Raw genomic sequence first — 57671 nt, forward strand, 5'->3', positions numbered from 1 at the left:
ATCAATCATCCGGCGATTCTATAAGCTCCGTGTCAGCCGGAGAATCCCCAAACCGCAAAAAATCATTGATTCATTTATTTATCAACAGTCCCTTACGTGCTGGGCCGCGACTTCCCCCGCATCGCGGAGGTGGAGCTGGACAACCGCGAGGGCACCGGGCCCCTGGTGATCTCCGTTGCCAATGGCGATGGCGGGGAGTTCGCGCACTTCCTGCTGCCCCCGGCCGCCGGGCCCACCGGCGCACCGGTGCCGGTCACCCGGTTCGCCGACAAGGTGGTGGCGGTGGCGCCCGGGCCGGACGGCGCGCTTTACCTGATTTCCCGTTTGAACGCGCCGGCGGGGCGTTTGTTGCGCCTGGCCCCGGGGGACACCAACCTGGCCCATGCCAAGGTGCTGGTGCCCGAGGGCAAGGCGGCGCTGCTGTCCGACCGGGGCTCCCGCTCCCTGGCCGTGACGGACAGCCGCGTTTATCTGCGCCGCATCGAAGGCGGCCCCATCACCGTGGCCATGGTGGCGCCCGCCACCGGCCAGCCGCTGGGCCCGCTGCCCCTGCCGCCGGTCTCCGCCAACCATGAGCTGGTGCCCCTGGCCGGCAACCGCGTGCTCTATGATATGACCACCTATCTCCAGGCCCCCGCCTACGCCATCTATGACGAGCGCCGGCAAAGCATGGACGAGACCAAGCTGTCCGCCGCCGGCGGGCTGGATTTCAGCGACGCCGAGGTGGTGCGCGACGCCGCCACCTCCGCCGATGGAACCTCGGTGCCGGTCACCATCGTCATTCCGAAGGGCGCGCGCAAAGGGGGCAAGGCGCCCGCGCTGCTGACCGGTTACGGCGGCTTTGGCGTCAGCCTGACGCCGGCTCAGCTCACGGCGGAACAGCGTCTGTGGCTGGATGCCGGCGGCATCTACGCCATCGCCAACTTGCGCGGCGGGGCGGAATTCGGCGAGGCCTGGCACGACGCCGGCCGCCTGACCAACAAGCAGCATGTCTTCGACGATTTCGCCGCCGTGGCCCGCCTGCTGGTGCAACGCGGCTATACCGATGCCGACCATCTGGCCCTGATTGGCGGCAGCAACGGCGGCCTGCTGATGGGCGCCACCCTGACCCAGCATCCGGAACTGGCCCGCGCCGTGGTGGGTAATGTCGGCATCTACGACATGGTGCGGACGGAACTGGACCCCAACGGCGCCTTCAACATCACCGAATACGGCACCGTGAAGGATCCGGCGCAGTTCCAGGCGCTGTACGCCTATTCCCCCTATCATCATGTGAAGGACGGTGTGCGCTATCCCGCCGTGCTGCTGGCGACGGGGGAGAATGACGGCCGCGTGAACCCCATGCATTCGCGCAAGATGGTGGCCCGGCTGCAGGCGGCGGACCCTGCCGGCCTGCCCATCCTGCTGCGCACCACCGCCAATGCCGGTCATGGCCATGGCAGTTCCCTGGCCGAGCGCGTGGCCCTGTCGACCGACATCTACGGCTTCCTGTTCGACCAGCTGGCCATGACCTTGCCGCTGCCGTCTGCCAAGTGACGTATTAAGCCGGATGGCGCATTAAGGCTGTCGCGGGCGGTACGGCTGGCCCATAGTAGGGGCCTGTTTTTCCTGATCCTGTTCCCCCGCAAGGAACCGCCTGGTGCCATGACGTTCCCGCCTGCCGCCCCGCCGCCATCCCCCGCTCCGGCGGATGGGATGGACTGGCTGGACCCCGCCTGCCGGTTGGTCCAGGGTGGCCAGTCCCATGATCGGACGGCCTTGCTTGAGCGGGCGCGGGACCTGGCGGGCCGGCTGCGGCCCACCGCGCGCGTGGCGGCGGTGGCGGCCACGCCGCTGGCTGTGGCGGTGGCCCTGCTGGCGGCCCGCCTGCTGGACGCGGAACTCTTCCTGATGCGGGGCACGGCGGTGCCCACCGGGGTGGACGCGGTGGTGGATGCCGACGGCGGGGTAACGCGCCCCGGTGGTGCTGTGCCCGGGGGCCCGCCCGGCTTCGCCCTGGTGCTAGAAAGCTCCGGCACCACCGGTACGCCCAAGCGTCTGCGCCACGCTTTCGATCGGCTGGCGGCCCGTATCCAGGGGGGGCGGGGGCGGGGCAGCGTGTGGCTGGCCACCTTTGACCCCGGTGGCTATGCCGGCTTGCAGGTGCTGCTGACCGTGCTGCGCGGTGGCGGGACGCTGGTGGCGGACGACGCCTCCGACGTGCCGGCGCTGGCGGACCTGGCCCAGCGCCATGCCGTCACCCACATCAGCGCCACGCCCAGCTTCTGGCGGGCCTTCCTGCTGACGGGGAAGACGCCACCGCTGAAGGCCGTGACCCTGGGGGGCGAGGCGACGGACCAGTCGTTGCTGGACCGGCTGGCGGCCGCCTTTCCCAACGCCGCCGTGCGCCACATCTATGCCAGCACAGAGGCGGGTGCCCTGTTCGCCGTCACGGACGGCCGCGCCGGCTTCCCCGCCGCCTGGCTGAAGACGGGGGTGGAGGGTACCGACCTGGCCGTCCGTGACGGTGTGCTGTGGGTCCGGGGGCCCCGGCTGGCCACCGCGCTGGCCGGCGGCCGCCTGCCGACCGATGCCGATGGCTGGTATGGCACTGGCGATCGCGTGGAAGTCGTGGGTGACCGGGTGCTGTTCCGGGGGCGTGAGGACGGTGTGGTCAACGTCGGCGGCGTGAAGGTCATACCCGATGAGGTGGAGGCGCTGATCCAGGCGGTGCCGGGCATTGCCGACGCCGCCGTGCGGGTGCGGGCCAGCCCCATTACCGGGCAGCTGTTGACGGCGCAGGTGGTGGCGGTCCCGGACCAGGATCCCGAGGCCCTGCGCCCCCGGGTGGCGGCGGCCCTGGCCGGCCTGCCGGCGGCGGCCCGCCCCCGGCGGCTGGAATTCGTTACGCAACTGGAACTATCCCCGTCGGGCAAAAAGAAACGGGTGCAGGAATGAGTGATCATATCATCGTCACCGGCGGCAGCCGGGGCCTGGGCTTGGCGTTGGTGCGCGCCCTGCTGGCGGATGGCTGGCGCGTGTCCACCTGCGCCCGCAGTCCGACGGCGGAGGTGGAGGATCTGGCGGCCCGCCACGGCGACCGCTTTCTGTTTCAGGTGGCGCAGGTGGGCGACGCGGGCCAGGTGACGACCTTCGTCGATGCCGCCACGGCTTGGGCCGGCGGGCTCTATGGCCTGGTCAACAATGCCGGCATCGCGCGCGAGGGCATCCTGGCCACCTTGCCCCAGGTGGAAATCGACACCCTGATCCAAACCAACCTGAACGGCGCCATCCAGGCGGCCCGGGCCGCCCTGCGGCACCTGCTGCGCCGCCCCGCCACGGCGGAACCCACCGGCGGACGCATCATCAACATCTCCTCCATCATCGGGCAGCGCGGCTACACCGGCCTTGCCGCCTACGCCGCCACCAAGGCGGGAATGGACGGCATGACCCGGGCGTTGGCGCGCGAGGTGGGGCGGCGGGGCATCACCGTCAATTCGGTGGCGCCAGGCTATCTGGAGACGGAGATGTCGTCGACGCTCGGCGCCGGCCAGCGCGACCAGATCATCCGGCGCACGCCGCTGGGCCGCCTGGGCACGGCCGACGACGTGGTGCCGGTGGTGCGCTTCCTGCTGGGCCCCTCCGCCGCCTATATTACCGGGCAGACCCTGGTGGTCGACGGCGGCATCAGTTGCTGATGGGAGATGGTTGATGGCGTTGGCCCGGTTGAACGGCGTGGCGGTGCGGGGCATCGTCTCGGCACTGCCGGCCCGGGTTGAGGATACGGCGGATCTGGCCGCCCGCTTCGGGGAAGAGGCGGCACGCCGCCTGGCCACCGCCACCGGCATCCATGCCCGCCATCTGGCGGCGCCTGGCCAATGCACATCCGATCTGGCGGTACCGGCGGCCCAGGCGCTGTTGGACGGGCTGGGCTGGCCGGCCGACAGCGTCGATCTGCTGGTTTTTGTCAGCCAAACCCATGATCAGGTGCTGCCGGCCACGGCGTGCCTGATGCAGCGGCGGTTGGGCCTGGCCAAGAGCGCCGCCGCCTTCGACCTGTCGCTGGGCTGCTCCGGCTATGTCTATGGCCTGTGGGCGGCCGGGTCGGCGCTCGCCTCATTGCTGCCCCGGGCCGATGGGCGGCCGGCGCGGGCCCTGCTGCTGGTGGGTGACACCACCAGCCATATCCTGGACCCGGACGACCGGGCTGTGGCGCCCCTGTTTGGCGACGCCGCCGCCGCCACGGCGCTGGAGATCGACGCCGCGGCACCGCCCATGATCGTGGATGTGGGCACGGACGGCGCCGGTGCCCCCTATCTCATGGCCGCGGGTGGGGCCATGCGGGTGCCCGACCAGCCGCCGCGCCTGTTCATGGACGGCACCCAGGTCTTCGCCTTTACCTTGCGTGAGGTGCCGGGCGCCATCGCCGCCACCTTGGCCGCCGCCGGCTGGACCGCCGCGGATGTGGACCGTTTCGTCCTGCACCAGGCCAATGAAATGATGCTCCGCCGCCTGGGCCACAAGATCGGCGCCACGGACGAACAGCTGGTGCTGGCCCTGGCCCGCCATGGCAACACCAGTTCGGCCAGCGTGCCACTGGCCTTGACCGACGCGGTGGCGGCCGGTCTCAAGGCGGGGGCCTTGCGGGTCCTGTTGTCCGGATTCGGGGTGGGATGGTCCTGGGCCACGGCGGCGGTCACCTTGGGGCCGCTGGCCGTGTGCGAGACCATTGTGTTGCCGGCCTGAGGAAAGGCCGAACCTTATTCCTCGACGGCGGGGGCGGCCACCTTGCGGCGGCGGCGCACCACCTCCACCGGCGGCTTGGGCGCCGGCGCGGCCTCGGCCGTTTCCTTGATGTCGAAAAGCTTACGGCACAGCTTCAGGGCGCGGTAGTTGTTGCCCTCGCGCACCAGCGTCTGCACTTCGTCGAACAGGTCGGCCTTGTCGGGATGCTGGACCCGGGCTTCTTCCAGGATGGCGGCGAAGTGCACCATGTTGGTGCTGGCGTCCTCGGGGAAGATGTAGATCAGCTGGATGATGAAATAGAGCCGCTTCTCGATGGTGTCGCAGTTCTCTTCCTTCAGGATTTCCCGGCCACGCAGGAAATTCACCTTGTTGTAGAAGAACAGCGAGACGGGATGATCGCCGATGCCGATGACGGCGCCGTTGACGATCAGCTTTTCTCCCGGACGTAACACCAGTTTCAGCGGCAAGGGGGCAATCCTTCCTTCAGAACGCAGCCCTCGGGGCCGTGGCCCCGGGTGAGGGTCCAGCCGTGGTGGGCCGGACCGGGCAAAACCTTAAACGAATGAAGCCGCCCGAATGGGCGGGCGTATGCGCGCACCCCTAGGAATTACGGCAGCAGACCCCGTCCGGTCATCAAAAAACCGCCGGCCGCCGGAATTGCCCGGCCAAAAAAGAAGGTGGCGGACGTTGCCGTCCGCCACCCTCCGTACTTCCACGCTTGCGCTGATCTATTAGAACAGCTTGAGGATGGACTGCTGAGCCTGGTTGGCCAAGGACAGGGTGGTGACACCCAGGGACTGCTTGGTCTGCAAGGCCAGCAACTGGGCACCGGCTTCGTTCTGATCGACCTGCGTCAGGTTGTCGGCACCGTCCTGCAACACATTGTTGAACGCGTCGGTGAAGTCCGAACGGGTCTGAATGATGTTCAGGTTGGTGGCGAGCGTCTGAGAGGCGGAGCGCAGAACGTTGGTCGCGTTGGTCAGCTGGGCCTGGGCCTTGTCGATGTCCGCGCGATCCAGGAAATTGTTCTGGGCGTAGTCGACAGCCAGACCCTGGCCCGAGGTGGTGACGTTGGTCGCCGCCACGGTCAGGCCGCTGCTGTTGTTTTCGTTGAACTGGACGCTCAGGTCGTTCGACGTGCCCGCCGCGGTGGTCTGGGCGGTGCTGATGTTGGCGGCGCTGTTGGCGCTGGCCGCCTGCCGGACGTTCTTGGCGTCAACGTTCAGACGAACGGTGCCGGTGTCGAACGAGAAGGCGTTTTCACCATCCGACAGCTTGGAGTCGCCGCGCTCGTTGGTACCGGAACGGGTCACGGAGACGCCGTTCAGGTCCGTGGCGGTCACGGAAACGTCCACGTTCTTCTCGATGGTGGACGTGCCGTTGCCGGCGGTGCCCAGCGCTTCCAGCGAGGCGCGATCGACGGTGAAGGACACCACCGTACCCGACGAGAAGGACAGCGAGATGTCCTTGGTCAGGGCGTTGGACGCCGAGGTGCCCAGCGAGAACGAGGCGGCGGTGCCAACGTTGGCGCCAGCGGTGATGGTGAACGTGTTGAGGTTCGAGCCGGTGCCGGCGGTCAGCGAAAAGCCCGAGAAGGCGCTGCCGGCGGTAGCCGCGGCGGCGGCGATCACGCCCCTCAGGTTGTTGGCGATGTTCTGCTCACGGACCGAGGTGTCAGCGGACGCCACGTCACCCGCCGAGGCGGTGTAGGCGAAGGACGTACCGTTGATCGTGGCCGTGAAGGTGTCGCCCTGCTCGATGTTGCCGGTGATGGTCACCTGCGAAATCTGGGCAGTGCCCGACGTACCGGGCTTTTGCAGGCTGTTGGTGGCGGACTGAGTGTTGTCGAAGAAGTTGATGGTCCGCGACTCGTCGCCTTCCGTCACCACGACGCTGCGCTGCTGGCCGACCGAGCCGCGGGTCTGGATGGAGATGTCGGAGAAATTGCCGGTGCTGGAGCTCAGCTTGCCGGAAACCTTCAGGCCGAAGACACCGCGGGCGGTCTCGGCGTTGGCGATGTCGCCGGCGGCACCGCTGATGGCACCGGTGCCGGAAATCTTCACCGAGTAGGTGTCGGCGCCGGTGATGTTGGTGACGCGGGCGTTCGAGATCGAGGTGATCGAGTTCGCGGTTTCGATCGTGGTCGAGGTGGCGGCGAACGACTGGCCATTGCCGGCAACCAGGTTCTTGCCCGAGTAGCCGCTGTCACCCGCCAGCTTGTCGATCTGGTCCTTGATGCCGTTGAACTGGTCGGCCAGCGACTTGCGGGTCGCGATGGCACCGGCGTCCGTGCCCAAGTTGGCATAGGCGGTCGTCAGCAGGCCCTGGGCCTGGGTCACGAGCGACTGGATGGAGGTAATGCCCTGGCTGCCAGCCTTGATCGTGCTGACGGCCTGCGACATGCCGTCCTTCAGGGTGGACAGGTCACTCGCGCGCTGATTCAGGCTCTGCGCGGCGAAGAAGGCGGTCGGACCGTCAAGGGCGGAATTGACCTTGTTACCAGTCGCCAGCTGGTTTTCCAGCTTGCTGGTCGAGGTATTGGTCTGCTGCAGCAGCAGCAGGTTGGTCCGCATGCTGGACGAAAGCTGAACGGCGTCAGACATAAAAAATCTCCTTTGGAGAGGGTATGTGTCGCCCGAGTTTTTCGGACACGTTAAGTGATGACTGGTTTCAACGGCGGAGTCAAGGCACGATTGATAAAATTTTAGACGTTTTGTCTATATATCAGGATTTACCCGTCGTGCCGGCCTTCACCGCGATGGTTCAATACACCACCACCTGTTGACAGATCCTTAACATGGATCAAAGCGACCCGATAGCGGTATCAGCGGCACGCCGCGCCAGGTCGGCGGCCACCCGGGCCATGACCGGACGCCAGTCCCCGCGCGCCTCCTGCCGATAGAGGCGGGCGCTGGGGTACCAGTCGCTGTCCGTGCGGCCCAGGCCCCAGCGCCAGTCGGGTATCTGCGGCAGAATGACCCACACCGGCCGCCCCAGGGCTCCAGCCAGGTGGACCGGGGCGGTGCAGGGGCTGATCAGCAGGTCCGCTTGCCCGAGGATGGCGGCGGTATCGGCGAAATCCTTGATGTCCGGGGCCAGGTCGGTGAAGGCGGCGGGCAGGTCCGCATCCGCCAGGTCTCGCCGCCCATCGCCCATCTGGATGCTGAAGAAGTGTGCCCCCGGTACGCGCAATACCGGCGCGAAGGCCGGCAGGCGGGGGGATCGCCAGCGGTCGCCGGTGAAGTTGGGGTTGCCGGCCCAGACCAGCGCGACCTTCAGGGCGGCGGGGTCCGCCATGGCCCCCCGCAACCGGTCACGCCAGCGCGCGCGGCGATGGTCTTCCCCCGGCAGCCCCTCCAGCGAAAGGTAAGGGACCTTGTTGGGAATGGGGGCCAATCCGGCCTGGAAAAGGCCCGGCAGGCTCATAACGGGACACTGCAGGTCGAAGGCGGGCAGCGGCTGGTCCGTGGGCGCCAGCTCCAGCCGGCCAGGATGCACCAGCCCCTGGAACAGGGCCGCAAGCTCCGGCGGTGTTTCCACCAGCAAGCGGCCGCCCCGGGCGGCGACGAGCGGCAGATAGCGCGCCGCCATCAGCATGTCACCCAGGCCCTGCTCGATATGGACCAGCAGGGTCCGGCCCGGAAAGGGCGCGCCGTCCCAGCCTGGGCGGTCGAAGGTGCGCAGGGGGTTGGCGCGGCTGTGGCGGCGCCATTCGTACAGCGGCCAGCCCTTGGCGTATCGGCCCAGCAGCAGGGATACCAGCGCCAGGTTCCAGTTGGCCTCCACCGCGTCGGGCTTGACGGCCAGCGCCTTTTCCGCCGCCTGGGCCGCGTCCTCGAGTCGACCCAGGTCGTACAGGGCGGCGCCCAGGGCCGTCCAGGCGCGGTGGAAAGCGGGATCAAGGGCCAAGGCGCGGTGGTAGGCATCGACCGCGCCGTGCAAATCGCCCATGGCCCGCCGGCCCATGCCGACATTCAGCCAGCCGCCGACGAAAGCGGGGTTCAGCCGCACGGCCTCCTCATAGGCGGCCAGGGCTTCGGCCGGCCGTTGCAGTTCGGCCAGCACGGTGCCCAGGTTGGTGTGCAACTCGGGTATCCGGGGGAACAGGGCCAGTGCCTGGCGGTAGCTGGCCGCCGCCTCGTCCAGCCGCTTGGCCGCCTTCAGCGCGCCGCCCAGGTTGGACAGGGCTTCGCCGTATCGCGGATCCGCGGCCACCGCCGCCTGGAAGGCGGAGACGGCTTCCGCGTTTCGCCCCGCCGCCAGCAGGCAGACGCCCAGGCCATTCCATGTTTCGGGACCCGGCGCCAAACCGCTCCCGTGCCGGGCGGCCACGGCCTGTTCATAGAGGGGCAGCGCGTCGGTGGCGTGCCCCTGCTCCAGCAGGGCGGCGGCGCGGCGCTCCTGCAATGTCGCCAGGGCATCGGCGGCCTGCGCATGGCCCGATTCCATCTCCAGCACGCGCCGATACAGCGCTTCGGCGGCATCCGGCTGACCCAGGCCCTGGCGCACCGTGGCCAGCAGCAGGGCGATGGCGGGAATGTCTGGTGCCAGGTAATAGGCCCGTTCCAACCGGGCCAGCGCCACTTGGCCGTCCCCGCGCTGGTGGGCCGCCATGCCCCAGAGATAAAGCGCCTGGGCATGGTCTGGCGCCACGGCCACCACGCGGCCGTACAGCAGTTCCGCTTCCGCCAGGCGGCCGGCCTCATGGTGGTCCAGCGCCAGCTTCAGCCTGTCTTCAACGGTAGCCATAGTGATTGTGCCGTCCCGGCCGGTGCTCTGCGCGATAGGCCCGCAGCATGGCCGCGAGCGGCATGCCGGTTCAAAACAAATCGCGGACCGGATCGTAAAAGCGGGCGGGCCCCGCCCCTTCCAGGAGGAAGATGGCTATTGGCTGTACGGGAGAAGGCGTCAGGCGACCACGTTGACGGCCGCGGCGCCCAGGGTGACCGCCGCCACCGTGGGGCTGATCAGGGCGCTGCCCGATCCACCGCCGCCCGTGCCGGTGGACGTGCGGGAGGAGGAGGCGGTGGGGCTGGTGTTGGACGACGCGTTGCCCGCCGCCGACTGGTCGTTTGAGGGGGCCGTCACTCCGGCCGGCAACAGCGGGTTGCCACCCTTGTAATGCGGGGCGCCGGTTGCGCGCAGGCGGTATTGCTCCACCACATGGCGGGAGGGGATTTGGTAATCGACGGCACCGGTGGTGCTGTCGCGGAACTGGGTGATGGCGATGGCCGCCTCACTGTCATATGTCACGACCGGGCTGATGTACGCGGGCGCGGATAGACGTGACGTCGTCTCCTCCCCCGCCGGGGAGGCTCCGCCGAGCCCCGCCGGGGAGGTTCCCCCGGGGGCGGCGCCAGGCGTGGATGAACCGGCCGAGGTCGTCTCGGCCGAAGTGTCGGTGGCATAGCCCAAGGTCGCCAGGGTCCCGCTGGGGAACTGGGCATAGGCGGAGCCGGTGCTTAACACGCCATCCAGGGCCATGGACTTCGGTCCTTGGTTAGGAGACAATCGGAAATATTCGACACGTCCCCCTGTAAGGGACGTGCGCAAGCCAGGAAGACATCGGTTCTGTCCCCTTGTTCCACCTCTGGTTTCGCGGGGCTTCCCACGGACGAGTCCTTGAAGGAAGATCGGCGAAAAGGCGGCCGGGGGTGGCGGATTCACGCCACAGTAAATTTTTCAATAATAACTTTAACAAAATTGACGCGGCCGCACAAATTTTTTTCGCAACTCTACCGTTAGGATAGGACGCAGCTTCGCCCCGCTTGCGATCAGAGATTGCGCCGAGGGCTGGGTTTCGATGTGCGAGCAATCAAAAAGATAATATTCTCAGGGTGTTGGTCTCGCAGCCAGGTCGATTGCCACCTGGCGTGCCGTGGCTGACCAATCGCCCCAACTCTCTTGACGATACAGGCGCAGGGTGGGGTACCAGGGGCTGTCGGCGCGATCGCGCAACCAGCGCCAGCAGCCGTCGGTGCGGGACAGCACCCATACCGGCCGGCCCAAGGCCGCCGCCAAATGGGCGACCGCCGTGTCCACGGTGATGACCAGATCCAGGCAGGCCACCAGCGCGGCGGTGTCGGCGAAGTCCCGCAACTCCTCCGTCCAGTCCAGCAGCGGAAAGGGGGACGTGGCCGCCTGCGCAGCGGGGGCGCCTTTTTGCAGGCTGATGAAACGGACGTCATCCGCGGCGGCCAAGGGGGCCAGCACCGCCAGGGGCACGCTGCGCCGTCGGTCGATCAAGGCCGATACGGGGTCGTCCGGGCGGGGGTCGCCCCCCCACACCAGGCCCACGGCCCGCATCCCCGGGGGCACGGCCTGGGCCAGTCGCGCCCGCCAGCCGTCCACTGGCGGTGGCGTCAGATAGGGGCACTGGGCTGGAATGGTCTCCAGCGTCGTGCCCAGGCGGTGCGGCAGGCTCATGAGCGGGACGCGGGCATCCCAATCGGCGCTGCTGACCATGGCACCGGGCGGCACCACCGTCACGCCGGGCAGGCTCAAGGCCATCAATCGCGCCAACGCCGGCTGCACCATGAGGCCGACGCGGGCCAGGCCCAACCGGTCGGCCGCCCCCGCCAGCAGGGCGGCGTAGCGCGCGAACTGCAGCGTATCGCCGTGCCCCTGCTCGGCATGCACCAGCAGGCGTGTGCCCGCCATCGCCGTCGGATCCGTTCCCCGCCATTCCGGCAGGATGGTCAAGCTGGGGTCCGGCGGCGGCATCTGGCCGGTCTGGTGGCGCCATTCATATTCCTGCCAGCCCGTGGCCAGGTCACCCGCCAACAGACGGGCCAGCGACCGCTGCCAGTGCACCGCCGGTTCACCTGGCGCCAGGGCCAGCGCTTTGAGATAAAGCGCTTCGGCCCCGTCGTCGTCGCCCAGGTCCTTCAAGACCGTGGCCAGATTGGTCAGCGGCCGGTGGTCGTCCGGTGCCGTGGCGACCGCGCGGGCCAGCACGTCCGCCGCCTCCGGCAGCCGGCCCTGGGCGTGCAGCAATACGCCCCGGTGATTCAGCACCTCCGACCGGCCGGGTTCTTGCGCCTCCGCCTGGTCCAGCGCGGCGGCGGCGGCATCGAAGCGGCCCAGCCGGGTTTCCAGGAAGCCCAGGTTGATCAGGATTTCGGCCGTCTCGTTCGCCATGCCGGGCAGGGCCAGGGCCCGGCGCAGGGCGTCGGCCGCCGGCTCCGGCTGGTTCAGGGCCATCAGCGCCAACCCCAGCCGGGCCCAGCCCTCACGCCGGCCGGGATCCAACTCCACCGCGCGGCGGGCCAGGGTGGCGGCGATCGTGGCCCGATGGCCGCTGGACCCCTGGGCGGCGGCCCCCTGGCTAGCGGAGAGGTGGCCGGCGGAGAGATGGTCGCCGGCCCGGTTCAGCCAGAGGCTCGCCAGGTTGCGCGTCGCGCCGGCGTGGCCGGGCCGCCGCCGCAGGACCTCGGCGAACGCGGCTTCCGCCTCGTCCGTCAGGCCGGCCCGCGTCAGGGTCACCGCCAGGTCATCCAGGACGTCGATATCGTCCGGCGCCAGGGCGGTGGCGGCCTTCAAGGCCCGCACGGCGGCCGGCGCGTTCCCGGCGGCGGCCAGGGCGCGGCCCCGCCGCCGCTGCCAGCCCGCAGCCTGGGGTGCGTGCGGATTGAGGCCCACGGCCTGCTCCAGGCAATCCGCTTCCAGCGCGGGGTGGCCCAACGCCGCGGCCGCGTCGGCGCGGGTGACGTGAAAGGCGGCGGCGGCCGGCTTGGCCCGCGTGGCCTGGTCGGCCAGGTCCAGAGCTTCCTCCGCCCGACCCGTCTGCAGGCACAGCACGGCCAAAAGGTTCAGCGTATCGCCTTCCGCCGGTGCCACAGCCAGGATGCGGCGATAGATCACCTCGGCATGGCCCAACGCGCCCTCGCGGTGATGGCGCAAGGCCTCGTTCAGGGCGTCGGTGATGCTGGCCATGGGACTTTCCAGAAGGTAGCCGGGAGCTCAGCCCCGCGCCACGGCGCGGTCGGACACGAAGGGGTTGGTGCGCCGCTCCTGGCCGAAAGTCGATGGCTCGCCATGGCCTGGCAGGAAGGTGATGTCGTCACCCAGGGGGAACAACTTCTCACGAATGGACCGGATCAGGGCGGCGTGATCGCCACGGGGGAAATCGGTACGGCCGATGGAGCCCTGGAAAATGACATCGCCCACCACGGCCAGGCGGGAGGGCTGGTGGATGAAAACCACATGGCCGGGGGTATGGCCGGGGCAATGCACCACATCCAGCGTCAGTTCACCCACCATGACGGTGTCGCCGTCGTCCAGCCAGCGGGTGGGGGTGAAGGGCTTGGCGTACAGCATGCCATACTTGGCCCCGTCTTCCGGCAGGCGGTCGATCCAGAACTTATCCTCCAGCTGCGGCCCCTCCACCGGCACGCCGGTCGCGGTCGCCAGGTCCGCCACGGCGGCCGCATGGTCGACATGGCCGTGGGTTACCAGGATGCGTTCCAGCGTCAGGCCCTGGCGCGCCAGGATTTCCTTGATCTGGGTGACCCCGTCGCCAGGGTCGATCACCGCCGCCCGCTTGGTCGCCGTACACCACAGGATGGAGCAGTTCTGCTGGAACGGCGTCACCGGCAGGATGGCCACCTTCAGGGGCGGCGTGTCCGGCGCGGGCTTTGCGGCGGCGTCCGACGCGGGGGGCACGATCTGGTCCGGCATGGCTGTCCTCGGGCGGTGGGGGGCGGAAGGGCGCTTTCCCGTCATACCCCGCCGGGCACCGGCAGGTCCAGGTTTAGCCGGACTTGCGGGCCGCCAAGGGCGGTCACCCGGCGACCGGTGCCACCGCCGGGTGTGGCGGTGGCCAAGGCGTGCCAGCGACGCCACATCCCGGGGGCGCCTGGCGTGTCCTGGCCGGCTCTCAAGAGAGGATGCGGAATGAAATGGCGGTGGGCGGCGAAGCGCTGGCTCAAGCGTGCCGTCCATTATGAGCGTGGGAAGACGAACTCCTTGCCGGCAACCCGTCATCTTCAACCCAAAAGAGGTCGGAGTCCGATGCGGTACTCCTTATGACATTGGCCAACCGGTCTATGACTTCGGGGCCAGTAGCAAATCCTTAAGCACTTCCCACCGAGACTGCCTTCGTGGGTGGAAGGAGCGGGGTTATGGATATCGTCGTGATGCGTGCCGGGGCCGTGCTGGTGGCCGACGCCGCCCACTTGGCGGGATACTGGCCCGCCCTGCTGACCGTCACCCTGGCCGCGGCCATGGCCGTACGCGAGGTGCTGCGCCGCCGGGCGGCGGCCCGCGCCCGCCGGATGCCCGTGGCCCCGCCGCCAACCGACCGCTTGACGGAAATGAGCCGCATCCTGGCGACGGAGGTGGCCCAGCGCCGCCGATCGGAAGTCATGCTGGTCAGTGCCCGGGCCCAGCTGGGTGAAGCGCAATCGCAAATGATCAACCGCCTGCGGTCCGCCAGCGCCTTGCGGGATAACGAAACCGCCTCCCACACCGACAGGGTGGGGCAGATGGCCCGTCATTTGGCGCTGCTGGCGGGATGCGATGCTGAATTCGCCGGCCAGCTGGCATTGGCGGCCCCCCTGCATGACGTGGGCAAGATCGGCATCCCCGACGCCATCCTGTTGAAGCCCGGCCCCCTGGCTCCCGCCGAATGGGATGTGATGAAGACCCACACCACCATCGGCGCCGGCATCCTCATGGGCAGCGGCCTGCCACTGCTGGATCTGGCGGGGGAGGTGGCCCTGTGCCATCACGAACGATGGAACGGCCAGGGTTATCCCCGGGCGCTGAAAGGCCCCGCCATTCCCTTGTCCGGCCGCATCGTGGCCCTGGTGGACGTGTTCGACGCGCTCATGTCCGCCCGGCCCTATAAGGAGCCCTGGCCCCTGTCGCGGGCCCTGGCCCATATCACCGGCGAGGCCGGCGCCCATTTCGACCCGAACCTGGTGCGTCTATTCATGGATCAGATCCAGGATTTCGTCGCCATCCGGGAGCGGGACCGCGACGATGAGGCGATGCTGGGCGCCGACCAAGCCCTGGATTGGGAAGAGATGGCGTCCGCCCAGGTGATTTCCCTGCCGATGCGCTGACCGTCTCCAATCCATTTATTAAAACACCGAGGGGCGGGGCCGTCCCGGCGCCCGCCTTTTTCATGCCCGGCTCATGTCGGCCGCGGGCGGGTGACCGCATAGGCGGATTGGCGGATGGCGCGTGACGGGTGCGGCCGTTACCGTGGGACCGGTCAAAAAGGATCCCATCAGGGACACCCGAACCGGTAAAAGGCGGACGCCCATTTCTTTTCAGATGGTTGCGGCCCCGCCGCTTAGGGTGGCGCCGCATGGTGTGCCAGGCTTTGTCCGGGGCATACCCGTGCCCTCATGAAGGGCGGCGGCAAAATCGGCGTCTTAATCGTTCCTGCAAGCGACAGCTTTTGACGGGTCGTCCGTATAACGACAAAAGCGCACCTAATTCGTGTCGCCCTGCGGAAGAGATGGCTGAAGTGCCAAGGGGTGGCCCCGGTGTCCGGGCGGTTTTGGTCCGGAGCCAGGATTGGTTGCAGCGTTGCATCGGTGTGTTGGGCCCGAGCGATCATGAGCGCCATTTCTGCAATGGCTCAGGTTGATTTCGCAACCATCCGGCGGATCCCGCGTCCGGCTGATGGCGGCGGGGATCGGCCGGGAGACAGCGGATCTGGTGGTTTCGGGCGGTTTCGTCCCGCGTTCCTGGAAGGGGCACGACCAGGGGCGCGGGGCCAAGCCAAAGAAGTGGATTTGCAGAAATGAAGATCAAAAGCGTCATCGTGATCGAGGTAGAGGCAGACGATTTCGTGGCGGCGGGTGACCACCAAGCGGCGATCCGCCGCCTGTTCGAGCCCATCATGGCCACCTACCCTCAGGCCAACCTCACATTCTCGCAAGTGAAGCAGCGCGCGGCTTCCCAGGTGCGGCCGTCCCTGCGCCTGGCCTCCAACACGGGGAACATGCACCATTATGACAGCTAATCAGAACGACCACCGCCATCGGCAGCGCAGCGCTCCCCTGGCGGCCCTGGAAGCCATGCGGGCGGTGGATGAGCAGTTCTCACTGCAGGAGGCCTGCGGTTTCCTGTACATCTGCGAGAACGAAGGCATCAGCCTGCGCGAACTGGGCATGCTGCTGCGGGCGCAGCCGCACACCGTGTCGCGCATCGTCGCCCGCCTCTCCACCGGTTTCGGCAATCGCGCCTCGGATCTGGTGGAGGCGCGTACGCTGCACCATGACAACCGCGTCCGCACCCTGCACCTGACGGAACGGGGCCGCACCTTGTGCCGCACCCTGAACAGCATCATCGTGCAGGCGGTTCCCATCCTGGATGATGGGGAAGGCGCCCCGGCTGCCACCCGGTCCGCCGCCGGCGCCACCTGGGTGTCCGCCTCGGCCTGATATGAAGTCGCGATCCCCGGCGGTGGTTGGGCCGCCGGGGCGCGCGCCGGGGCGAGCCTTGTCCCGTGTTGCTCAGTCAGCGACCTTCAGGGCCAGCTTGCCGAAATTCTCACCCGTGAACAGCTTCAGCAGCGTGTCGTGGAAAGCGGCCACGCCACCTTCCACGATGTCTTCGCGTGATACCAGCCGGCCTTCCCTGATCCAGCCGGCGATCTCCGCCACCGCCTGCGGATAGCGGTCGGCATAGTCGAACACCACCATGCCCTCCATACGGGCGCGGTTGACCAGCAGCGACAGATAATTGGCCGGTCCCTTCACCGCGGTGGTGGTGTTGTACTGCGAGATGGCGCCGCACACGACGATGCGGGCCTTGCGCGCCAGCTGCGCCAGCACCGCCTCCAGGATGTCGCCGCCGACATTGTCGAAATAGACATCCACGCCGCTGGGGCAGTGGGTGCGCAAATCCTTGCGGATGTCGCCGGCCTTGTAGTCAATGGCCGCGTCATAGCCCAGCGTCTCCACCGCGTAGCGGCACTTCTCCGGCCCGCCGGCGATGGCGACGGTGCGGCATCCCTTGATCTTGGCGATCTGGCCCACGACCGCGCCCACGGCGCCGGTGCCGGCCGAAACCACCACCGTGTCACCCCGCTTGGGCTGGCCCACGTCCAGCAGGCCGAAATAGGCGGTCATGCCCGGCATGCCCAGCGCGCTCAGGTGCACGGGCAGGGGCGACAGGGCGGGATCGACCTTGGTCAGCGCCTTGGCCGACAGGGTGGCGTATTCCTGGACGCCCAGCGCGCCGCTGACATGGTCGCCGACCGCGAAGGCGGGGGCGGCGCTGGCCACCACGCGGCCGATGCCGCCGGCGCGCATGACCTCACCCAGGCCCACGGGCGGGATGTAGGACTTGCCCTCGTTCATCCAGCCGCGCATGGCCGGATCCAGCGACAGGTACAGGGTCTGCACCAGCACCTCGCCCTCGGCTGGCGGCCGCGCCGGCTCTTCCGTGCGCTGCCAGTCGCTGTCCTTCGGCAGGCCGACGGGCCGCGCCGCCAGGCGGATCTGGTGGTTGGTGGGGGTGCTCATGGGGCGATCTCTTCCCTATCGGAGGGCCGGTGTGCCCCGGCCTTGGCTGACGCGGGATGAAGCCTAACGCCAACCGGGGCGGAGCGGTATATCGAAAATCATCGATGCGATTTTATTTCGCACAACATATTGGCGGCAAAGAAACGGCGGACCTGACGGCCCGCCGTTCCCGACACGTCATTGAAATTAAGCCAGTCAGAAGTCGGCGGTCACACCCAGGAAGAACGTCCGGCCCAGGGTGTCGTAGATGCCCGGGAAGGTGTTGCCATTGCCGTAGTTTGAGGTGCCCGACACGCCATAGACGTTGCTGTCCAGGATGGGCGGGTCCTTGTCGAACAGGTTGTTGACGCCGAAGCGGACCGTGTAGTGGTCGTACAGCGTGGCCGACAGGGCGATGTCGAAGTAGCTGTAGCTGTTGATGCGGCCGTCGGCCTTGTCGTAGTCACCCGACAGCAGGGCGTTGCTGGTGTTCTGGTCCAGCTTCACGCCGCCGATGTACCGCCAGTTGCCCGACAGGTCGACGTTCCACGGCGTCTGCCAGGTGATGCGCATGGTGTGGCGCCACATGGGCATGGGCTGACCGCAGGTCACGCCGAACAGGCCCCGGCAGTTGTAGGCGCTTTCGCCCGGCTGCTGCTGCACCAGGTAGTTGGCCATCCAGGTGCCGTTGAAGGTGAACAGCACCGAACCGCGGTCCTTGACGTTCAGGTCTTCCAGATCGACCAGATAGTTCAGGCCGATGTCCACGCCCTGCTCGTTCAGGTAGCCGGTGTTCAGCTCGGTATCGATGATATAGCCGCCGGTCAGCGCCAGGCTGCCGTTGCTGGCGCGGTGCACCAGGCTGCAATAATAGCTGTCGCCGCCGTTCAGGCACTGGTTCAGCACGGACGAGGCCGATAGCGTGCTGATCAGGTCGGTCACCCGGATGTCGAAATAGTCGACAGTGGCCGAGAAGTTGCGCAGGAAGGTCGGGGTGATGACGGTGCCGATGGTCCAGGTGTCGGCCGTTTCCGGCTTCAGCGCGGTGTTGCCGCCGGTCAGGACGTTACACTGCGAGGACGTGCATTCCGCGATAGTGCCGTACTGGGCGGCGGTGACGCCGGTGCGGGCGCACTGGGCCAGCGTGGCCGACGGGCTGGAGCCCGCGCATGGGTCGGAGGCGGAGGTGAGGCTGACGGTCTGGGTGGAGTACAGCTCCAGGATGCTGGGGGCGCGGACGGCGCGGTTGTAGCCGCCGCGGAAGCTGAGGTCGGACACGGGCGCGTAGGTCAGGCTGGCCTTCCAGCTGTCGACCACACCGGAGGAGCTGTAGTCCGACCAGCGGTAGCCGGTGTCCAGCACCAGGGCCTTGGCCCACTCCCGGCCCTCGATCAGCGGCACGCGCAGTTCGCCGTAGAGTTCCTTCACATCGTAGGAGCCGCTGGAGTCTTGGGTGGCGCCACCGGAGCCGGCCAGGTCGCCCGAGGAATTCTCCTCGTCCACCTTCAGGTTCAGGCCTTCCTTTCGGTACTCGGTGCCGAAGGCGATAGCGACCGGATTGTTGGCCAGCGGGCTCTGCATCCCGAACCGGCCGAAGTCGCCGATGATGGACCCTTGGACCACGTCCTGGGTGACGTTGCCTTCCTTGAAGGAGGTGGTTTTGATGTAATTCCAGGCGTCGCTGCTGATGCCGTTCAGCGAGAAGATGTTCAGCGGCACGCAGTTCAGGTCGGTGCCGTCGACGACGGACTGGCAGGTGGCCACCCCGTTCACGTTCACTACCTGCAGGGCCTTCTGGACCTTGGAGATGGAAACGTCGTTCTCATAGTGCTCGGTATAGATCACTTCCGAATGCTGGGCCGAGACGTCATAGCTCCAGCCGCCGCCCAGGTCGCCCTTGGTGCCGATGACATAACGATAGTCGGTGTGGCGGATGTCGTCGTACCGCTCCTGCCCCGATCCGCCGAAGCGCAGGCCGATGGTGCCCGACCAGTTGGTGCTGGTGCCGGCGTTGCTGCCGCACAGCGCCGTGGCTTCCGACGCCGACATCAGCGGGTTGTCGCAGTTGATGTTGTACAGGGCGGAATTGAAGATGGCCGACGGGGCGATCTGGGCCCGGGTGTGGTCGGTCATGAACATGAAGTCGGTGTAGACGTCGAACGCCGGGCTGATCTCATAGTGCGCGAAGGCGCCGCCGGTGTAGCGCTCGTCCTGGCGCTGCAGGTAGTTGTAGGGCCCGTAATTGTAGGACAGGGCGTTGGTGTAGGGCAAGAAGGTGGACGACCCGTCCGGGTTCAGCGACAGGCCGGTGCCCGAGCCGTTGGTGCGAAAGCGGCCATAGGTCGTGTTGCTTGACCCCTGGCAGACATGGCTGTCGTTGTCGGCGCCGGAAACGGAGAGGGAGCAAGCGGACCAGTCGCGGCTGGACTGCTTCACCGGTTCGGTCCAGCGGTAGGTGGCATAGGCGGTGACGTTGCCGCGGTTGTTGGGGGCGTTGGCGCCGATGACGAAGCTGCTGTCACGGACGAAGCCGTCGAACTGGCTGCCCGGGACGGACACGCCGAAGTTCTTCAGCGCCGTCTGCGCTTCCTTGTTGTTGTTGTCGTGCTGGGCGGCCGACAGCTGATAATCGACCTTCACGCCCTCGAAATCGCGCTTCATCTTGAAATTCACAACGCCGGCGACGGCGTCTGAGCCATAGACAGCCGAGGCGCCGCCTGTGACCACATCCACGCTGTCCACCAGCGCCGCCGGGATGAAGTTCACGTCGGCGTAGGGATAGGCGGGATCGCCGCCGGCCATGCGGCGGCCGTCGATCAGCACCAGGGTGCGCGACGGGCCCAGGTTGCGCAGGTTGATGGTGGCCGTGCCGCTGGCGCCGTTGGACACGCCCTGCGTCTGGTCGGCGGTGACGCCCGGCAGGCGGTTCAGCATGGTCTCGACGTTGGTCGTACCCTGCAGCTTCATCTCCTTGTCGGTGACCGTGGTTAGCGGGCTGTCGCTGCTCAGGTTCGCGGCCTGCTTGATGCGCGACCCCGTGACGACGATTTCCTGCAGCTCGTCATCCGCGGCGGCGGCGGTGCCCGCCATCGCCATCACGCATGCGGCCATGGAACCGGCCAGCATGGTCCCCATCAACGTCGTCGACGTGAGCAAACGTCCCCGGTCTGTCATTTTCTTCACTTGTCTGTTCTCCACCCAACCGCCTGTAACGGCGTCTTGACGGTCACGCCGGCAATCCCCGTGCTGAAAAGGGGCCGAGGCTGCCGGATCGCTTGGAGCAGAGTTTTTGAGGAATGAAAAACGAGCGTCAACTAAACGCGATAATAACGGCGCATATGGCGAGTCAATGTCACGTTTCAGTGACACTTAATCTTAATAACGCATCGTGATTTTGGTAACTGCTTCGTAACTGGCATCATATTTATTTTGATCGTGCGATCAGTATTAGATGCAATGTCGTGCGGTCCATCGCGGAAGATTGCACAACGGTGGTGCAATTAGGCGCCTTTCCAAAAGGTTAGGGCTCACATCCCTAGCATTGTGGCCAAAGTTGTGCTGCCATGGCGGTGTTAAGGCGCCTACAACGGGGAGCAACGATGCAGCCTGATGTCCCAGCCCAGCGGTCCAATGCGGCCGCCATGGCGGCCATGAAATCAGGCAATTACGCGGAGGCGCACGCCATCCTGGACGAGGCCTTGCGCCAATCGCCCGGGGAACTGTCGCTGTGGCTGAACCTGGCGGCGGCCCGCCGCGCCATGGGCCGCCACGCCGACGCGCTGGCGGCGGTGGACCATGTGCTGACGGTGGAGCCACGGCTGTTCATGGCTTTGCTGATGCGGGCGTCGCTGTTACAGGCCCTGGGCCGCAAGCGCGAGGCGGGCGAGGCCTACGGCGTGGCCGTGGCCCTGGGCGAGACGCAGCAGAATTTGGATCCGCCGACTCAGCGGGCGCTGGACCAGGCGCGCAAGGCCCACGCCGCCTATATCCAGGACATGGCGGATTTCCTGCGCCCGGTGGTGGACCAGGGCGCCGCGCGGGGCACCAGCGCCGACGCCCGGCGCATGGCCTTCTTCACCGACCAGGTGCTGGGCCGGCGCAAGGTCTACCCCCAGCAGCCGACGCACTATCACTACCCCGACATGCCGGCGATCGAGTTTTATGATCGCGAGGAATGCCCGTGGCTGCCCACGCTGGAGGCCGCCACGGCCGACATCCAGGCGGAATTGGCCGCCATTCTGGCGGAGGAGGCGCTGGCCGACGCCTTTGTGCCCTACATCGACTACCGCGACGGCCTGCCCCTGGACCAGTGGGCGGAACTGAACCGCTCCCCCCGGTGGAGCGCCTTCCACCTGCTGCAGCACGGCCTGCCGGTGCCCGGCAACGCCGACCGCGCGCCTAAGACCATGGCCGTGCTGGAGCAGATGCCGCAGCCGCGCATGATCCGCCGGTCGCCCGCCGCCATGTTCTCCATCCTGAAGCCACGCACCCGCATTCCGCCGCATACCGGTGTCGCCAACACCCGCCTGGTGGTGCACCTGCCCCTGGTGGTGCCGCCGGGCTGTGGCTTCCGCGTGGGCAACCAGACGCGGGAATGGAAGGTGGGGGTGGGCTGGGCCTTCGACGACACCATCGAGCATGAGGCCTGGAACGATAGCGACCAGGTGCGGGTGGTCATGATCTTCGACATCTGGAGTCCGCGCCTATCGGCTGCCGAGCGTGACTTCATCGCCCACATCATGGCGGCCATGGACGATTTCCAGGTGCAGCAGCCGGAGGCCGCGGGCGGCTTCGGCGCCACGCCGCTGACGCCCCAGGCGGTGGGCGGCGGCTTCTCCAGCCTGTGACGCGGCCAGCTCAGTCGGTGGCGTAGGCGCGCAGGAACACATCCACCGCCGAGTCCGCCGCCGCGTCGATGGCGGCGGGACCGGGCTTCTCCTTGGCGTCCAGCATGACCAGGTCCACGTGCTCGGCCTCCACCAGGCCACGGAAGTGGGCGGCGGCGCGATCGGCGTCGGTCCGGCGCAAGCGGCCGCGGTCCATCAGAATGGTCAGATAGGCGGCGAACTTCGACCAGCCCACCTTGGGGCCGTTCTCATACAGCAGCCGCCCAACCTCGGACCGCGCCGCTTCCGACACCGCGATGCGGCGGATGGACATGGCCCAGGGCGACAGGACGAAGCGCAGATAGATGCGGCCCAGGCGGGTCAAGGTTTCCCGCACGTCATCGTCGGGGTTCAGCGCCTCGAACGAGGCCTGCTTCATCTCCGCCGCGGCATGCGCCATGACGGCCACGAACAGTTCCTCCTTGGACCGGAAATAGCTGTACAGCGTGGCCTTCGACCCGCCGACCCGCGTCGCCAGCTCGGACATGGAGGCGGCGGCGAACCCGACCTCCTGGAACAGGGCGCCGGCGGCGTCCAGGATGGCTTGGCGGCGGGCTTCGGTCTTCACCTTCATGATGGTGCGCATTTCCTAAAGGCTGGCCAGCCGGTTGGATTTGGTGGGCTGTGGTCGATGGCGGCGACCATGCCCGTACGGTCCCGCGACGGCAAGGCGTAACATTTCATAACTGAACCGTACGGTACGTTTATGGCTTGACCAGGGCGCCGCGCAAGCCTATAAAACCAAACCGTACGGTTCATTTATGCCGATAGGCCCCCATGTCAGCCCCCGCTTCCTTCCCCAGCCGCCCGTTGCGGCGTCTGGGCGCTTCCTTGTGCCTGTCCGCGGCACTCCTGGGCCTGTCCGCCTGTGCTTGGGTACCGGATGTGGGCTCGGCGCCCGCCCCGCGCGACGCGGCCGGCTTCGCCTCACAGGCCAGCTTTGCCCCATCCTCTCCCGCCACCGTCGCTTGGCCGCAAGATCGGTGGTGGGTCGCTTATGGCGACGCCCAACTGGATGCGTTGATCGAGGAAGGGCTGGCCGGCGCGCCGGACCTGGCGGCGGCGGCGGCGCGGCTGCGCAAGGCCGAGGCCCTGGCCGACCAGGCGGATGCCGCCCTGCTGCCGCGCGTGACCGCCAACGCCCAGGTGACGGAGGACAAGCAGAGCTACCGCTACCTGTTCCCACCGGCCTTCGTGCCCAAGGGCTATCACGAGGTGCCGCGCGCTACCCTGGACCTCAGCTACGATTTCGATTTCTGGGGGAAAAACCGGGCCAGCCTGGCGGCCGCCACCTCGGACGCCGAGGCGGCGCGGGCGGAGGTGGCGCAGGCCCGCCTGACCTTGTCGGCCGGCATCGCCGCCGCCTATGCCGATCTGGCGCAGCAGGTGGCCGACCGCGCCGCCGCCGCCGAGGCGGTGGATGTGCGCGTGCGCAGCACCAACCTGGTGCGCCAGCGGCGGGAGAACGGGCTGGAAACCCTGGGCGCCGTCCGCCAGGCGGAAGCGCGCGAGGCCGCGGCCCGCGGCGACCTGGCCGCCCAGGATGAGGCCATCGCCCTGACCCGCAACCGCCTGGCCGCCTTGATGGGTGCTGGGCCCGACCGGGGCCTGTCCATCCAGCCGCCGGCCGGCGCCAGCCTGAAGGCCTTCGGCCTGCCGGCCAACCTGGCGGCCGATCTGCTGGGCCGCCGTCCCGACGTGGTGGCCGCCCGCCTGACGGTGGAGGCGGCCGCCAAGCGCATCGCCGTGGCCAAGGCCGCCTTCTATCCCAACGTGAACCTCGCGGCCTATTTTGGGGTGCAGACCCTGGGCCTGAACGCCCTGACCAAGTCCGGCGCCACCATTGGCAGCGTCGGCCCGGCCGTCAGCCTGCCGCTGTTCGAAGGCGGGGCGCTTGCCGCCCAGTATCGGGGCGCCCGGGCCGACTATGACGCCGCCGTCGCCGATTACGACGGCACGGTGGCCAAGGCCCTGCAGGACGTGGCCGATGCTGCCGCCAGCGCCCGCGCGCTGGAAACGCGCCTGACCCACGCCCGCGACGCCCTGGCCGCCGCCACCGATGCCCATCGCATCGCCACCGCCCGGTACGAGGGCAAGCTTTCCACATACCTGGACGTGCTCACGGCGGAGGACACCCTCATCACCGACCGTCGCGCCCTGGCCGATTTGCAGGCCCGCGCCTTCACGCTGGACATCGCCCTCATCCGCGCGCTGGGCGGCGGCTATCAGGCCGCGTCCGCCGCCCCCCAAGCCGTCGCCGCCCGCTGACCCGTCGCGTTCCAAGGATCACCCCATGTCCACCCCGTCCCGCACCCCCGCCGCCGAAGCGGCTGAACCCTCCTCCGTCCATGTCTTGGCGCCGGCCGCTCAAAAGCGCTCGCCCCGTCGCCGCCTGTTCGCCGGCCTGGGCGCCGTGGTTCTGCTGGCGGGCTTGGGCTATGGCGGCTACCGCCTGGTGACAGGCGGCCGCTATGTCTCCACCGATAACGCCTACGTCAACGCCGACGCGGCCCAGGTGACCTCCTCCGTCGACGGCACCGTCCGGGCCGTGCCGGTGGTGGACACGCAAAGTGTGAAGAAGGGCGACGTGCTGGTGCTCATCGACGACACCGACGCGCGCATCGCCCTGGCCCAGGCGCAGGCGCAGCTGGGCCAGGCGGAGCGCCGGGTGCGCGGCTATTTCGCCAATGATGGCGCCCTGGCGGCCCAGGTGGCGGCGCGTGACGCCGACGCCGCCCGGGCCGAGGCGCAATTGACCTCCGCCCAGGCCGACTATGATCGCGCCCGGGTGGATCTGGACCGGCGCCGGGCGCTGGCCGCATCCGGCGCCGTGTCGGGGGAGGAACTGACCAGCGCCCAGAACGCCTTCGCCACCGCCACCGCCAACCTGGCCGTGGCCAAGGCGACCCGGGCCCAGGCCGCGGCCAACCGCACCGCCGCCCAGGGCTCGCAAAAGGTGAATACCGTGCTGATCGCCGACAGCGACGTGGCCACCAATCCCGAGGTCATGGCCGCCCGCGCCCGGGTGGACCAAGCCCAGGTGGATTTGGGACGCACGACGGTGCGGGCCCCCTTCGACGGCGTCGTCGCCCGCCGCCAGGTGCAGGTGGGCCAGCGGGTCAAGGCCGACACCATGCTGATGAGCGTGGTGCCGGTGGGCGAGGCTTATGTCGATGCCAACTTCAAGGAGGTGCAACTGGCCCATGTACATCCCGGCCAGCCGGTGGAATTGACGGCCGACCTTTATGGCGGGGGCGTCGTCTTCCATGGACAGGTCGCCGGCCTGGCCGGTGGCACCGGCTCCGCCTTCGCCGTCATTCCGGCCCAGAACGCCACCGGCAACTGGATCAAGGTGGTGCAGCGCGTGCCCGTGCGCGTGGTGCTGGACCCCAGCGAGCTGGCGGTGCATCCCCTGCGCGTCGGCCTGTCCATGAACGTCACCATCGATACGGCGCCGGCTGACGCCGCCGGCAAGCGCTGAGGGGATCGCCGATGAGCAGCGCCGTTTCCGACGCCGGGGCGCCCAAGACCCTGGCCGGCGGGCAATTGGCGGTGGCGGCGCTGCTGCTGGCCGCCGCCAACTTCCTGGTGGTGCTGGACACCACCATCGCCAACGTCTCGGTGCCCAACATCGCCGGCGGTCTGGCCGTCTCCTCCAGCCAGGGCACCTTCGTCATCACCTCCTACTCGGTGGCGGAGGCGGTGACCGTGCCGCTGACCGGCTGGCTGGCCGGCCGCTTCGGCGCCGTGCGCACCTTCGTCATCGCGATGCTGGGCTTCGGCATCTTCTCGGCCCTTTGCGGCTTCGCCCAGTCCCTGGGCATGCTGGTGCTGTTCCGGGTGCTGCAGGGATTGGCCGGCGGGCCGCTGATGCCCCTGTCGCAGACCTTGCTGCTGCGCGTCTTCCCCAAGGAAAAGGCGCCGGCCGCCATGGGCATCTGGGCCATGACCACCCTGGTGGCGCCCATTCTGGGGCCCATCCTGGGCGGCACCCTCTGCGACAGCTGGGGCTGGCCCTTCATCTTCTACATCAACGTGCCCATCGCCATCCTGTGCGCCGCCGCCTGCTGGGGCCTGCTGAAGGTGTTCGAGACGCCGACCGTCCGCCCCCGCTTCGACCTGGTGGGCCTGATCCTGCTGATCGTCTGGGTGGGCGCCCTGCAGATCATGCTGGACGAGGGCAAGGACATGGACTGGTTCTCCTCCACCGAGATCGTGGCCCTGGCCATCGTCGCCGCCATCGGTCTGGCCGCCTTCCTGATCTGGGAACTGACGGAGGCGCATCCGGTCGTGGACCTGAAGGTCTTCCGCCATCGCGGCTTCGCCATGGCGGTGCTGACCATCAGCCTGGGCTTCGGCGCCTTCTTCGGGGCCACCGTGCTGACGCCGCTCTGGCTGCAGAGCAACATGGGCTACACCGCCACCTGGGCCGGCTACGCCACGGCGGCCACCGGCATCCTGGCGGTCATGGCGGCGCCCATGGTCGCCAGGATGTCGGCCAAGGTCGATCCCCGGCCGCTGGTGTTTTTCGGGCTGATGTGGCTGGCGGGTGTCACTTTGTACCGCAGCGGCTCTTCCACCGACATGACGTATGGCCAGATCGCCTTTCCCTTGCTGTTGCAGGGCTTGGGCATGCCCTTCTTCTTCGTGCCTCTCACCGGCCTGGCGCTGGCCAGCGTGACGGTGGAGGAAACGGCGTCGGCGGCGGGCCTGATGAACTTCCTGCGGACCCTGTCGGGCGCCTTCGCCACCTCCCTCGTCAACACGCTGTGGGAGGATGGCGCCACCCGTAACCGGGCGGAACTGGTGGATTTGCTGCGTCCCGGCCTGCCGGGCCCGGACCTGTCCATCCAGCAGCTGGACCGCATCGTCCAGGGCCAGGGGGTCATGCTGGCCACCAACCAGATCTTCCTGGGCGTGGCCATCGCTTTCGTCCTGTCGGCCCTGGTCATATGGCTGGCGCCCAAGCCCACGCGGGTGGCCGACACCGCCGGGGTGCATTGAGGCGGGCCCCCGTGCGCCGGCGCCCGCAGCTTGGCCAAAGAAAAAGGCCCCGCCCGGCGTGCCGTCCGGGCGGGGTCCAGGTTCGGGGCCGTCAGTCATCGCCCCCGGGGAAAGTCAGCCTGGGACCTAAAACGTGTAGGTCGCCTTCAGCCCGAACTCGCTGCGGTCGTTGTTGCGGATGATCTCGGTGAAGCCGGCGAAGGCGTCATCCAGCCGGCCCACGTCATAGCGTTTGTTGAAGATGTTCTCGCCATACACGGCCGCCGTCCAATTGCCCTGGGCCGGCGTATAGGCGATGTTGAAACCGAACAGGCTGCGCGACTTGATCAGGTTGTAGCCGTCGTTGGCCGACTGCCCGTATTCCTTGCCGCGATAGGAATAGTCGATGCGGGCGTCGACGGTGCCGCTGTCCAGGAACAGGTGGTACTGCGGCGCCACCGACAGGGTCCACTGTGGGGTCAGCGCCGGGGTGAAACCGACCTTGATGGCGGTGGCATCGCCCGGCACCGCCGTGATCTGGGCGTCGATGAAGCCGACGGAGGTCTGGATGTCGAAGGCCTTGCTCAGCTTCAGCGTGCCCTCGACCTCGAAGCCCTTGGCCTCCGACTGGCCGGCGCTTTCGATGCGGGTGTTGAAGCCGGTGGCCGATGGCTGTGATACCTCCAGCGGCAGGTCGGTGTACTCGGTGTAGAAGCCGGACACATTCATCTGCAGCAGGTCGAAGAAGACGCCCTTGATACCCGTCTCGTAATTGGTGGCGAAGGTGGGGTTGAAGGCGGTGAAGTAGCTGGGCCCATTGAAAGGCCGGGGCGGGAAGCCGCCGCTCTGATACCCACGGGAGATGGTGGCGTAGGCGGCGACGGACTTGGCGATGTCGTAGGTGGCCGACACGTCCCAGGTCGTGGCGCTCCACGACTGGCTGCGGTAGACGCGCGACGGGTCGGTCCAGCTGTCGAACTGGGCGCTGGCGTCCTTGTGGTCGTCGGAATAGCGGGCGCCGGCCGACAGCTTCAGATCGTCCAGGATCTTATAGCCGGCGTGGGCGTAGACGGCGTAGCTGCTGGTCGTCTGCTTCAGGTCGAAATAGCCGCTGGGGCTGATGTAGACGGTGGGACCGGAATTGGTGTTGCCCTGTTCGTCACTGGCATAGGCGCCGATGACGAAGTCCAGCTTGCCGTATTCGCCGTTCAGCTGCGGTTCCACCGAATATTGCCGGGCGAAGCCGCGTTCCGGATAGGATTCCAGGTCCAGGTAGGTCTGGTCGTCGTCCAGGCCGCCGGTGTAGCGGGTGTAGCGAAAGCCGCCCAGCACCTTGGCCGTCAGGTTGTCGTTCAACTCCCAATTGGCGGTCAGCGAGGCGCCGCGGTTCTGGATGGTCTGCTTGAACAGTTCCGCGTGGTTGGAATTGCTGTCGTCCGGGTTGGCCGGCAGCAGGCTTTCGCTCAGGCCCAAGGTGCCGGTGAAGAAGCCATTGGGGTTGTTCACCTCCATGGTGGTGGGGGTCTTGCCGTAGATGCCGTTCATGGCGTCCAGGGTCAGCAGCAGGGAGAAGGTTTCCGAGGCCTGCAGCTTGGCGGCGGCCCGGCCCGACACTTCGTTGATCTCGCCCACATCCTCGGGCGCGTTCACCTTCAGGGCCTGGCCGATGCCGTCGCGGCGGTTGACGGCGGCGGTGAAGGACACGGCCAGTTTGTCGGTGACCTTGGTGTTGGTGTACACGTTGGCTTCCACCCGGGCGCGGCTGCCCACCTTCAGCTCCGCCTTGGTCACCTGCTCGTCACCCGGCTGGGCGGTGATGATGTTGACGGCGCCGCCGATGGTGTTCTTGCCATAGAGCGTGCCCTGCGGTCCGCGCAGCACCTCTACCCGCTCGATATTGGCCAGGGTCAGGTTGGACCCCATCTGCCGGCCCAGATAGACACCGTCGACATAAACACCCACGCCGGGGTCGGTGGTGATGATGTGATCCTGCAAACCGATGCCGCGGATGAAGATGGCGGCATGGGCCGGGTTGCCCACGCCGAAGCGGTTGATCTCCAGGTTGGGGACGTACTTGCCCACGTCCGCCAGGTTTTCCATGTTGCGCTGCTGCAGGTCCTCCGCCGTGAAGGCGGAGATGGCGGTCGGCGTCTCGGTCAGGCTTTCCGCCCGCTTGCGTGCCGTGACCACCACTTCCTGGAAGATCGAGTCGTCGGTGGCGGTGGCCGCCGTTTGCGCCTGGGCGCCGCCAGCCAGCACGGTGGCCGCGCCACCCGCCAGAAACGACGTCAGGACGGCGCGCGTCTTCTTCCGATCGTTGCCCTTTATAGGAACTGCCCTGTTCGACATTGTTATCCCCGTCTTTCGTGATTGGCTTTGACGAAAGCAGGCTCGATGGATTCCGCCCGTTTTATTGTGAGGCCACGTTTTGCCGTGGTGGGGCCGGGCGATCGTTGACGAGCCCCGAACCTACCCGCCCCGAGGCCCGCGGGCGGTTTGCCGCGCCTGTCGCTCCTGGGACGCCATCAGCATCGGCGCAGCCTGGGGTTGCGGCAACCGTTTTCTGACCGAATGGTCAGGTTTGGCCTGGCCGGAGGCCGGGCGCATTCCAACCGCGCCTACCACGGCCCTGTGTTCCGCGCCGGAGGTATGCCGGATGGCGTAGGCGGTTGATTTTGGCAGGTTTGGCCGGGCCGGGCGCTGGATGACGGTGCCCCCGAGTCGGCATGCGAAAAGGGCGGCCACGGGGGCCGCCCTTCGGAAATGCACGGTGTAACGACGGGCGCGGATGGATGGTCAGCTGACGCGGGTCGCCTTCGCCGGCCGGCTGCGGCCCACCACCATGGAATAGCTGCCGAACAGGCCGTGCATGACGCGCACCTCGTCGCCCGGCTTGGGATCGAAGGTCAGCGCCTCCTTGCTGACCCAGGTCTGGCCGTTGGCCAGGGTCACGGCGAACAGGCGATAGGGCAGGGCCACCGCCGAGGCGACCGTGGAGTGCATCTCCTCATCCTGTTCGGCGTCGTCCTTGGCCTGCTGCTCTTCCGTCCGCGGCAGCTTTTCCTTGCCGAACCGGGCCGTGGGATCCTCCGGCACGGCGGGGGTGGCCGGTGCGGCGTTGGCAGTGGCGGTGGGGGGGACGGCCGGAACGTTGGCCGCGGCGGCGGCCAGGGCGTCGTAGCAGGCCAGGCGCTGGGTGGCGTCACCAATGGCCCGGCAGGAGGCCAGGCTTTCGGCGGCGCGGGCCGGCTGCGGGGCGGCGGGTGCCACGGCCAAGGCCAGCAGTAGGGTGGCGGCCGTCAACGACGGCATCTTCTTGAACGACATGGTCCGGGATTCCTAAGGCGTGATCCGTGGGCGGCAGTGTGCCACGGCTTTAAACCGGGCGGAATAGCGACGGCTGTCGCCCAGGGTCAAGCAATCATCGCCAACGCATTGAAGGGCAAAAGAAAACGGCGGGCCCCGGGGGACCCGCCGTCTCTGGACTGAAGGCTATGCCGGGTTCGATTAGAACTTGGCGGAAGCCTGGAAGAAGAAGTAACGGCCCAGGCTGTCGTACACCTGAGAATAGGTGTTGCCGTTGATGTACGAGGAATTGCCGTTCACCTGGGTCGTGACCAGCGGCGGATCCTTGTCGAAAACGTTGTTCACGCCGCCGCTCAGGGTCAGCCAATCGCTGACCTGGTACGAGGCCGCGAAGTCGAAGTAATCGTAGCTGTCGATCTGGTTCAGACCGGGGATGCCGGTGCCGTGCAGCGTGGCGTTGCTGCTCTGCACTTCCCATTGGGTGCCGCTGATGTGGCGCCAAGCCACGGACAGCGTGGCATCCCACGGGGTTTCCCAGGTCGCGCGGACCTTGTGGCGCCACGTCGGCAGCGGGGTGGAGCAGGTGGCACCGTAGTAGCCGGCGCAGTCGTAACCATCCTCGCCCGGCAGGGCCACGACGACGAAGTCGAGCATGTAGGTGCCGGTGAAGTTGAAGTTCAGGGCGCCCAGCTTGTCGAGACCGATGTCGGCCAGATCCAGGCGGTAGTTGGCGTTGAAGTCGAGGCCCGACGTCTCTTCGCTACCGGTGTTCTGGTTGGTGTTGGTCACGTAGCCGGTGGTGCCCAGCCACAGCGAACCGGTGGCCGAACGCTTCACCAGCGGGCAGTAGTAGCTGCTGTTGATGCCGTTCAAGCAGTTGTTCAGGATCAGGTCGGCGCCGATACCACCGATCAGGCCGTCGATCTTGATGTTGTAATAGTCAGCCGAGAAGGTCAGGTCCGGCAGGAAGGTCGGGGTGATCACCGCACCCACGGTCAGGGTGTCGGCCGTCTCCGGCTTCAGGTCCGGGTTACCGCCTTCCAGGTCGTTGTACTGACCGGCGCCGTTGGCGACGATCTTGCCGTACTGGGCGGCCGTCACACCGGTGTTGGCGCACTGGGCGGCGGTCGCGGTGGGAGCGGCGCCGGCGCAGGGGTCGTTCGACAGGCCCAAGGCCACGCCCGACGGAGTGAACAGTTCGACGACGTTCGGGGCGCGGACGGCGTGGTTGAAACCGGCGCGGAAGCGGATGTCCGACGTCGGGGCCCAATCACCACCCACCTTGTAGGTGTCGGTGGCGCCGGAGGTGCTGTAGTCGGAGTAGCGGTAGCCGCCTTCCAGGTTCAGGTCCTTAATGAAGGGCTTGTCCTGGACCAGCGGGATCTTGACTTCCATGTAGGCTTCACGAACGTCGTAGGCACCGGCCACGCCGTGCGTCGGACCGCCCTGGCCCGCCAGATCGCCGCTGTCGAACTCCTGGTCGACCTTCAGGGTCAGCTCTTCACGGCGGTATTCGGTGCCGAACGCGATGCCGATGCCGTGGTTGGCCAGCGGGCTCTGCAGGCCGTAGCGGCCCAGGTCGCCGCTGATGGAGACGTTCACGTCGTCCTGGACGGTCGAGCCTTCCTTGAAGCCCGGGGTCTGCAGGTAGCTCAGCGCCGCCGGATCGATGGCGGTGCTGCTGCTGAACACGTTGTAGGGCACGCAGCCGGCGGCCACGGCGGCTGCGTTGGCGCAGACCAGCTTGCCGTTGGCGTCGGTCGTGGCGTTGAACGCCTCGGCCGTGCGGGCCAGCGAGAAGTCGTTCTTGTAGGTTTCCGACAGGATGACGGTGCTGCGCTGGGCGTAGGCGTCATAGCTCCAGCCATCCCACAGGTCGCCCTTCAGGCCGACCAACTCGCGGTAAGAGGTGTGGCGCAGGTCGTCGATACGGCCGCCGCCTTCGACGTTACGGCGCAGGACACTGACATCGGCGCTGTCCGAGGCGGTCAGGCCGTTGTTGGTGCAGAGCGTCGTGACTTCGCTGGCCGACAGCAGCGGGCTGTTACAACCGATGAGGAATTCCTGACCGAACACGCCGGAAGGCGCGATCTGGGCGACCGTGTGGTCGTCGTGGAACATGAATTCGGTGTAGACCTGGACGTGCGGGTTGAACTCGTAATGGCCGAAGAAGCCCGCGGAATAGCGCTGGTCAGGACGCTGGTAGTAGTTGTACGGCGCGTAGTTGAACGCGTCGGCCGACGTGTAGTCGCGCAGGTTGGTACCGCTGACGACGTAGTCGCCGCCACCGATGTTGTCGATGATTTGGGCCGGGGCCGTGGTGCCCGAACCGCCGCACGAATAGGCGCCCTTGGAGGACACGCTGATGGCGCAGGCGCTGTAGTCGCGCTTATCCTGCGTCACCGCCATGGTCTTGCGATAATCGGCGTAGACGGTGATGTTGCCCTTGCCGTCGGGGGTGTTCACACCCAGCACGCCGGAGTAGGTGCGGGTGAAGCCGTCGGTGACGTCGTCTTCCGGCAGGCCGAAGTTACGCGCCTTGACGGCGTTCTGGAACCGCGTCGCGTCGTTGTTGTGCTGGTAGAAGCTGTAGCTGATGTCAGCCTTGGCGCCTTCGAAATTGTCGTCCATCACGAAGTTGACGACGCCGGCGACGGCGTCGGCGCCGTACACGGCCGAGGCGCCACCGGTCAGCACGTCGATGCGCTTCACCAGGGCGTCAGGGATTTCGTTCAAGTCGGCGGCCGGGTTCAGCGGCGAACCGGCGGGCATGCGGTGACCGTTGACCAGCACCAGGGTGCGGGACGGGCCCAGGTCGCGCAGGTCGACGGTGGCGGTGCCGGTGGAACCGTTGGAAATCGCGCTGCCCTGGCCGGCGAAGGCCTGGGGCAGGTTGTTGATCACGTCTTCGATGCGGGTGGCACCCTGCAGCTTGATTTCCTCGCTGCCGACGCTGGTCACCGGGCTGATGCCGGCGGACGAATCCGTCTTAATACGCGAACCGGTGATGACGATTTCCTGCAGATCGTCGGCCGCCGCCGCGGCGTAGGCCGTCGTCGACATCGTGAGGGCGCACACGCCAAGGGCGGCGCCCGTCAGCAGCGACTGACGGATCCTGCTCTCAAATCCCTTCATGTAGTCCATCTCCATTTCGGATTGGTTGTTCCCCGTTCGGCGCCGCCTGGGCGTGTTTCCCGGCCTCCGGCGGCAGCTCCCCAGTCCGCTTCTGCCCAGCGTTCTGTTTGGCTTGGGAGGAAGTTTTCCGATCACGTTAGCAATGCGTCAACGACCCAAGGGGTGGTGGGCCCGATTCCGTGCATGTCTGTAGCTTTTTGGTTACACTTAAGCGATAAACTTGCGCCAAAAATGTTGAAATTGGACAAAAATAACTCCGCGACAGAATGAGCTGTCCGACACACATCTGTTGCAAATTAAAAACCAAACGGTAACAGCGACAAATTGCATCGTTTCGCAGGCGCGATGGGGGATGCGCCGACGCGGCTGCCGAATCAGTAGGCGCCGCCGACGATTGCCCAAAGAGTGGGCGCCACCTGCTCGAATAGCGGGAATGTCGGGGTGGGACCACAATCCCATGGGTGGGCCACCCGCACGGGGGCGGCACGCACAAAGAAAAAGGGGCGACCCGAAGGCCGCCCCTTTCGCTGTACGGAACCGATGTCGCCGGGACGCCGGCCCTTCCATTTTCCCGGTCAGAACTTCGCGGCGATGGTGCCCATGAAGGTACGCGGGGCGCCGGTCAGATACCTAGCGAGGCTGCCGCCAGTGCCGTACGAGGTGTTGTTCGTCGTCGGCATGGTGTTCAGGTAGCGGCGGTCAAAGAGATTTTCAACGTTGAACTGCAGATAGGACTCATGCATGCCGAAGAAGTCCGGCAGGTCCAGGCGGACGTTGGCGTTGGCCAGGAAGAACGGCGTCGTCTTCTCGTCGTTGGTGTCGGAGGCCGCGCGCTCGCCCGTGTACTTGCCTTCCAGGCCGAAGGTCAGGCTCTGGATGGGCTTATACTCGACGCGGCTGGCGACCATCCATTCCGGCGTATCCACCAGCATCTTGCCGGCGGTGTGGAAAGTGATGCCGCCGTTGACGACGTCGTTCAGCACTTCGGAGTGGGTGTAGCTGGCGGAACCGTAGAACGTCAGGTTCTCCAGGATGTTGAAGCCGGCTTCGGCCGACACGCCGTACAGCTCGACCTGGCCCAGGCTGCGGTCGATGAAGGTGCTGCCGCTGGGGTCGCTGGGATCCTGCGACGACACGATGCGGTTGTCATACTTCGTGTACCAGGCCGACAGCGACGAGATCAGTTCCTGGGTCTGGTAGCGGTACCCGAGTTCCAGGTTGTAGGTCTTTTCCGGCTCAACCGCCTTGGGGTCACGGATCACGTTGTACAGGTTGTCCGTGCGCGGCGCGGAGAAGCCTTCCGAGAACTGGAAGTAGACTTGGTGTGCCTGGGTCAGCTGATAGCTCACGCCGAGGCTGGGCAGGGCGTCGCTGAAGTCCTTGGTACCCGTGAACGGCGTCTTATAGAGGGTGCCGGTCGTGGGCAGCGTGCCGCTGGTGCAGTACTGATTGGACGACAGCGAGACGCCGCTCGGCGCTGTGGAATAGGTGTAGCAGTACTGGTTCAGCTCACGATGGAAGAAGGGCAGGCGCAGGGCCGGGACGACCGTTAAGGCCTGATCGAACGCCTTGTAGACGTATTCCATCGATGCCTGGTTCAGTTCGGCGATGGAGTAGCGGTTGCGGCGTTCCAGCTGGGCGCCGTCGTTGGCGAAGATGCCGCCCGGGAACGCGGTGGCGTACTTGCCGCCGAACGCATCCAGCGGAGTGCCATCGGACCCCAGCAGCGTGGGCTCGTTGGTCTGGCGATGACGGCCGTAGTCGATGGTGTAGCCGACGCGGAAGCGGTTGTCCTCGTTGATGTCCCAGATGACGGACGAGGTGACGCCGGTGCGGAAGGTGTTGGTGTTGTTGGGTGAGTACAACAGGACGGTGTCCAGGACGTCGCCATCGCCGTTCAGGTCCACGCCCTTCCCGCCCTTGGCGGCGCCGATCAGGCGGGGGTCGTTCTCCTTCACGCTGACGCTGCCGCCGCCGTTGGCCAGCGTATATTGGAAGTAGGGATCGACGGTCAGCATGACGTCGTCATCGAGATGGAAGCGCGACTGCCCGCGCACGTTCCCGGTGTTGGACGGGTTCTGGTACAGCTTGTAATAGTTGCTGTCGCCCGACGGCACCGCGTCCGCCTTGCCCGGGGTCGCCGGCTGCGGGATCCAGGTCGTGCCTTCGTCGTAGAAGTAGTTGCTGGCGAAATTGTTGCGGGTGCCGGTATTGTAGCTGAAGTTACGGTTTTCGTTGTAGTGCGCGGCCACGCTGATGAAGTCGCCGCCGCCCAGATCTTCGTAGATGCGACCGTTCACCTGCTTCTTCTGCAGGTCGCCCGGGCCCTTGAACTTGTCATAGTCCTGGTACGAGGCGGCGACGAAGGCCGAGGTGCGGTTGCCGGGGCCGAAATCGCCGGTATCCAGCACGCTGAAGACACGCTTGAAGTTGTTGCTGCCGAAAGACAGTTTCGTCTCCATGCCCAGTTCATCGCGCGGCTTGCGCGTCTGGACATTGATGGTGCCGCCGGTGGCCGAAGCGGTGGGGCTGTCGACGTCCGTGGTGCCGATGTTGACGGTGGCCTGGTTGACCAGTTCGGCGTCAATCACCTGGTTGGAATAGATGGCGTAGTTGCCGGTGTCGTTCAGCGGGATACCGTCGAAGGTGAACGACACACGGTTGCCGTCGAAGCCGCGGATGCGGATGCTGCCGCCGGATGAACCGTAGGCGTCACTGTTGGTGAAGTTCACGCCAGGCAGCATGTTGATGGCTTGCAGGACGGACTGGCCGGCGGTTTCTGTGGACAGGTATTTCTGGTCGACGGTGGAACGAGCCTTAGGCGCCGTCTCGGCCTGGATCAGGCCGCCGATCTGCGGCTGCTGGCGCGCGCCGGTGATGATGATCTCATCCATCTGCGAGGCCGTGGACTGCGCCAGCGCCGGAGCGACCCAGGCGGTGGCGGTCGCCAGGGCGACCATGCCCGTGCCGAGCTTCAGGAAAGTGGCGTAGCGGCGCCCCGGCGCCTGCGCGCGATTAAGCTTCTTCATCGATTGCCCCCAGAATTTGGATCGTTCGTCGTTCGGTCAGCCACACACCCGTCCGCACCCGTTCGTTCAGCCAGGTGAGGCCGTGTCGGGCGCTTTATTCCCTTCTTCGTATTACAACACCATTACAGAGGCGCGGCCTTCTTGCCCAACCCCCACCAAAACGCGCCGATTTGCCCCCAACTGTGGCCGTCAAAGCACATATCATGCGGGCGGCGCGACAAAGTGCAGCGCAGCCTTTTTGCGCCAAAATGGGAAGAAAATAGTTATTTATCAAATAGATGAATATTGACGCACATGCGTGTGCCATCTGTGTCGGGCCAAGTGTTGCAGAATGATGAAATCTTGACCTGTTGATCAGGAATTTGGCCGAATCAGCACCGTGGGCGGCGGCGCGGACGGCGGGCCGGCCGGGAGGCCCGGCATGTCCGGAACGGCATGGTGGAATGACGGGACCTTCCTACCACCCAATCGTCAGCCTTGCGGGGGGCGCCCGCTCTTGGCGGGGGCGACGGCCGGCCCTAATATAGATATTGGTATGCCTTCCAGAGGCTTGCTGGCCAGGGGCTTGCCGGCTGTAATCGGGGGCGGTGCATGCGGCGCGCGGACGGTGAGGGGTGATGCGGCTACCGGGACTGCGCAGCAGGCTGCTGTTGCTGCTGGTGGCCGTCATCGGCGCCATGGCGGCCCTGATGGTGGCGGAAGGGCAGTCCAGGCGCCAGGCGGCGGTCATGGCCGCCCGCGCCCACGTGCGCATCCTGACCCAGGTGGCGGAGGAGGAACACCGGGTGCTGGTGGAGCAGCTTGGCCACCTGGTGGAAACCGTCGCCCTGCAGGAGGTGGATCTGTCGGCCGGCGACTGCGCCGGCGACCTGGTCCGGCTGAAGGCGGCGGAGCCGTGGATCGCCAACGTCTTCCTCTCGCGGCCCGACGGCACCACGATCTGCGCCTCCACCGGCAACCCCCCGGCCGCCCTCAATGTCAGTGACCGCCCCTATTTCCAGGAGGCGCTACGCACCGGCCGCGCCACGCTCAGCGACTATATGATAGGCCGCACCACGCGGGCCCCCATCCTGGCCATGGCCCGTCCCATCCTGGGACCGGACGGTCAGGTCAAGGCCGTGGCCCGGGCCAGCATGCGGCTGAACTGGGCCGGCCGTCTGGCAGCCATGGCCGCCGACATGCCCAATGGCCTGTTCGCCATCGTCGATGCCAAGGGCGAGGTGCTGGTGCGCTTTCCCGCCCCGGCGCAGGCGGCCCCTCCGGCGGCGCCCACCCAGGTGGATGGTCCAGCCGCCCCGCCGGGGGACAACCAATTGGGTGCCGTCCTTACCGGCCAGCGGCTGGACGACGCCCTGGTGTCGCAACTGTTCGCGCAGCCCACGGGCACGCTGCTGTCGGCGGGGCTGGACGGCGTGCCGCGCATCATCGGCTTCGGCACCCTGCAGGGTATCAATGCCCGCGTTGTGGTCAGCCTGCCCCGGGCCGAGGCGGTGGGCGAGGCGGACGAGGATTTCTGGCGCAGCATGATGGGCCTGGCGGCCGTGGCCGCCGCCGCCTTCCTGCTGGGGATCTTCGCGCTGGAAACCTCGGTCATGAGCCGCCTGGGCACCCTGACCCGGGTGGTGGAGCGGATCGGCAGGGGCGAGCGGGGCGTGCGCGCGCCCGAACGGGCGTCGGACGCCGAATTCGCCGTGCTGGCCCGGGCCATTAACACCATGGCCCATAACCTGGAACAGGGCGCCACCGACCTGGCGGAGCGCGAGGTGCGCTTCCGGGACCTGATCGACGTGTCCACCGACTGGTACTGGGAGGCGGATCCCGACCGCCGGCTGACCTATGTGTCGCCCGGCGTGCGGTCCATTGGCCTCGATCCCCTGCGCATGGTGGGGCAGAAGCAGGTCGGCAGCCTGACCCCCACGCCGGAGACGGCCGCCGCCCTGGCCGGTGGCGCCGACAAGCAGGAATTCCGCGACCTGCGCTATGTCGTCAGCCACCCCAGCGGCAGGCGCTACCACATCGTGCTGTCGGGCCGCCCGCTTTATGACGCCGACGGTGCCATCCGGGGCTGGCGCGGCGTCGGCCGCGACATCACCGCCCTGGTGGAGGCGCGCGACGCGCTTGAGGAGAGCGAGGCCCGCTTCCGCCTGCTGGCCGACCGCGCCAGCGATATCATCCTGTTGACGCGGCCCGATGGCACCCGCCTCTACGTCTCCCCCTCGGTGGAACGCATCCTGGGTTATGGCGTGGCGGAATTCACGCGGCTGCCCCTGTCGGAGCTGCGCCATCCGGACGACCAGGCCATCGACGCCACCCTGGACGCGTTGTCGGCGGCCGCCTCGCGGGCCGGTTCCGGGGCGGCGGGTGCGGTGGCCGAGGGCGATCTTGCCCGCGGCGTTTCCGCCCGCTTCCGCCTGCGCCACAAGGGCGGCCGCTGGATCTGGCTTGAGACCATCATTTCCCTCACCCGGGGCGACGACGGGATGCCCCTGCTGATCTCCGCCGCCCGCGATGTCACCGAGCGGGTGCGGCAGGAGGAGGAATTGCGCGCCGCCCGCGACACCCTGACCGCCGCCGCCGCCGAGCTGGAGCAGGCGCGCCGCGTGGCGGAAGACGCCAACGCCGCCAAGTCCGCCTTCCTGACCGCCACCAGCCATGAAATCCGCACCCCACTGAACGGCATCATCGGGGCCGTGCAGCTGCTGGCGGCGGAGCCGCTGGCGCCCCTGCAGCGCGACCTGGCCGTGATCATCCGCGACAGCGCGCAGACCCTGTTGCTGCTGGTGGACGACCTGCTGGACCTCTCGAAGCTGGAGGCTGGGCGGGTGGACCTGGTGGCGACGGACTTCCAGCTGGCCGCGGTGGTGACGGAGGCCGCGCGCCTGATGGAAGGCCAGGCCCGGGCCAAGGGCCTGGTGCTGAGCACGCGCATCGCGCCCGAGGCGGCGGCCACCTTCCGCGGCGACGCCCGCCGTCTGCGCCAGCTGCTGCTGAACCTGCTGGGCAACGCGGTGAAGTTCACCGACAAGGGGCAGGTCCAGCTGACGGCCGAGGTGGTCGAAGGTGCGCCGGCGGTGAACGGGGGCAGCCCGCGCGACGTGCGCGTGGTGCTGACGGTGCGTGACACAGGCATCGGCATGACGGCGGACCAGCAGGCGCGGCTGTTCAACCGCTTCGTCCAGGGTGACGACGGCATCGCCCAGCGCTATGGCGGCAGTGGCCTGGGCCTGTCCATCTGCCGCGAACTGGTGACCCTGATGGGCGGCACCATCACCCTGGACAGCTCACCCGGCCAGGGCAGCACCTTCACCATCGACCTGACGCTGCCGCGCCTGCCTGGCCAGGCCGCGGCCACGGACGAAGCGGCACCGCCCCCCGCCGCCCTACCCCCCGGCCCCCCGCCCCCCGGCGCCCCGCCCAGGCGTGGCGCCGGCCGCCGCGTGCTGGTGGTGGAGGACAACAGCATCAACGCCCGCCTGACGGAGATGATGCTGCGCACCGAAGGCTATGCCGTTGAATTGGCCGGCGACGGGGCCGCGGGCGCCGCCATCGCCCTGGGCCAGCCGCCGGTGGATCTGGTGCTGATGGATATCCAGATGGCCGGCCTGGACGGGCTGGAGGCGACGCGCCGCATCCGCGCGGGCGAACCGCCGGGCCGCCGCGTGCCGGTCATCGCCATGACTGCCAACGCCATGGTGGGCATGCGTGAGGAATACCTGGCCGCTGGCATGGACGACTATGTGTCCAAGCCCTTCGACCAGGGCCGCTTCCTTGACCTGGTGGCCCGCTGGACCGGCGCGCCGGCGCACCCTGGCGCGACGGAGGGGCCACGGCCCATGGCCGGCCCCGGCGACGGCTTTCCCATGGCCGACCAGCCCCTGTTCGATGGCGAGCCGCTGGCCAAATTGGTGGACTTGGCGGGGCGCGACGGCACGGTGGACATGGTGCGGGAGTTCGTCAGCTTCGGGCAGGCGCGCATCGCCCGCACCGCCGGCCTGGTCACCGCCGGCAACCTGCCCGAGGCGCGGCGTGAGGCGCACAGCCTGATCTCCACCGTGGGCAATCTGGGCCTGCGCCGCCTGCAGTACCTGGCGCAGTCGCTGGAGCAGGCGTGCATCCAGGGCGACGCCGAAGAGGCGCGCCAGCTGGTCGCCGCCATCGTCGGCGTGGCGCCGGCGTCCTGGGCCGCCCTGGCCCGGGATTACCCCGTGCCCATCGCCGCCGCCTGAGGTGTGCCTGTCACGCGCTACCGATCAAAATCCCTGTCGCGAACACCAGCAGGCCGCCGATGATGACCTGGAAGGCGGCGGCCAGGAAGGTCGTGTCCATGTAGCGGTTGCGGATCCAGGAGATGACGCCCAGCTCCACCATCACAACGGCGGCGGCGGCGGCCGTGGCCGTCCAGAACTGGGGGATGAGATAGGGCAGGGTGTGCCCCAGGCCGCCCACGGCGGTCATGACACCGCAGACCAGGCCGCGCAGCCAGGGGCTGCCCCGGCCGGTCAGGCTGCCATCGTCGGACAGCGCCTCGGCGAAGCCCATGCTGATGCCGGCGCCCATGGCCGCGGCGATGCCCACCAGAAAGGTCTGCCAGGTGTCGTGGGTGGCGAAGGCGGCGGCGAACAGCGGCGCCAGGGTGGAGACGGAACCGTCCATCAGCCCGGCCAGGCCCGGCTGCACCACCTGCAGCACGAACAGGCGGCGTTCCGACGCGTGCTCCTCCTCCCGCACCTGGGGCGTCACCAGGCGGGACTCTAGCTGCTCCGCCCGCGCCTCGTGACGGCGCTCCTCATCCGCCAGGTCGCCCAGCAACTGCCGGATGGCGGCGTCGGTGGAGCGGCGGGCCGCCCGGGTGTAGAAGCGCTTGGTCTCCGCCTCCATCAATTCGGCCTGCTGGCGCACCGCCTCCAGGGACAGCGGGCGGACCAGCCAAACCGGCTTGCGCTGCACGAAGCCGCGCACATCCTGGCGGCGGATCAGGGGGATATGCTCCCCGAAGCGCTGGCGGTACAACTCGATCAGGCGGTGGCGATGGCCGTTCTCTTCCGCCGCCAGGGCATTGAAGACCTTGGCGCTTTCCGGAAAGTTCTCGCGCAGGCCGGTGGCGAACTCGTCGTAGATGCGCGCGTCCTCCTCCTCCAGGGACACGGCCAGCGCCAGCAGCTCCTGTTCGGTGAGGTCGGAGAAGTCCTTCATGGGGATGGCCTTGCGCAAGAGCGGGGAATGCCGGGAAGACTAGCCAAGTCATGGCGCCCGTCAACCCGCCGCGTGCGCGAGAGATGCGGAATTCTCGAGTAATAATAATGAGTTGCGCTTGCTGTCCCGAGATGGACGCCATGGCGTGGCGGCATGGGCTCCCTGCGCGCGATCCCCCTCATCAGCCGGGGTCTTCCGCGTTAAACTCCCGCCCTATCCCATCCTTCGAGGACGCCTGGGCATGTTGAGCTGGCAGACCCTATCGGCCTTCGCCGTCACCTGCTTCTTCCTGTCGGCCACCCCCGGCCCCAACATGCTGTTCGCCATGGGCATCGGCCTGCGCCATGGCGTGCGCGCGGCGGCCTGGGCGGGGGCGGGCATGTGCCTGGCGCTGGGCGCCATGGCCGGCCTGTCGGCGGTGGGCATGGCGGCGCTGCTGCAGGCTTCTTCCACAGCCTTCATGGTGGTGAAGGTGCTGGGCGTGGCCTATCTGCTGTACCTGGGCGTCCAGGCCTGGCGGGCGGACCCGAAGGAGACGCTGCGCGCCGAGGCCGACGCGGAACAGCGGGGGGAGGCTGTGCGCCCCGCTGACGCCCGCGCTCACCGGCTGCTGCTGCGCGGCCTGCTGGTCTGCGGTTCCAATCCCAAGGCGCTGATCTTCATGGCCGCCTTCTTCCCCCAGTTCATCGACGCCGGCCAGCCGCTGACGGCGCAGCTGGTCTTGCTGACCGTGCTGATGGTGGTGATCGAGTTCGGCTGGATCCTGACCTACGCCATCGGCGGGCAAACCCTGGCCGGCCGCCTGCAGACGCCCAAGGCCGCCCGCCAGCTGAACCGCCTCACTGGCGGCCTGCTGATCGGGGCCGGCGGCATCCTGGCGCTGATGCGGTGACGGGGGGCGCTGACTGACGGGTATCGCGCCCGTGTAAGCCGGGTCGCTTGCGGATCCGCGTCCATGGCCTACAGTGGGCGCAGGACCGGCTTGCGGTTCGTCCTGGGTATCATCCATGTCGGGGTGTCATGCGTTCGCGTCGTTTTTCCGCTTCCATCGTCGCCGCCGGCTTGGCCGCGTCCCTGCTGTCCGGCTGCGCCTTTTTCGAGGGTGACGACGATACCGCCCCCGCCAAGCCCGGCGACGGCTTGTTGTCCCGGTTGGCCCAGGATCCTGAGGCCCAGCCTGCGGGTTCCGCCCAATCGGTGACGCAAGCGCCCACCGCCTCGCCGGCCGCCCCGATCAATGTTCCCGTCCTGCCGGCGCCGGCGGTCCAGGCGCCCCCCGAGAACACGCCCCTTGGGCAGGCCGCGCCCATCCAGACGCCCGATACCATCATGCCCGGCGCCCAGGGGCGGGCGGGTCAGATGGCCGTGTCCACCCTACCGCTGGACGGCCACATCAATCCCCCCGTCGACCCGCCGGACGCGCAGCGGCTGGTGGCCCAGGCCGATGCGCAGATGGAGGATAAGAACGGCAAGGGCCCGTCGTCGCAGGACATGGCCTCGGCCCTGGCGCTGTTCGACCAGGCCATGGCCCGTGGCAGCCTCAAGGCGCGCGAGGCGCTGGCGGTCTACTACTACTATGGCCGGGGCACGGCCCGGGATCCGCAGAAGGCGGCGCAGGTGGTGAAGCCCGCCGCCCAGGCCGGCCTGGGCATGGCGGCGCTGATCTACGGCCAGTTGTACAACAACGGCAGCATCCCCGGCGGCGGCGCCGGCGAGGCGCAGTACTGGTACAACATCGCCCGCCGCGCCGGCTGCGCCCCCTGCATATCCAGCCACCAGGAATTCCTGAACAGCATCGAGGCCAAGCTGAACCTGCCGGCCAGCAAGGGGCAGGGCGACTTGGCCAGCGACCCCATCGTGCTGGCCGGCATCACCGACAGCGCCGCCGGCGCCAAGCGCGAATACACCACGCTGGGCATCCTCTACCCCGGCTGGAAGCAGGTGGAACAGCGCCAACTGACGGAAAGCGGCCGCATGCTGGACCAGTTCACCCTGGAAAACCCCCAGCAGCGCCGCGTGCGCGTCTATTTCGACGCCACCGGCTGGGGCAAGCCGGCAGCCAAGGCGAAGTAGAAAGCCAGCCCAGCGGATGCTGACGCCCGGAATCAGGAAACCCGGCTGAACACAAAGCCCGGCTATTGATTCCAGGCGCGGCGCAGGGCCTGGCCGCAGGCCATGCTGGCCAGATAGGCCTTGGGCGCCATGACCTCGCGCGCGATCAGGCCATAGGTGCGGCGGTCGGCGCTGATCCAGGGATAGAAGCCCATCATGCCCGGGCTGCTGAAGGCGCCGTCGCCGCCGGGGCCATCCTCCACCCAATGGTTCAGGCTGTAGTGCCAGGGCTGGGGCAAATCCGGCGCCTGCACGGCCGCGCAGTCCGGTCCCTGGGTACAGACGGGGTGGCTGCCCAGCAGGTCGTGGATGCGCAGATGGCCGGACACCACCTTGCGCAGGAAGGCGCCATAGGCGGCCGGGCTGGCCTTCAGGCCGCCGGACACGCGGGGGGCGGCATAGTCCAGGTGCAGGTCCGGGCCCAACACCCGCCGCACCTCCGCCGCCAAGCCGTAGCGGTCCAGATCGCCTAGGCCCAGGGTGGTCGCCAGATGCTGGTCGTGGCCGCCGTTATAGCTGAACCGGCCCTGATGCTCGGCATTCAGCAGGCCGTTGCCGCGCCGGTCCAGGCAGGCGGCCACGGTGTGGGCGGCGAAACAGGCCAGCGGGTTGAAGTTGTCATAGCCGGACCGCATCTCCAGCGCGTCCAGCTGGTCCGGCGTCAACTGGCCGCCCACCCGCTCCACCACATAGGCGGCGAAGACCAGCTTGCTGGCGCTGGCCACCTGCAAGGGCTTGTTGGCGCTGTAGCGGCTGCCCCGGGTACCGCTGGCCAGGGTCCCGCTGCCGTCGCCGATCTCCCAATAAAAATCGCCCATTTCCCGGCAGGCGGCGTCGGTGCCGGCCGCCGCCGCCACGGCCGCGCGGCGGCGGGCCAGGCCATGATGGGGGTCGGCCTTCTGGTACGCCTGGGTCTGCAGGGCATCCACCGGCATGGCATGGGCGACCTCTGGGGCGGCCTCTGGGGCGACCTCCGGCGAGGCCGATGACGGGGCCGGCGATTGGGCGCCGGCCCCGGCGGCGGCCATCAAGGCGGCACCCGACAGGCCTGCCGCCAGGGCGGCCGCCCGCCATTTCATCGCCATTTCCAACACCCGCCGTTGCACACGCACGTCCGCCGACCACACCCATTGCCCAGAGCGCGGCCATGATATCAGCCACCCCCGGTGGCGGGTATGGACGGGGCCGGTACTGTCGTCTTTGTCGCAGGCGGGCTATCCGGGTGATATGCACCTCACGCGCGCATTGCATGGAAAATACATACGTATTAATTGTGATGCCGCCTTCAATTGGGACGTTCTCGTGGGCGTCCTGCAATCAGCGGGAGTGAATGGGATGGCGACGATCTATGATGCATGGCAGACCACCTTCTTCTTCAACAACATCGCCAATGACGCCAGCGGGCAGGACGTGACGGTGGACTTGGATAAGTCCCTGCCGAAAAGCGCCGCCCTGCAGGCGGGCGCCACGGCTGCGGCCGCGCAGCTGACAGCCATCCTGACGGCCGGCATCGACAAGGCGATCAAGGCCGCCGGATCGCAGTTGGGGGCTGACGACTGGACCGTGGTGTGGGGCCCCCAGGCCCTCTGCATCGATCCGGTCTTCGGCAGCGTGCGTTGGGAGGCGCCGACCCCCACCGCCCGCTTCAACGCCGCCAACGCCCTGTTCGTGGTCTACAGTCCCACGCTGGCCCGCTACGTCGTGGCCATCGCCGCCACCAACTTCAAATCCTTCTACGACTGGCTGAAGGAGGATTTCGCCGTGGCCACCGTGGTGGCATGGGAGGGGGCCTTGCAGGTGTGGAACGGCGGCACCAACGACACCCAGCCCGGCGACCAGGTCCCCTGCATCTCAATGGCGACCTACACCGGCATCACCAACCTGCTCGGCATCATCGATACCCAGATCACCAAGCAGACTTTGGTGACCTTCCTCAAGGGGTTGACCCCGCCGTCCGGCACCACGCTGACCTTCACCGGCCATTCGCTGGCGGGCGCCTTGTCGCCGACGCTGGCCATGGCTTGCTTCGATCCCACCGCCGGCCTGCTGCGGGGCGGTTCGTGGGCGGCCGGCGACGCCATGATCTACGCCACCGCCGGCGCCACCCCCGGCAACGCCCCCTTCGCGGCGCTGGTCAACGGCACCGCCTGGGCGGGCGGCGACCAGACGGGCAGCCAGCCCTGGCAGATCTGGAACCACGACATGTACAACAATGTGGACGTGGTGCCCCACGCCTGGGGTTCCGCCATGCTGGACGCCATTCCCGGCTATTACGGCACCTATTACGGCGCGCTGACGACCGACCTCATCACCCACCTCATCTCGCACGCCCGCGCTTATGCCAAGAAGGGGGAAGCCGTGGCCGGCCCCTACACCCCCATCAACAACCAGGCGCTGAATTCCGAGGGCCAGTCCGCCGCCTTCGACGAATTCGTCTCCAGCTACAAGGTGTCTGAGGGTGGTGGGGAGGTGATCGAGTACCTGACCCCGGCCCAGGCCGCGGTGGTATCACCCCCGCCCACGGACAAGACGCAGGTGTCCTGGACCGAACAGGTGCTGTTCCAGCACACCACGGCCTATGGTCAGCTGATCCTGCAGAACCCGCCCCAGCCGGTGAAGTCGGCGTCTTGAGCCAGCCGGTGAAGTCGGCGTCCTGAGACCGACGGCGATCCAATAGAACCCCAATAAGGAAAGGCCGGCGTCCATCCGGGCGCCGGCCTTTCCCCGCGGTCTTCGCCCCTTTTGCTTGGGCGTTCCTCCCCCTCCCCCCGGGACCTCAGGAACCCGTTTCCATCAGCCGGTCATAGGCCGGCAGGGTGAGGAATTCGGCGAAGCGGTGCTGGAACACCAGCTCGGAGAACAGGCGCGCCGCCTCCTCATGCCGGCTGTGGGCCAGGGCCACCTCTCCCACGCGGCCGATCCAGGCGGCCAGTTCCTCCTCGATGATGCGTTCCACCAGGGCATGATCGACGGTGCGGCCGTCGTCCAGCTTGGCGCCGTGGCGCAGCCACTGCCAGACCTGGGCGCGGCTGATCTCGGCCGTGGCCGCATCCTCCATCAGGTTGAACAGGGGCACGCAGCCCTGGCCGCGCAGCCAGGCCTCGATATAGCCGATGCCCACCGCCACGTTCTGGCGCAGGCCGGCCTCGGTGCGCGGGCCCTGAGGGATGGCCAGCAGATCCTCCGCCGTCACCCGCACGTCGTGGCAGGTGGCGTGGATCTGGTTGGGCGTGCGCATCAGGTCGTCGAAGATCTCGCGCGCCACCGGCACCAGCGCCGGATGGGCCACCCAGGTGCCGTCATGGCCGTTGCGGGCCTCCCGCTCCTTATCCGCCCGCACCTGGGCGAAGGCGCGGTCGTTGGCGACGGGATCGTCCTTCACCGGGATGTAGGCCGCCATGCCGCCGATGGCGGGGGCGCCCCGGCGGTGGCAGGTCTTCACCGCCAGGCGGGAGTAGGCGTTGAGGAAGGCCTTGTCCATGGTGACGGCCGCGCGGTCGGGCAGCAGGGCATCGGGGTCGTTCCGGAACTTCTTGATGAAGCTGAAGATATAATCCCAGCGGCCACAGTTCAGGCCGGCGGAATGGCAGCGCAGCTCATATAGAATCTCGTCCATCTCGAAAGCCGCCAGGATGCTTTCGATCAGCACCGTGGCCTTGATGGTGCCCGGGGGCAGCTCCAGGCATTCCTGGGCGTGCAGGAACACGTCGTTCCACAGCCGCGCCTCGGCCCGGCCCTCGATCTTGGGCAGGTAGAAATAGGGGCCGCTGCCCCGGGCCAGCAGTTCGCGGGCGTTGTGGAAGAAGTGCAGGCCGAAGTCGAACAGGGCGGCCGACACGGGCCGGCCGTCGATCAACACATGCTTTTCCTCCAGGTGCCAGCCGCGCGGGCGGACCATCAGCACGGCGACCTTGTCGTTCAGGGCGTAGTGCTTGCCCGACACGGGATCGGTGTGGGTGATGGTGCGGCGGATGGCGTCGCGCAGATTGACCTGGCCGTCCATGACATTGGACCAGGTCGGGGCGTTGCTGTCCTCGAAATCGGCCATGAACACCTGCGCGCCGGAATTCAGCGCGTTGATGATCATCTTGCGCTCGACGGGGCCGGTGATCTCCACCCGGCGGTCGCGCAGGTCGGCCGGCTGCGGCTCGACCATCCATTCTTCATGCCGGGCATAGCCGCAGGCGGGGTTGAAGGCCGGCTTCTCACCGGCGTCCAGGCGCGCCTGGCGCTCCACCCGCTTTTCCAGCAGATAGCGCCGGCGCCAGCCGAAGCGGCGTTCCAGGTCGGCCACGAAGGCCAGGGCGGCGGGGGTCAGGAGGACATCATAGCCGGGCTTGGACGCGGCGCGGATCTCGATACGGCCTACCGGGGCGTCCGGGGACAGGCGGGGGGCCGAGGGGGCGAGCAGAGCGTCAGGCATGATACCTCTCCCTTCAGATCAGGGGGCCTGTCGCGGCGCGGCTCAGGCCCTCGAGGCGGTGATTTAGGGGGCAGGGGTGCGGCGGCGGGACGCTCCAGCGTCGTTTAAACCCCGTCGCCGCACCCTTGCCAGGGCAGGGGATGGAATGGGCCATCCCCGCCGATCTCGTGGACGCGTTGGAATTCAGTGAAATGGAATTCGGTGAAATCCGGAGGGGAAACCGGGCGGCGGCGGGACGCTCCAGCGTCGTTTATTCCCGCCGCCGCCCGAAAGGTGATCCCAGGCGAACGGTGCGTCGGCCTTCCCTGGGATCACCCGTTCCGGGAACCTTGATCGATCAGTGGAACTGGTCGGTCTCGGTCGAGTCCTTCATGGCGGTGGTGCTGCTGGTGCCGCCGGTGATCGCCATGGACACGGCGTCGAAGTAGCCGGTGCCCACCTCGCGCTGGTGCTTCACCGCGGTGAAGCCTTGCTCGACGGCGGCGAATTCCTTCTGCTGCAGCTCGGAGAAGGCGGCCATGCCGCGCTCCTTGTAGCCGCGCGCCAGCTCGAAGGTGGCGTAGTTCAGCGAGTGGAAGCCCGCCAGGGTGATGAACTGGAACTTATAGCCCATGGCGCCCAGCTCCTGCTGGAAGCGGGCGATGGTCGCCTCGTCCAGGTTGGCGCGCCAGTTGAAGCTGGGCGAGCAGTTGTAGGCCAACAGCTTGCCCGGGAACTGCTTGTGCACGGCCTCGGCGAAGCGGCGGGCGTCATCCAGGTTGGGCTTGGACGTTTCCCACCACAGCAGGTCGGCATACGGAGCGTAAGCCAGGCCGCGGGCGATGCAGTAATCGACGCCCATGCCCTTGCGGATGCGGAAGAAGCCTTCCGGCGTGCGGTCGTTGCGGTCGATGAAGGGATGGTCGCGCTCATCCACGTCGGACGTGATCAGCTGCGCGCTTTCCGCATCCGTGCGGGCCACCACCAGGGTGCTGGTGCCGGAGACGTCGGCGCCCAGGCGGGCGGCGTTCAGGATGCGGATGAACTGCTGGATGGGGATCAGCACCTTGCCGCCCAGGTGGCCGCACTTCTTCTCCGACGCCAGCTGGTCCTCGAAATGGACGGCGGCGGCCCCGGCCTCGATCATGGACTTCATCAGCTCATGGGCGTTCAGCGGACCGCCGAAGCCGGCCTCGGCGTCGGCGACGATGGGCACCATCCAGTTGATGTCGTCCTTGCCTTCGGAATGGGAAATCTGGTCGGCGCGCAGCAGGGCGTTGTTGATGCGCTTCACGACGCTGGGGACCGAGTTGGCCGGGTACAGGCTCTGGTCCGGGTACATCTGGCCCGCCAGGTTGGCATCGGCCGCGACCTGCCAGCCGGACAGGTAGATCGCCTCCAGGCCGGCCTTGGCCATCTGCACCGCCTGGTTGCCGGTGAAGGCGCCCAGGCTGTGGACGTAGGGCCGGGTGTGCAGCAATTCCCACAAGCGGCGGGCGCCCAGCTCGGCCAGGGTATATTCGATCTTCACCGTGCCGGACAGGCGCTTCACGTCCTCCATGGTGTAGTCGCGCTTGATACCGTCGAAGCGGCGGGCATGCAGCGCCTTCAGGTCGGTGGGGGTGGGGCCTTGATCCAGCGGAGCCATGATCGCCTAATTCCTTTCATTCAAGACGTCGGACGGCCTTTTGAGCGAGGTTGGAACCATGATGGTTCCGGCCGACCTGATGATGTTCCCGTGACCGCCGGCGTTCGCCTGTTTCGCACTGCGTCCGTCGCGTTCACTGCACTGCATTAGACTTGGCGATTTGGTAAACTGGATCAATAAGTCTTTGATTGAAAAGTGGTAATGATGTAATCTCTTGTAATGTCGGTAAGTGAAAACTTGTAAAGTTTGTAAATTAACTTACCCTTCCGGCGCAGTGCGGAAGGGGTGGGAACCAAGCGGCGGCGGGGCCAAGGCCCCGTAGAACAGGCCGCCCAGGGGCCGGATGGGAGGGGTGGCGCGCGATGGCGGCGGAAAAGAAGGCGATGCTGGGCCACAAGGTGCGCCGCCTGCGTCGCGACCTGCACCTGACCCAGGCCCAGATGGCGGAGATGCTGGCGATCTCCCCCTCCTATCTGAACCTGATCGAGGGGAATCAGCGGCCGCTGACCGTGGCGTTGCTGCTGAAGATCGGCCAGACCTTCGACGTGGACCTCGCCACCTTCGCCGAGGATGACGAGGTGCGGCTGGTGGCGGGCCTGCGCGAGGTGTTCGCCGACCCGCTGTTCGACCATACCGACATCAAGAATCAGGACATGAAGGAGTTGGCGGCGGTCGCTCCCGGCCTGGGCCAGGCGGTGGTCACCCTTTATCGCGCCTATCTGGAGGCGCGGGAGGACATCCAGGCGCTGGCGGAAAAGGTGGATGACCGCGACCGCCAGCACCCCCAGGCGGCCGGCCAGCAGTTCGCCCAGGATGAGGTGGGAGAGTTCTTCCAGGACCAGAACAACCATTTTCCCGAGCTGGAGCTGGCGGCGGAAACGCTGTGGTTCGATGGTGACCTGGATTCGGCCGACCTCTATGGCTCCCTCGCCCGCTTCGTGCAGAAGGCCCACGGCCTGACGGTCAAGCTGATGCCGGTGGAGGTGATGGGCGAGACGGTGCGCCGCTATGACCGCCATTCCCGGCGGGTGCTGATCTCGGAAATGCTGCCGCCGGCGGGGCGCACCTTTCAGCTGGCGGTGCAGGTGGCCCTGATGCGTCACCGCGACCTGCTGTCGGCCACGGTGGAAAAGGCCACCATGGCCAGCGAGGATTCGCGCCAGCTGGCCCGCATCGTCCTGGCCGGCTACTTCGCCGCCGCCGTCATGATGCCCTATGGCCGCTTCCTGGAGGCGGCGAAGTCCGCCCGCTATGACATCGAGGTGCTGATGCACCGTTTCGTCGCCAGCTTCGAACAGGTCTGCCACCGGCTGACGACCTTGCAGCGACCAGGGGCCAAGGGCGTCCCCTTCTTTTTGGTGCGGGTGGATCCGGCGGGCAACATCTCCAAGCGGTTCAGCGCCGTGCCCGGCTTCCACATGGCGCGCTTCGGCGGCGGCTGTCCGCGCTGGACCGTGCATCAGGCCTTCCGCAACCCGGGCCAAATCCTGACCCAGCTGATGCGCATGCCGGACGGCATCAATTATTTCGCCATCGCCCGCACCCTCAGCAAGGCGGGCGGGTGGAAAAGCGTGCCGCGCCAGTTCGCCCTCAGCCTGGGCTGCGAGGCGACGCAGGCGCACCAGCTGATCTATGCCGACGGCATCGACCTGGCCGGCGCGCAGGCCACACCGGTCGGCACCAACTGCCGCCTGTGCCCGCGCCTGGATTGCACGCAGCGGGCCTTCCCGCCCTTGAACCACCGCCTGGTGGTGGATGAGAACATCCGCGGCCTGTCCAGCTACATCGGCCCACCCACCGGCTGATGGTCATATTAACGGCGGGCATCCATCCCATCCCCTTGCGTCCTTGCCGCCTAACGCCGTAGGCGGCAGGGTGGCGCCGGGCCGTCCTGGGGAGGGCCGTCGTGGGGGAATGCATCATGCGCAGGTTGGCGGTGGGTATGGCCTTGGGCGCCATCGCGGGCGTGTCGATGGCCGCATTCGCCGATCCGGCGCCGGGCCTGAAGCCCATGGCCTTCCTGGCCGGCCACTGCTGGAAGGGTGAATTTCCCGGTGGGCAGCAGCGCACCGACACCCACTGCTTCGCCTGGCTGTACGAGGGCAAGGCCCTGCGCGACACCCACACGGTGCGCACGCCCGGCCAGCCCGATTACGTGGGCGAGACGACCTACTATTGGGACCCGGCGGCCAAGCGGGTGGAATACCTCTACATCGAGAACCAGGGCGGCGTCAGCCATGGCACGGTGACGGCCGAGGGCGGCGCCCTGGTCTTCCCCGCCACCCAGTATGTGGCGGAGGGCCAGGCCATGACCTACCGCGTGCGCTGGACCCCGCAAGGGGACGCCGATGGCGAGCCCCAGTCCTATGAGGCGTGGAGCAAGGCCCAGACCAAGGACGGCTGGTCCACCATGTTCAAGCTGGCGCTGAAGCGGCAGCCCTGACCCACAGCAAACACCAGATCAGTTGCCCTTGGGGCCCTTGGGGGCCTCCAGCGCGCGGTCGGCTGCCGCCAGGGCGCCCTTGCCGGCCATGGTCAGGACGATGACGTAGTTCTGATAGTGGCGCAGCCGTTCGATCAAGCTCTGGCGCTGGGTGGGGTTCATCTGGGCGGGATCGATGCCGAACAGGCGCATGTCCTGCCATTCCGCCAACTGCGCCTTTTCCTGCTCCGTGAACAGGCGGAAGCCAGCATAGGCCTCAGCGTAGCGGCGCACCGCGTCGTAGGGCAGTTCGCCCAGGGCCTGGGTGGCGATGGCGGCGTCCCAGCTGGCGCTGGACATCAGGTCCAGGCGGATGCCGGGGTACTTCAGCTCCGTGCCCGCAGCCCCCTTGCCCTGCTGCCAGGCGGTCAGCAGGGCGATGTCCTCCTCCGCCCGGCTGTTGTGCCCGGCAATCTCGGCCATGACCTCCTGCACCGCCTTGCGATTCTCCGCCAGCTCGGCATGGAAGCTTTCCACCGCCTGCCGCGCCAGCTCATGGCGGTGATAGGCCTCCACCGCCTGTTCCAGGCCCAGCGCGATCAGGATGCCGACGGTGACCACGCCAATATGGATGGCGAAGTCCTTCAGGGATTGGATGGGGCTTTCCGGGGCGTGGATTTCCATGGGCGTGTTTCGCGTCTGGTCAGGATGGAATGGGAAAGGGTCAGTTCAGGATTTTCTGCAGGAACACCAAATCCAACCAGCGGTCGAACTTGCGCCCCACCTGGGGCAGGCGTCCGGTCTCGCTGAAGCCATAGCGCTGGTGCAGGCGGATGCTGGTCAGGTTGCTGGCCTCTATCCCCGCGATCATGACATGCAGGCCCGCGGCCGTCGCCCGCGCCAGCAGGGCGGACAGCAGGGCGGTACCGATTCCCCGGCCCCGCGCCGCCTCATCCACGTACAGCGAATTCTCCACCGTGTGCTGATAGCCGCTGCGGGCGCGGAACTCCCCATATGTCGCGAAACCCAGCACCTCGCCCGGCGGCGCGTCGGGGCCGGGTGTGGCCACCAGCACAGGGTGTCCCTTGGCCTGGCGGTCGGCCAGCCAGGCGGCACGCTCCGTGACCGAGGTGGGCTCCAGGCTCCAGATCGCGGTGGTATGGACGATGGCCTCGTTCAGGATGGCCACGATTCGCGGCAGGTCGGCGGCGTTGGCGTCGCGGATGTGCACGAAGGGGGACTGCGCGGCGGACATGGGCGTCGAACGAACCTCGGGCTCTCGCTTTGGTGGCACCGGTAAAACACATGAACCCGGCCTCTTTGGCAATGGCCGTTGCCGGACCGGGGTCGGGGCGGATACCGTTGCGCCCAAGGGCCGCCGCCGAAACGGGCGGTTCCACAAAGACATGACACAGGCGGAAGGGGCGTGGGGATGAGGGGCTTGATGGGGACGTGCGCCGCAGTGGCGGTGCTGCTGGCGTCCACGGCGATGATGGCGGACGCGCGGGCGGCCGAGGCACCGCATGACACCGTGGTCTATGCCGGGGCGCTGATCGACGGCGTCACCTTCACCCCCCGCCGCCAGGTCACCATCGTGGTGCGCGAGGGCAAGGTGGCGGCGGTGGAGGCCGGTTACGTCGCCCATCCCGGCGCCACGGTCGTCGATCTGAAGGACCAGACGGTGCTGCCGGGTCTGATCGACTGCCACGTCCACATCTCGTCCAAGCTGCCCAGCCAGGCCAACGCGGTGGAGGACATGATGACCCACACCGCCGTGGACGCGGTGCTGGACGGCGCCATCTTCGCCCGCGCCATGCTGCTGCAGGGCTTCACCAGCGCGCGCGACGTGGGCGGCGGGGACGACACGGTATCGCTGCGCAACGCCATCAACGAGGGCAAGGTGCCGGGCCCACGCCTGTGGGTGTCGCTGGAGCCGCTGGGCCCCACCGGCGGCCATGGCGACCCGTCCAACGGTTTCGACTCCCGCCTGCACCATCCCGACTGGCAGAACGGCATCGTTGACACGCCGGACATGGCCCGCCTGCGGGTGCGGGAGCATCACAAGCGCGGCGCCGACGTCATCAAGATCATGCCATCGGGTGGGATCGCCAGCACCGGTGACGACCCCCGCGCCCAGCTGATGACGAATGAGGAGATCAAGGCCGCCATCGACACGGCGCACGCGCTGGGCATGAAGGTGGCGGCCCACACCTATCCGGCCCAGGCCATCATCAACACGGTGAACGCCGGCGTCGATTCCATCGAGCACGGCTCCTTCGCGGATGCCGACGCGGTGAAGGCCATGAAGGCCCACGGCACCTACCTGGTGCCGACGCTGACCGTCTATGACGTCTACATGAAGGCGGCGCAGGAACATCCGGAGCTGCTGCCGCCGGGGACGGCGGAAAAGGAACTGGCCAACGACGCCATACCGAAGCGCAACCTGCCGCTGGCCTACAAGGCGGGGGTGAAGATCGCCTACGGCACCGACATCGGCGAGGGCGACCACGCCCGCGAATTCGCCCTGCTGGCCGAGGCGGGCGTGACCCCGGCCGACGCCCTGGCCTTCGCCACCCGCAACGCCGCCGACCTGATCGGCGCCACCGACCGCATCGGCACGGTGCAGCCGGGCCGCTACGCCGACCTGATCGCCGTGGCCGGCGACCCGCTGAGCCATCTGGAGTTGATGGAACAGGTGCGGTTTGTCATGAAGGGGGGCGTGGTTTACAAGGCCGATGGCCACCCGGTCCCGCTGCCCTGACGGCGGGCGGGATCAGACGGCGAAGGGGGGAACGAGCGGTGATGGGACCACGGGAGGGCGACATCGGTCTGGTGGAGCGCTGGCGCACCCGCATCCCCTCCTGGCGCGTCTTCCTGGAGCGGGCGCAGACCGACCGGCGGCTGGCGGTCTATGACCTGCTGCCCCTGGTCTGGACGCCCCGGGCCCGCGACATCGCCGCCGCCATCGTCGCCTTTTTCCAGCCCAAAACGCTGTGGCCCCGCCCCACCAACCAGGCCCGGTCCTGGGCGCGCGACCTGGCCTGGCAGGGCCTGGTGCCCCTGCCGGCCCTGGATGGCGAGGTGGCGGCCGAGATCCGCGCCTATTTCCAGGGCGTGCCGTGCAGCGACCCGTTCCGGCCCCACCTGGGGGCCTTTCCCTGGGACCAGCCGGCCAGCGATGAGACCAACATGGGCTATTACGCGGCGCAGGACATCCTGGCCGCCCCCCATGTGCTGGCGCTGCTGAACGACCCCACCATCCTGGATGTGGCGGAGCTGTACCTGGGCTGCAAGCCGGTGCTGGACAACATCGGCTGCTGGTGGTCCTACGGCGGGCGCCCGGCGGCCAAGGGCACCCAGCGCTATCATCGCGACTGGGACGCGCTGAAGGGCTTCAAGCTGTTCTTCTACCTGACCGACGTGGGGGAGGAGGACGGCCCCCATGTCTACGTGCGGGGCAGCCACCGCGACCCCCGCCTGGCGGTGGGCAAGGCCCTGTCGGACGAGGTGGTGCACCGCGTCTTCGGCGCCGACAAGGTGGCGACCGTGACCGGGGCGGCCGGCACCCGCTTCCTGGCCGACACCTTCGGCTTCCATAAGGGACAGCTGCCCCGTGCCGGCCGTCGCCTGATCCTGACGGCCCAGTACAACGTCCACTCCTCCCCCCACACCCCGCGCCTGCCCTGGCTGCCCCGCGACAGCCATTTCGACCCGGACGTGAACCGGCGGGTGATGAAGCGGCGCTGAGGGCCTCCGCCGCGCGTCGCCCCACAGGATGCGATCAGTCAAAGGAAAACCCCGCCGGACTGAACCTGGCGGGGTTTTCCTGTGAGGTGCCCTCCCGGCGGCATAAGCGCCTGGCTTATGCCGCTGTAGCCCGTGACAGCCATTCTAAGCAGATTTGGAAGACACAAGGCCACGGATGTGGCCGCCCGGCGATTGAGGGGATCTTAAAATTAAGCCCCGTGGCACTTTTTGTATTTCTTGCCGCTGCCGCAGGGGCAGGGGTCGTTGCGGCCGACCTTGTCCGCCGTGCGCGGGCGCGGGCCCATGGCGCCGTCGACATAGTACCAGCGGCCGTCGCGCTTCTCGAAGCGGCTGGTCTCGTGGTGCAGGTAGTCCTTGCCCTCGAAGTTGAAGCGGGCGACGAACTCCACCTTGCCGGTGTCGTCCTCGGGGCCGCCGGCCTCGGTCCAGCGGACCTCCAGGCCCTGCCACTTGCTGTCGCGGGCCCACTGCTCGGTCTCTTCGCGGTTGAAGTCCTCCGCCGTCTCCGGCAGCAGAGTGCTCTGCAGATAATCGACGTTCTGCACGATGAAGGCGGAATAGCGCGAGCGCATCAGCGCCTCGGCCGTGGGCGGCAGGGCGGTGCCCGCGTGATAGGGGCCGCAGCAATCTTCATAGGCGCGGGCGCTGCCGCAATGGCACTGGCTCATCGTCGTGATGTCTCAAGGGCTGAAAGAAGGGGTGTCTGTGCTGCCAGATACCGCAAACCGCCGCCGGACACCAGTGCGCAGGCCGCACCCCCGCTTTCCCGCCCCCGCTTTCCCGCCCCCGCTTTCCCGCCCCCGCTTTCCCGCCACCGCTTTCCCGCCACCGCTTTCCCGCCACCGGCGGCGGGCGACCATCGGCCGGAACCCTGCGCGCATGGGCGGCACGCCAGCCTTGCGGCGCCGGGGCCTTGCGGCGGCGGGGGCGAGCGCTCATTTGCTTGGTGTAACAGGATGTGTGCCCGGGTCGCATGCCGGGGCCGACCACCGCCGATCCCAAGGCCGACCCCATCCTCGCCCGCCGCACGGTCCCCTCAGGGAGTGCACGAACCATGTCCTTGCCTGGCAAAACCGCGCTGACGACGGGTCTATCCACGGCCCCGAAACGCCGCTGGTCCTTCCTGGCGTTGAAAGGCTTGGCGGCGGGTGCTGCGCTTCTGGCCCTGTCGGGCTGCGTGGCCGATGGCTACTACGCCACGCCGGCCTATTCGGGCCCCTACGCCTACTCCACCTACCCCTACTACGACGGCTACGGCTATTACGGCGCCTATCCCTATTACGTCGGCATCGGCGGCTACTACCCGTATTACGGCTGGGGCCGTGGTTATTGGCATGGCCACTACGGTGGCTGGTCGGGCGGCCACTGGGGCGGCCACTGGGGGGGCGGCCACTGGGGCGGTGGTCATTGGGGCGGGCACGGCGGCGGGTTCGTTCATCACTAAACCCGTCCCCGGGCGTGACGCATCGGCATAAGGCATTGGCAGGTTCGCCAGGCGCCCGGTCCAGCGATGGGCCGGGCGTTTCGCTGCGCTCTTCGGGGGCTATTTCCCTGCGTCAGCGTGCCACGGCATCAACCCGATCATGCCCAGCAGCCGC

Annotated in this window: 40 protein-coding genes; 20 read left to right on the forward strand and 20 right to left on the reverse strand. The window is 67.7% G+C overall.

What is annotated here, in order from left to right:
- Positions 1-96: 96 nt before the first annotated feature.
- The 4 genes from FBZ89_RS27455 to FBZ89_RS27470 all read left to right on the forward strand — a co-directional run bounded on the left by FBZ89_RS27455 (position 97) and on the right by FBZ89_RS27470 (position 4725).
- Positions 97-1536 carry a prolyl oligopeptidase family serine peptidase gene (locus tag FBZ89_RS27455; RefSeq protein ID WP_246172656.1) on the forward strand — a complete coding sequence of 480 codons (1440 nt, stop codon included), beginning with the start codon at positions 97-99 and terminating at the stop codon, positions 1534-1536.
- A 108-nt stretch (positions 1537-1644) separates the two neighbouring features.
- The gene (locus FBZ89_RS27460) at positions 1645-2937 is read left to right on the forward strand and encodes an AMP-binding protein (RefSeq protein ID WP_246172670.1); all 1293 of its coding nucleotides are present in this window, start codon (positions 1645-1647) and stop codon (positions 2935-2937) included.
- On the forward strand, positions 2934-3677 hold the full coding sequence (locus FBZ89_RS27465; RefSeq protein WP_186457612.1) for an SDR family NAD(P)-dependent oxidoreductase: 744 nt from the start codon (positions 2934-2936) through the stop codon (positions 3675-3677). The genes FBZ89_RS27460 and FBZ89_RS27465 overlap by 4 nt, the downstream gene beginning before the upstream one ends.
- A 13-nt stretch (positions 3678-3690) precedes the next feature.
- Positions 3691-4725, forward strand: a complete 1035-nt coding sequence (locus FBZ89_RS27470; RefSeq protein WP_145753976.1) for a ketoacyl-ACP synthase III — start codon at positions 3691-3693, stop codon at positions 4723-4725.
- Between the two features lie 14 nt (positions 4726-4739).
- Here the strand turns inward: FBZ89_RS27470 and FBZ89_RS27475 are convergent, their stop codons facing one another.
- The 6 genes from FBZ89_RS27475 to FBZ89_RS27500 all read right to left on the reverse strand — a co-directional run bounded on the left by FBZ89_RS27475 (position 4740) and on the right by FBZ89_RS27500 (position 13404).
- Positions 4740-5192, reverse strand: a complete 453-nt coding sequence (locus tag FBZ89_RS27475) for a flagellar biosynthesis repressor FlbT (RefSeq protein WP_004274053.1) — start codon at positions 5190-5192, stop codon at positions 4740-4742.
- Positions 5193-5456: 264 nt separating this feature from the next.
- Positions 5457-7328: a flagellin N-terminal helical domain-containing protein gene (locus FBZ89_RS27480; protein ID WP_145753977.1), complete on the reverse strand. Its 1872-nt coding sequence runs from the start codon at positions 7326-7328 to the stop codon at positions 5457-5459.
- Positions 7329-7527: 199 nt separating this feature from the next.
- Positions 7528-9474, reverse strand: a complete 1947-nt coding sequence (locus tag FBZ89_RS27485; protein WP_145753979.1) for a tetratricopeptide repeat protein — start codon at positions 9472-9474, stop codon at positions 7528-7530.
- Between the two features lie 159 nt (positions 9475-9633).
- The gene (locus tag FBZ89_RS27490; protein WP_145753981.1) at positions 9634-10209 is read right to left on the reverse strand and encodes a hypothetical protein; all 576 of its coding nucleotides are present in this window, start codon (positions 10207-10209) and stop codon (positions 9634-9636) included.
- Positions 10210-10557: 348 nt separating this feature from the next.
- Positions 10558-12660 carry a tetratricopeptide repeat protein gene (locus FBZ89_RS31990; protein WP_145753982.1) on the reverse strand — a complete coding sequence of 701 codons (2103 nt, stop codon included), beginning with the start codon at positions 12658-12660 and terminating at the stop codon, positions 10558-10560.
- 27 nt (positions 12661-12687) lie between these two features.
- Positions 12688-13404, reverse strand: a complete 717-nt coding sequence (locus tag FBZ89_RS27500; protein ID WP_145753983.1) for an MBL fold metallo-hydrolase — start codon at positions 13402-13404, stop codon at positions 12688-12690.
- A gap of 443 nt (positions 13405-13847) precedes the next feature.
- Here FBZ89_RS27500 and FBZ89_RS27505 point away from each other — a divergent pair, with 443 nt between their 5' ends.
- The 3 genes from FBZ89_RS27505 to FBZ89_RS27515 all read left to right on the forward strand — a co-directional run bounded on the left by FBZ89_RS27505 (position 13848) and on the right by FBZ89_RS27515 (position 16124).
- On the forward strand, positions 13848-14792 hold the full coding sequence (locus tag FBZ89_RS27505) for an HD-GYP domain-containing protein (protein ID WP_145753985.1): 945 nt from the start codon (positions 13848-13850) through the stop codon (positions 14790-14792).
- Between the two features lie 689 nt (positions 14793-15481).
- Entirely contained in the window at positions 15482-15703 is a 222-nt protein-coding gene (locus FBZ89_RS27510) for a hypothetical protein (RefSeq protein ID WP_040842923.1), read from the forward strand.
- The gene (locus FBZ89_RS27515; RefSeq protein ID WP_145753987.1) at positions 15693-16124 is read left to right on the forward strand and encodes a helix-turn-helix domain-containing protein; all 432 of its coding nucleotides are present in this window, start codon (positions 15693-15695) and stop codon (positions 16122-16124) included. The genes FBZ89_RS27510 and FBZ89_RS27515 overlap by 11 nt, the downstream gene beginning before the upstream one ends.
- A gap of 72 nt (positions 16125-16196) precedes the next feature.
- Here the strand turns inward: FBZ89_RS27515 and FBZ89_RS27520 are convergent, their stop codons facing one another.
- Both FBZ89_RS27520 and FBZ89_RS27525 read right to left on the reverse strand, forming a co-directional pair.
- Entirely contained in the window at positions 16197-17210 is a 1014-nt protein-coding gene (locus FBZ89_RS27520) for an NADP-dependent oxidoreductase (RefSeq protein ID WP_145753989.1), read from the reverse strand.
- A gap of 195 nt (positions 17211-17405) precedes the next feature.
- On the reverse strand, positions 17406-20315 hold the full coding sequence (locus tag FBZ89_RS27525; RefSeq protein ID WP_246172672.1) for a TonB-dependent receptor domain-containing protein: 2910 nt from the start codon (positions 20313-20315) through the stop codon (positions 17406-17408).
- A gap of 473 nt (positions 20316-20788) precedes the next feature.
- On the opposite strand from FBZ89_RS27525, the gene FBZ89_RS27530 reads away from it, so the two are divergent.
- Positions 20789-22036 carry an aspartyl/asparaginyl beta-hydroxylase domain-containing protein gene (locus FBZ89_RS27530; protein WP_211115375.1) on the forward strand — a complete coding sequence of 416 codons (1248 nt, stop codon included), beginning with the start codon at positions 20789-20791 and terminating at the stop codon, positions 22034-22036.
- Between the two features lie 10 nt (positions 22037-22046).
- Here the strand turns inward: FBZ89_RS27530 and FBZ89_RS27535 are convergent, their stop codons facing one another.
- Entirely contained in the window at positions 22047-22649 is a 603-nt protein-coding gene (locus tag FBZ89_RS27535; RefSeq protein ID WP_186457613.1) for a TetR/AcrR family transcriptional regulator, read from the reverse strand.
- A 203-nt stretch (positions 22650-22852) separates the two neighbouring features.
- Between FBZ89_RS27535 and FBZ89_RS27540 the strand changes: the two genes are divergently transcribed.
- Genes FBZ89_RS27540 through FBZ89_RS27550 form a run of 3 tightly spaced genes read left to right on the forward strand, consistent with a single transcriptional unit; the run spans position 22853 to position 27079 of the window.
- Positions 22853-24343 (forward strand): efflux transporter outer membrane subunit, encoded by a 1491-nt coding sequence (locus tag FBZ89_RS27540; RefSeq protein WP_145753996.1) that lies wholly within the window; start codon positions 22853-22855, stop codon positions 24341-24343.
- A gap of 25 nt (positions 24344-24368) precedes the next feature.
- Positions 24369-25556: an HlyD family secretion protein gene (locus tag FBZ89_RS27545; protein ID WP_145753998.1), complete on the forward strand. Its 1188-nt coding sequence runs from the start codon at positions 24369-24371 to the stop codon at positions 25554-25556.
- Positions 25557-25567: 11 nt separating this feature from the next.
- The gene (locus FBZ89_RS27550) at positions 25568-27079 is read left to right on the forward strand and encodes a DHA2 family efflux MFS transporter permease subunit (protein WP_145754000.1); all 1512 of its coding nucleotides are present in this window, start codon (positions 25568-25570) and stop codon (positions 27077-27079) included.
- A gap of 126 nt (positions 27080-27205) precedes the next feature.
- Here the strand turns inward: FBZ89_RS27550 and FBZ89_RS27555 are convergent, their stop codons facing one another.
- The 4 genes from FBZ89_RS27555 to FBZ89_RS27570 all read right to left on the reverse strand — a co-directional run bounded on the left by FBZ89_RS27555 (position 27206) and on the right by FBZ89_RS27570 (position 36528).
- The gene (locus tag FBZ89_RS27555) at positions 27206-29407 is read right to left on the reverse strand and encodes a TonB-dependent receptor (protein ID WP_145754002.1); all 2202 of its coding nucleotides are present in this window, start codon (positions 29405-29407) and stop codon (positions 27206-27208) included.
- A gap of 447 nt (positions 29408-29854) precedes the next feature.
- Positions 29855-30385, reverse strand: a complete 531-nt coding sequence (locus tag FBZ89_RS27560; protein WP_145754004.1) for a hypothetical protein — start codon at positions 30383-30385, stop codon at positions 29855-29857.
- Positions 30386-30565: 180 nt separating this feature from the next.
- Positions 30566-33499: a TonB-dependent receptor domain-containing protein gene (locus tag FBZ89_RS27565; RefSeq protein ID WP_246172748.1), complete on the reverse strand. Its 2934-nt coding sequence runs from the start codon at positions 33497-33499 to the stop codon at positions 30566-30568.
- A 575-nt stretch (positions 33500-34074) separates the two neighbouring features.
- Positions 34075-36528, reverse strand: a complete 2454-nt coding sequence (locus FBZ89_RS27570; RefSeq protein ID WP_145754006.1) for a TonB-dependent receptor — start codon at positions 36526-36528, stop codon at positions 34075-34077.
- 617 nt (positions 36529-37145) lie between these two features.
- Here FBZ89_RS27570 and FBZ89_RS27575 point away from each other — a divergent pair.
- Positions 37146-40754 carry an ATP-binding protein gene (locus FBZ89_RS27575; protein WP_145754008.1) on the forward strand — a complete coding sequence of 1203 codons (3609 nt, stop codon included), beginning with the start codon at positions 37146-37148 and terminating at the stop codon, positions 40752-40754.
- 10 nt (positions 40755-40764) lie between these two features.
- Here the strand turns inward: FBZ89_RS27575 and mbfA are convergent, their stop codons facing one another.
- Positions 40765-41721 (reverse strand): iron exporter MbfA, encoded by a 957-nt coding sequence (mbfA, locus tag FBZ89_RS27580; RefSeq protein ID WP_145754010.1) that lies wholly within the window; start codon positions 41719-41721, stop codon positions 40765-40767.
- 241 nt (positions 41722-41962) lie between these two features.
- Here mbfA and FBZ89_RS27585 point away from each other — a divergent pair, with 241 nt between their 5' ends.
- On the forward strand, positions 41963-42613 hold the full coding sequence (locus tag FBZ89_RS27585) for a LysE family translocator (protein WP_246172750.1): 651 nt from the start codon (positions 41963-41965) through the stop codon (positions 42611-42613).
- Positions 42614-42741: 128 nt separating this feature from the next.
- On the forward strand, positions 42742-43794 hold the full coding sequence (locus FBZ89_RS27590; RefSeq protein ID WP_145754012.1) for a hypothetical protein: 1053 nt from the start codon (positions 42742-42744) through the stop codon (positions 43792-43794).
- Positions 43795-43856: 62 nt separating this feature from the next.
- Here the strand turns inward: FBZ89_RS27590 and FBZ89_RS27595 are convergent, their stop codons facing one another.
- Positions 43857-44918, reverse strand: a complete 1062-nt coding sequence (locus tag FBZ89_RS27595; RefSeq protein ID WP_211115376.1) for a hypothetical protein — start codon at positions 44916-44918, stop codon at positions 43857-43859.
- Between the two features lie 250 nt (positions 44919-45168).
- Here FBZ89_RS27595 and FBZ89_RS27600 point away from each other — a divergent pair, with 250 nt between their 5' ends.
- The gene (locus tag FBZ89_RS27600) at positions 45169-46464 is read left to right on the forward strand and encodes a hypothetical protein (RefSeq protein WP_145754014.1); all 1296 of its coding nucleotides are present in this window, start codon (positions 45169-45171) and stop codon (positions 46462-46464) included.
- Positions 46465-46609: 145 nt separating this feature from the next.
- Here FBZ89_RS27600 and aceB read toward each other — a convergent pair whose 3' ends face one another.
- Positions 46610-48256, reverse strand: a complete 1647-nt coding sequence (aceB, locus tag FBZ89_RS27605; protein WP_145754016.1) for a malate synthase A — start codon at positions 48254-48256, stop codon at positions 46610-46612.
- A 337-nt stretch (positions 48257-48593) separates the two neighbouring features.
- On the reverse strand, positions 48594-49883 hold the full coding sequence (aceA, locus tag FBZ89_RS27610; protein WP_145754018.1) for an isocitrate lyase: 1290 nt from the start codon (positions 49881-49883) through the stop codon (positions 48594-48596).
- Between the two features lie 362 nt (positions 49884-50245).
- Here aceA and FBZ89_RS27615 point away from each other — a divergent pair, with 362 nt between their 5' ends.
- Together FBZ89_RS27615 and FBZ89_RS27620 are read left to right on the forward strand one after the other, a co-directional pair.
- Positions 50246-51688 carry a helix-turn-helix domain-containing protein gene (locus FBZ89_RS27615; RefSeq protein ID WP_145754020.1) on the forward strand — a complete coding sequence of 481 codons (1443 nt, stop codon included), beginning with the start codon at positions 50246-50248 and terminating at the stop codon, positions 51686-51688.
- Between the two features lie 116 nt (positions 51689-51804).
- Positions 51805-52326: a hypothetical protein gene (locus FBZ89_RS27620; protein ID WP_145754022.1), complete on the forward strand. Its 522-nt coding sequence runs from the start codon at positions 51805-51807 to the stop codon at positions 52324-52326.
- Positions 52327-52344: 18 nt separating this feature from the next.
- Here the strand turns inward: FBZ89_RS27620 and FBZ89_RS31755 are convergent, their stop codons facing one another.
- Both FBZ89_RS31755 and FBZ89_RS27635 read right to left on the reverse strand, forming a co-directional pair.
- Positions 52345-52989, reverse strand: a complete 645-nt coding sequence (locus tag FBZ89_RS31755; RefSeq protein WP_246172751.1) for a hypothetical protein — start codon at positions 52987-52989, stop codon at positions 52345-52347.
- A gap of 40 nt (positions 52990-53029) precedes the next feature.
- Positions 53030-53560, reverse strand: a complete 531-nt coding sequence (locus FBZ89_RS27635; RefSeq protein WP_145754027.1) for a GNAT family N-acetyltransferase — start codon at positions 53558-53560, stop codon at positions 53030-53032.
- A 189-nt stretch (positions 53561-53749) separates the two neighbouring features.
- Between FBZ89_RS27635 and FBZ89_RS27640 the strand changes: the two genes are divergently transcribed.
- Complete coding sequence (locus tag FBZ89_RS27640; protein WP_211115377.1) at positions 53750-55066, forward strand: metal-dependent hydrolase family protein; 1317 nt, start codon at positions 53750-53752, stop codon at positions 55064-55066.
- Between the two features lie 41 nt (positions 55067-55107).
- A complete protein-coding gene (locus FBZ89_RS27645; protein ID WP_145754031.1) occupies positions 55108-56052 on the forward strand; it encodes a phytanoyl-CoA dioxygenase family protein in 945 nt (314 codons plus the stop codon).
- 209 nt (positions 56053-56261) lie between these two features.
- Here FBZ89_RS27645 and FBZ89_RS27650 read toward each other — a convergent pair whose 3' ends face one another.
- Complete coding sequence (locus FBZ89_RS27650; RefSeq protein ID WP_145754032.1) at positions 56262-56741, reverse strand: YchJ family protein; 480 nt, start codon at positions 56739-56741, stop codon at positions 56262-56264.
- Positions 56742-57127: 386 nt separating this feature from the next.
- Between FBZ89_RS27650 and FBZ89_RS27655 the strand changes: the two genes are divergently transcribed.
- On the forward strand, positions 57128-57517 hold the full coding sequence (locus FBZ89_RS27655; RefSeq protein WP_211115378.1) for a hypothetical protein: 390 nt from the start codon (positions 57128-57130) through the stop codon (positions 57515-57517).
- The last annotated feature ends 154 nt before the right edge of the window (positions 57518-57671 follow it).

It is taken from the genome of Nitrospirillum amazonense (assembly GCF_007828045.1).
Classification (GTDB): Bacteria; Pseudomonadota; Alphaproteobacteria; order Azospirillales; family Azospirillaceae; genus Nitrospirillum; species Nitrospirillum amazonense_C.

Excerpts from the sequence above, each read along its gene's own strand:
- FBZ89_RS27565 (WP_246172748.1), bottom strand. The coding sequence starts at position 33,499 with ATGAAGGGATTTGAGAGCAGGATCCGTCAGTCGCTGCTGACGGGCGCC.
- FBZ89_RS27510 (WP_040842923.1), top strand. The coding sequence starts at position 15,482 with ATGAAGATCAAAAGCGTCATCGTGATCGAGGTAGAGGCAGACGATTTC.
- FBZ89_RS27560 (WP_145754004.1), bottom strand. The coding sequence starts at position 30,385 with ATGTCGTTCAAGAAGATGCCGTCGTTGACGGCCGCCACCCTACTGCTG.
- FBZ89_RS27555 (WP_145754002.1), bottom strand. The coding sequence starts at position 29,407 with ATGTCGAACAGGGCAGTTCCTATAAAGGGCAACGATCGGAAGAAGACG.
- FBZ89_RS27535 (WP_186457613.1), bottom strand. The coding sequence starts at position 22,649 with ATGAAGGTGAAGACCGAAGCCCGCCGCCAAGCCATCCTGGACGCCGCC.
- FBZ89_RS27615 (WP_145754020.1), top strand. The coding sequence starts at position 50,246 with ATGGCGGCGGAAAAGAAGGCGATGCTGGGCCACAAGGTGCGCCGCCTG.
- FBZ89_RS27570 (WP_145754006.1), bottom strand. The coding sequence starts at position 36,528 with ATGAAGAAGCTTAATCGCGCGCAGGCGCCGGGGCGCCGCTACGCCACT.
- FBZ89_RS27470 (WP_145753976.1), top strand. The coding sequence starts at position 3,691 with ATGGCGTTGGCCCGGTTGAACGGCGTGGCGGTGCGGGGCATCGTCTCG.
- FBZ89_RS27640 (WP_211115377.1), top strand. The coding sequence starts at position 53,750 with ATGGGGACGTGCGCCGCAGTGGCGGTGCTGCTGGCGTCCACGGCGATG.
- FBZ89_RS27530 (WP_211115375.1), top strand. The coding sequence starts at position 20,789 with ATGCAGCCTGATGTCCCAGCCCAGCGGTCCAATGCGGCCGCCATGGCG.
- FBZ89_RS27655 (WP_211115378.1), top strand. The coding sequence starts at position 57,128 with ATGTCCTTGCCTGGCAAAACCGCGCTGACGACGGGTCTATCCACGGCC.
- FBZ89_RS27645 (WP_145754031.1), top strand. The coding sequence starts at position 55,108 with ATGGGACCACGGGAGGGCGACATCGGTCTGGTGGAGCGCTGGCGCACC.
- FBZ89_RS27460 (WP_246172670.1), top strand. The coding sequence starts at position 1,645 with ATGACGTTCCCGCCTGCCGCCCCGCCGCCATCCCCCGCTCCGGCGGAT.
- FBZ89_RS27540 (WP_145753996.1), top strand. The coding sequence starts at position 22,853 with ATGTCAGCCCCCGCTTCCTTCCCCAGCCGCCCGTTGCGGCGTCTGGGC.
- FBZ89_RS27485 (WP_145753979.1), bottom strand. The coding sequence starts at position 9,474 with ATGGCTACCGTTGAAGACAGGCTGAAGCTGGCGCTGGACCACCATGAG.
- FBZ89_RS27490 (WP_145753981.1), bottom strand. The coding sequence starts at position 10,209 with ATGGCCCTGGATGGCGTGTTAAGCACCGGCTCCGCCTATGCCCAGTTC.
- FBZ89_RS27545 (WP_145753998.1), top strand. The coding sequence starts at position 24,369 with ATGTCCACCCCGTCCCGCACCCCCGCCGCCGAAGCGGCTGAACCCTCC.
- mbfA (WP_145754010.1), bottom strand. The coding sequence starts at position 41,721 with ATGAAGGACTTCTCCGACCTCACCGAACAGGAGCTGCTGGCGCTGGCC.
- FBZ89_RS27590 (WP_145754012.1), top strand. The coding sequence starts at position 42,742 with ATGCGTTCGCGTCGTTTTTCCGCTTCCATCGTCGCCGCCGGCTTGGCC.
- FBZ89_RS27650 (WP_145754032.1), bottom strand. The coding sequence starts at position 56,741 with ATGAGCCAGTGCCATTGCGGCAGCGCCCGCGCCTATGAAGATTGCTGC.
- FBZ89_RS27595 (WP_211115376.1), bottom strand. The coding sequence starts at position 44,918 with ATGGCGATGAAATGGCGGGCGGCCGCCCTGGCGGCAGGCCTGTCGGGT.
- aceB (WP_145754016.1), bottom strand. The coding sequence starts at position 48,256 with ATGCCTGACGCTCTGCTCGCCCCCTCGGCCCCCCGCCTGTCCCCGGAC.
- FBZ89_RS27505 (WP_145753985.1), top strand. The coding sequence starts at position 13,848 with ATGGATATCGTCGTGATGCGTGCCGGGGCCGTGCTGGTGGCCGACGCC.
- FBZ89_RS27550 (WP_145754000.1), top strand. The coding sequence starts at position 25,568 with ATGAGCAGCGCCGTTTCCGACGCCGGGGCGCCCAAGACCCTGGCCGGC.
- FBZ89_RS27600 (WP_145754014.1), top strand. The coding sequence starts at position 45,169 with ATGGCGACGATCTATGATGCATGGCAGACCACCTTCTTCTTCAACAAC.
- FBZ89_RS31990 (WP_145753982.1), bottom strand. The coding sequence starts at position 12,660 with ATGGCCAGCATCACCGACGCCCTGAACGAGGCCTTGCGCCATCACCGC.
- FBZ89_RS27520 (WP_145753989.1), bottom strand. The coding sequence starts at position 17,210 with ATGAGCACCCCCACCAACCACCAGATCCGCCTGGCGGCGCGGCCCGTC.
- FBZ89_RS27465 (WP_186457612.1), top strand. The coding sequence starts at position 2,934 with ATGAGTGATCATATCATCGTCACCGGCGGCAGCCGGGGCCTGGGCTTG.
- aceA (WP_145754018.1), bottom strand. The coding sequence starts at position 49,883 with ATGGCTCCGCTGGATCAAGGCCCCACCCCCACCGACCTGAAGGCGCTG.
- FBZ89_RS27575 (WP_145754008.1), top strand. The coding sequence starts at position 37,146 with ATGCGGCTACCGGGACTGCGCAGCAGGCTGCTGTTGCTGCTGGTGGCC.
- FBZ89_RS27480 (WP_145753977.1), bottom strand. The coding sequence starts at position 7,328 with ATGTCTGACGCCGTTCAGCTTTCGTCCAGCATGCGGACCAACCTGCTG.
- FBZ89_RS27585 (WP_246172750.1), top strand. The coding sequence starts at position 41,963 with ATGTTGAGCTGGCAGACCCTATCGGCCTTCGCCGTCACCTGCTTCTTC.
- FBZ89_RS27525 (WP_246172672.1), bottom strand. The coding sequence starts at position 20,315 with ATGCTGGCCGGTTCCATGGCCGCATGCGTGATGGCGATGGCGGGCACC.
- FBZ89_RS27635 (WP_145754027.1), bottom strand. The coding sequence starts at position 53,560 with ATGTCCGCCGCGCAGTCCCCCTTCGTGCACATCCGCGACGCCAACGCC.
- FBZ89_RS31755 (WP_246172751.1), bottom strand. The coding sequence starts at position 52,989 with ATGGAAATCCACGCCCCGGAAAGCCCCATCCAATCCCTGAAGGACTTC.
- FBZ89_RS27500 (WP_145753983.1), bottom strand. The coding sequence starts at position 13,404 with ATGCCGGACCAGATCGTGCCCCCCGCGTCGGACGCCGCCGCAAAGCCC.
- FBZ89_RS27515 (WP_145753987.1), top strand. The coding sequence starts at position 15,693 with ATGACAGCTAATCAGAACGACCACCGCCATCGGCAGCGCAGCGCTCCC.
- FBZ89_RS27620 (WP_145754022.1), top strand. The coding sequence starts at position 51,805 with ATGCGCAGGTTGGCGGTGGGTATGGCCTTGGGCGCCATCGCGGGCGTG.